At 43.2% G+C, this 41,895-nt stretch carries 35 protein-coding genes, 1 tRNA gene and 7 pseudogenes; 21 read left to right on the top strand and 22 right to left on the bottom strand.

The window, feature by feature from the left end; translation table 11 throughout:
• From VZ94_RS33100 to VZ94_RS06485, 9 genes and pseudogenes are all read left to right on the top strand, one after another.
• A partial coding sequence (locus tag VZ94_RS33100; protein WP_052700268.1) for a tRNA-dihydrouridine synthase occupies nucleotides 1-194 on the top strand: 194 nt, incomplete at its 5' end.
• The gene (locus tag VZ94_RS06520) at nucleotides 184-819 is read left to right on the top strand and encodes a tRNA dihydrouridine synthase (RefSeq protein ID WP_052700267.1); all 636 of its coding nucleotides are present in this window, start codon (nucleotides 184-186) and stop codon (nucleotides 817-819) included. The genes VZ94_RS33100 and VZ94_RS06520, both read left to right, overlap by 11 nt.
• Before the next feature lie 10 nt (nucleotides 820-829).
• Nucleotides 830-1,084, top strand: coding sequence for a helix-turn-helix domain-containing protein (locus tag VZ94_RS06515; protein WP_045778617.1), 255 nt, complete (start codon nucleotides 830-832; stop codon nucleotides 1,082-1,084).
• A 47-nt stretch (nucleotides 1,085-1,131) separates the two neighbouring features.
• A complete protein-coding gene (gene purH, locus VZ94_RS06510) occupies nucleotides 1,132-2,688 on the top strand; it encodes a bifunctional phosphoribosylaminoimidazolecarboxamide formyltransferase/IMP cyclohydrolase (protein WP_045778616.1) in 1,557 nt (518 codons plus the stop codon).
• Nucleotides 2,689-2,697: 9 nt separating this feature from the next.
• A complete protein-coding gene (gene purD / locus VZ94_RS06505) occupies nucleotides 2,698-3,993 on the top strand; it encodes a phosphoribosylamine--glycine ligase (protein ID WP_045778615.1) in 1,296 nt (431 codons plus the stop codon).
• 9 nt (nucleotides 3,994-4,002) lie between these two features.
• A complete protein-coding gene (locus VZ94_RS06500; protein WP_045778621.1) occupies nucleotides 4,003-4,233 on the top strand; it encodes an exodeoxyribonuclease VII small subunit in 231 nt (76 codons plus the stop codon).
• A pseudogene (gene ispA, locus VZ94_RS06495) lies at nucleotides 4,226-5,120 on the top strand ((2E,6E)-farnesyl diphosphate synthase). The gene VZ94_RS06500 and the pseudogene ispA overlap by 8 nt, the downstream one beginning before the upstream one ends.
• 295 nt (nucleotides 5,121-5,415) lie before the next feature.
• Nucleotides 5,416-6,633: a flavodoxin-dependent (E)-4-hydroxy-3-methylbut-2-enyl-diphosphate synthase gene (gene ispG, locus VZ94_RS06490; RefSeq protein WP_045778614.1), complete on the top strand. Its 1,218-nt coding sequence runs from the start codon at nucleotides 5,416-5,418 to the stop codon at nucleotides 6,631-6,633.
• Nucleotides 6,634-7,178: 545 nt separating this feature from the next.
• Nucleotides 7,179-8,915: pseudogene (locus VZ94_RS06485) on the top strand (multicopper oxidase domain-containing protein).
• Nucleotides 8,916-8,962: 47 nt separating this feature from the next.
• Here the strand turns inward: VZ94_RS06485 and VZ94_RS06480 are convergent.
• Both VZ94_RS06480 and VZ94_RS06475 read right to left on the bottom strand, forming a co-directional pair.
• Entirely contained in the window at nucleotides 8,963-9,877 is a 915-nt protein-coding gene (locus tag VZ94_RS06480; protein WP_045778613.1) for a hypothetical protein, read from the bottom strand.
• 134 nt (nucleotides 9,878-10,011) lie between these two features.
• Nucleotides 10,012-10,224 (bottom strand): hypothetical protein, encoded by a 213-nt coding sequence (locus VZ94_RS06475; protein ID WP_045778612.1) that lies wholly within the window; start codon nucleotides 10,222-10,224, stop codon nucleotides 10,012-10,014.
• A gap of 238 nt (nucleotides 10,225-10,462) precedes the next feature.
• Between VZ94_RS06475 and VZ94_RS06470 the strand changes: the two genes are divergently transcribed.
• Nucleotides 10,463-12,862, top strand: coding sequence for a hsp70 family protein (locus tag VZ94_RS06470; RefSeq protein WP_338040271.1), 2,400 nt, complete (start codon nucleotides 10,463-10,465; stop codon nucleotides 12,860-12,862).
• 43 nt (nucleotides 12,863-12,905) lie between these two features.
• Nucleotides 12,906-13,235 carry a hypothetical protein gene (locus VZ94_RS31735; RefSeq protein ID WP_338040272.1) on the top strand — a complete coding sequence of 110 codons (330 nt, stop codon included), beginning with the start codon at nucleotides 12,906-12,908 and terminating at the stop codon, nucleotides 13,233-13,235.
• Nucleotides 13,236-13,285: 50 nt separating this feature from the next.
• On the opposite strand, the pseudogene VZ94_RS06465 reads toward VZ94_RS31735, so the two are convergent.
• A pseudogene (locus VZ94_RS06465) lies at nucleotides 13,286-13,796 on the bottom strand (hypothetical protein).
• Between the two features lie 246 nt (nucleotides 13,797-14,042).
• Between VZ94_RS06465 and VZ94_RS06460 the strand changes: the two are divergent.
• Nucleotides 14,043-14,648 carry a peroxiredoxin gene (locus VZ94_RS06460; RefSeq protein ID WP_045778611.1) on the top strand — a complete coding sequence of 202 codons (606 nt, stop codon included), beginning with the start codon at nucleotides 14,043-14,045 and terminating at the stop codon, nucleotides 14,646-14,648.
• Between the two features lie 55 nt (nucleotides 14,649-14,703).
• Here the strand turns inward: VZ94_RS06460 and VZ94_RS06455 are convergent, their stop codons facing one another.
• Entirely contained in the window at nucleotides 14,704-14,997 is a 294-nt protein-coding gene (locus VZ94_RS06455) for a hypothetical protein (protein ID WP_239649688.1), read from the bottom strand.
• 278 nt (nucleotides 14,998-15,275) lie between these two features.
• On the opposite strand from VZ94_RS06455, the gene mutY reads away from it, so the two are divergent.
• A complete protein-coding gene (gene mutY, locus VZ94_RS06450; RefSeq protein WP_045778610.1) occupies nucleotides 15,276-16,595 on the top strand; it encodes an A/G-specific adenine glycosylase in 1,320 nt (439 codons plus the stop codon).
• Nucleotides 16,596-16,658: 63 nt separating this feature from the next.
• Here mutY and VZ94_RS06445 read toward each other — a convergent pair whose 3' ends face one another.
• The 7 genes and pseudogenes from VZ94_RS06445 to VZ94_RS06415 all read right to left on the bottom strand — a co-directional run bounded on the left by VZ94_RS06445 (nucleotide 16,659) and on the right by VZ94_RS06415 (nucleotide 23,269).
• Nucleotides 16,659-17,870, bottom strand: coding sequence for a hypothetical protein (locus VZ94_RS06445; protein WP_045778609.1), 1,212 nt, complete (start codon nucleotides 17,868-17,870; stop codon nucleotides 16,659-16,661).
• Entirely contained in the window at nucleotides 17,867-18,136 is a 270-nt protein-coding gene (locus VZ94_RS06440; RefSeq protein ID WP_045778608.1) for a septum formation initiator family protein, read from the bottom strand. Before VZ94_RS06440 ends, VZ94_RS06445 begins: the two co-directional genes overlap by 4 nt.
• A 93-nt stretch (nucleotides 18,137-18,229) precedes the next feature.
• Nucleotides 18,230-19,511, bottom strand: a pseudogene (gene eno / locus VZ94_RS06435) (phosphopyruvate hydratase).
• A 74-nt stretch (nucleotides 19,512-19,585) separates the two neighbouring features.
• Nucleotides 19,586-20,044, bottom strand: coding sequence for a hypothetical protein (locus VZ94_RS06430; protein WP_045778607.1), 459 nt, complete (start codon nucleotides 20,042-20,044; stop codon nucleotides 19,586-19,588).
• A 171-nt stretch (nucleotides 20,045-20,215) separates the two neighbouring features.
• Nucleotides 20,216-21,051, bottom strand: a pseudogene (gene kdsA / locus VZ94_RS06425) (3-deoxy-8-phosphooctulonate synthase).
• Between the two features lie 17 nt (nucleotides 21,052-21,068).
• Nucleotides 21,069-22,758, bottom strand: a pseudogene (gene pyrG / locus VZ94_RS06420) (CTP synthase).
• Nucleotides 22,759-22,885: 127 nt separating this feature from the next.
• Nucleotides 22,886-23,269, bottom strand: a complete 384-nt coding sequence (locus VZ94_RS06415; RefSeq protein ID WP_045778606.1) for a hypothetical protein — start codon at nucleotides 23,267-23,269, stop codon at nucleotides 22,886-22,888.
• A 164-nt stretch (nucleotides 23,270-23,433) separates the two neighbouring features.
• Between VZ94_RS06415 and VZ94_RS06410 the strand changes: the two genes are divergently transcribed.
• Nucleotides 23,434-25,107, top strand: a complete 1,674-nt coding sequence (locus VZ94_RS06410; protein ID WP_045778605.1) for a formate--tetrahydrofolate ligase — start codon at nucleotides 23,434-23,436, stop codon at nucleotides 25,105-25,107.
• A 116-nt stretch (nucleotides 25,108-25,223) separates the two neighbouring features.
• Nucleotides 25,224-25,712 carry a cupin domain-containing protein gene (locus VZ94_RS06405; protein ID WP_045778604.1) on the top strand — a complete coding sequence of 163 codons (489 nt, stop codon included), beginning with the start codon at nucleotides 25,224-25,226 and terminating at the stop codon, nucleotides 25,710-25,712.
• A gap of 27 nt (nucleotides 25,713-25,739) precedes the next feature.
• Here the strand turns inward: VZ94_RS06405 and VZ94_RS06400 are convergent, their stop codons facing one another.
• Both VZ94_RS06400 and VZ94_RS06395 read right to left on the bottom strand, forming a co-directional pair.
• Nucleotides 25,740-26,483 (bottom strand): dienelactone hydrolase family protein, encoded by a 744-nt coding sequence (locus VZ94_RS06400; protein ID WP_045778603.1) that lies wholly within the window; start codon nucleotides 26,481-26,483, stop codon nucleotides 25,740-25,742.
• 12 nt (nucleotides 26,484-26,495) lie between these two features.
• Nucleotides 26,496-26,996: a low molecular weight protein-tyrosine-phosphatase gene (locus VZ94_RS06395; protein ID WP_045778602.1), complete on the bottom strand. Its 501-nt coding sequence runs from the start codon at nucleotides 26,994-26,996 to the stop codon at nucleotides 26,496-26,498.
• A gap of 136 nt (nucleotides 26,997-27,132) precedes the next feature.
• On the opposite strand from VZ94_RS06395, the gene VZ94_RS06390 reads away from it, so the two are divergent.
• From VZ94_RS06390 to VZ94_RS06375, 4 genes are all read left to right on the top strand, one after another.
• Complete coding sequence (locus VZ94_RS06390; protein ID WP_239649687.1) at nucleotides 27,133-28,356, top strand: POT-type proton-dependent oligopeptide transporter; 1,224 nt, start codon at nucleotides 27,133-27,135, stop codon at nucleotides 28,354-28,356.
• Nucleotides 28,357-28,525: 169 nt separating this feature from the next.
• Nucleotides 28,526-28,891: a winged helix-turn-helix domain-containing protein gene (locus tag VZ94_RS22320; RefSeq protein WP_052700266.1), complete on the top strand. Its 366-nt coding sequence runs from the start codon at nucleotides 28,526-28,528 to the stop codon at nucleotides 28,889-28,891.
• 130 nt (nucleotides 28,892-29,021) lie between these two features.
• On the top strand, nucleotides 29,022-29,453 hold the full coding sequence (locus VZ94_RS06380) for a nucleotidyltransferase substrate binding protein (RefSeq protein WP_045778601.1): 432 nt from the start codon (nucleotides 29,022-29,024) through the stop codon (nucleotides 29,451-29,453).
• Entirely contained in the window at nucleotides 29,450-29,770 is a 321-nt protein-coding gene (locus VZ94_RS06375; protein WP_045778600.1) for a nucleotidyltransferase family protein, read from the top strand. The genes VZ94_RS06380 and VZ94_RS06375 overlap by 4 nt, the downstream gene beginning before the upstream one ends.
• A gap of 48 nt (nucleotides 29,771-29,818) precedes the next feature.
• On the opposite strand, the gene VZ94_RS06370 is transcribed toward VZ94_RS06375, so the two are convergent.
• The 5 genes and pseudogenes from VZ94_RS06370 to polA all read right to left on the bottom strand — a co-directional run bounded on the left by VZ94_RS06370 (nucleotide 29,819) and on the right by polA (nucleotide 36,404).
• On the bottom strand, nucleotides 29,819-30,178 hold the full coding sequence (locus VZ94_RS06370) for a type II toxin-antitoxin system HicB family antitoxin (RefSeq protein WP_045778599.1): 360 nt from the start codon (nucleotides 30,176-30,178) through the stop codon (nucleotides 29,819-29,821).
• A gap of 11 nt (nucleotides 30,179-30,189) precedes the next feature.
• Nucleotides 30,190-30,444 carry a type II toxin-antitoxin system HicA family toxin gene (locus VZ94_RS06365; RefSeq protein WP_045778598.1) on the bottom strand — a complete coding sequence of 85 codons (255 nt, stop codon included), beginning with the start codon at nucleotides 30,442-30,444 and terminating at the stop codon, nucleotides 30,190-30,192.
• Between the two features lie 222 nt (nucleotides 30,445-30,666).
• Nucleotides 30,667-32,163, bottom strand: a complete 1,497-nt coding sequence (locus tag VZ94_RS26850) for an ATP-dependent DNA helicase (protein ID WP_204369065.1) — start codon at nucleotides 32,161-32,163, stop codon at nucleotides 30,667-30,669.
• Nucleotides 32,164-32,616: 453 nt separating this feature from the next.
• Entirely contained in the window at nucleotides 32,617-33,240 is a 624-nt protein-coding gene (locus VZ94_RS26845; RefSeq protein WP_204369064.1) for a hypothetical protein, read from the bottom strand.
• A 448-nt stretch (nucleotides 33,241-33,688) separates the two neighbouring features.
• Nucleotides 33,689-36,404, bottom strand: a pseudogene (polA, locus tag VZ94_RS22315) (DNA polymerase I).
• Between the two features lie 130 nt (nucleotides 36,405-36,534).
• Here polA and VZ94_RS06345 point away from each other — a divergent pair.
• A tRNA-Asp gene (locus tag VZ94_RS06345) sits at nucleotides 36,535-36,611 on the top strand.
• Nucleotides 36,612-36,705: 94 nt separating this feature from the next.
• Entirely contained in the window at nucleotides 36,706-37,311 is a 606-nt protein-coding gene (locus tag VZ94_RS06340; protein WP_045778596.1) for a TetR/AcrR family transcriptional regulator, read from the top strand.
• A 236-nt stretch (nucleotides 37,312-37,547) separates the two neighbouring features.
• On the opposite strand, the gene VZ94_RS06335 is transcribed toward VZ94_RS06340, so the two are convergent.
• From VZ94_RS06335 to VZ94_RS31725, 4 genes are read right to left on the bottom strand one after another with little or no spacing between them, the layout of a single operon-like run.
• Complete coding sequence (locus VZ94_RS06335; RefSeq protein ID WP_045778595.1) at nucleotides 37,548-38,525, bottom strand: GGDEF domain-containing protein; 978 nt, start codon at nucleotides 38,523-38,525, stop codon at nucleotides 37,548-37,550.
• 6 nt (nucleotides 38,526-38,531) lie between these two features.
• Nucleotides 38,532-39,716, bottom strand: coding sequence for a lysophospholipid transporter LplT (gene lplT, locus VZ94_RS06330; RefSeq protein WP_045778594.1), 1,185 nt, complete (start codon nucleotides 39,714-39,716; stop codon nucleotides 38,532-38,534).
• 10 nt (nucleotides 39,717-39,726) lie between these two features.
• On the bottom strand, nucleotides 39,727-40,398 hold the full coding sequence (locus tag VZ94_RS31730; protein WP_338040270.1) for an AMP-binding protein: 672 nt from the start codon (nucleotides 40,396-40,398) through the stop codon (nucleotides 39,727-39,729).
• 29 nt (nucleotides 40,399-40,427) lie between these two features.
• On the bottom strand, nucleotides 40,428-41,774 hold the full coding sequence (locus tag VZ94_RS31725; protein ID WP_338040269.1) for an AMP-binding protein: 1,347 nt from the start codon (nucleotides 41,772-41,774) through the stop codon (nucleotides 40,428-40,430).
• Nucleotides 41,775-41,895 lie beyond the last annotated feature (121 nt).

The raw sequence follows: 41,895 nt of genomic DNA, 5'->3' as shown, positions 1-41,895 counted from the left end.
GTACCTTATTAAAATGCGATTATGCAGGTGAAGACGGTATTCGCTCAGTTCAAATACTAGGAACAAATCCTAGACAAATGGCTGAGGCTGCCAAAATCAATGTTGCGCGGGGTGCACACATTATTGACATCAATATGGGTTGTCCGGCGAAAAAAAGTATGCTCGGTCGCGGCTGGCTCCGCATTGCTTCGTGATGAAGAGTTAGTCAAACGCATTTTAGACGCCGTGGTGAATGCCGTGCCGGTACCTGTCACGCTGAAAATCCGTACCGGCTGGGATAAACAGAATAAAAACGCAGTGACCATTGCCCAACTAGCTGAGCAAGCCGGTATCGCTGCTTTAACCGTTCATGGTCGAACTCGCGCGTGTAAATTTGAAGGCCATGCAGAGCATGAAACCGTTACGTTAATTAAGCAAACCGTTAACATACCTGTGATTGCTAATGGTGACATTACTAGCCCAGAAATCGCTAGACAGGTATTGCAGGACACCGGTGCAGATGCGATTATGATAGGCAGGGCAGCACGCGGTAACCCTTGGTTATTTCAACAAATCGCGCACTTGCTAGCGACAGGCACTACGCTGCCGCCGCCTAAGTCAGACTCAGTAAAAAGCGTTCTACTCCAGCATTTAGAAGAACTTTATCGATTTTATGGTGATTTAACCGCTGTCAGAATCGCTCGTAAACATATTGCTTGGTATTTAGCCCAAGCCTTTAAGCAGCCGAATACATGCCTGGCTTTAATAAACCAAGCTGAAACACCGGCTGAGCAAATTGGCCGTGTGCTTTATGCGTTTGATTCATTAACAAACCTCTAAACTGCCTATTATGGAAACAGCGAAACAAAACATCCCTATACCTTTATCTCTGTATGTGAAAGAGCGCATGGAAATTTATTTTGCTCAGCTTAGCGATCATGATGCAGTCGATTTACATGCGTTAGTGATTGGCGAAGTGGAAAAGCCATTATTGGAAGCTGCGCTCGCCCATTCCGGTTATAATCAAACCAAAGCAGCGAAAGTGCTTGGCTTAAGCCGAAGTACGTTGCGCAAAAAAATGGAATTTTATGGTTTGTCGCAATAACGCAAACAAACCTTGTTAACTCTTCTCTCGTTTCTATTCTTTAACTCATGAAGCAAACCATTACCCGCGCTTTAATCAGCGTCTCCGATAAAACTGGTATTATTGACTTTAGCCGCGCGCTAAGCGAATTAGGCATTGAGCTGTTATCAACCGGCGGCACTGCTAAGCTACTCGCCGAACACGCTGTCCCTGTTATTGAGGTATCCGATTACACCGGTTTTCCTGAGCTAATGGATGGCAGAATCAAAACCTTACACCCTAAAATTCATGGCGGCATTTTAGGTCGACGCGGTATTGATGATGAGGCTATGCAAAGCCATCAAATACAAGCGATTGATTTAGTCGTCGTCAATTTATATCCATTTGCGGCAACTATTGCTAAACCTGACTGTAGTTTCGCCGATGCGATAGAAAACATCGATATAGGCGGGCCTACTATGTTAAGAGCTGCAGCTAAAAATCACGCTCATGTTGCCGTCGTTGTTGATGTCAATGACTATGCCTCTATCCTCAGCGAATTAGCTGATAACGATAAACAGCTAAGTGAGCAAACCCGACTTAACTTAGCGTTAAAAGGTTTTGCGCATACCGCGCATTACGACAGCCAAATCGCGGCGTATTTATGTCAAGTTAACGGCCAAGTTTTCCCTGAACAGTTAACCTTGCCATTTTCATTAAAACAAAGCTTACGCTATGGCGAAAACCCCCATCAACACGCCGCGTTTTATCAAGAAACCAACCCAACACCAGGCACGCTAGCCGCCGCCCAGCAATTACAAGGTAAAGAATTATCGTATAACAATATCGCCGATGCCGATGCCGCTTTAGCTTGTGTAAAAGCCTTTAGCGCTAAACCGTGTTGCGTCATTGTTAAACATGCCAACCCGTGTGGCGTTGCCGAAGCCGATAATTTACTCAGCGCGTATAATTTAGCCTACCAAACCGACCCGACTTCAGCCTTCGGCGGTATTATTGCGTTTAACCAGGAACTCGACGCAATCACGGCTAGCGCGATTATTGAACGGCAATTTGTTGAAGTCCTTATTGCACCCACAGTCAGCGCTGAAGCCAGCACCATCTTAGCCGCTAAACCTAATGTACGTGTTTTAGCCTGCGGCGTCTGGACAAATAATATAGCGTGCCTGGATTATAAACGCGTAAACGGTGGTTTATTAGTACAAGATATGGATATTGCTGAACTGCATACCAATCAGCTTACCGTTGTCAGTCGCAGACAACCTAGCGAGCAAGAATTAGCGGATATGTTGTTCGCTTGGAAAGTCGCAAAATATGTCAAATCCAATGCCATTGTTTACGGTAAAAACAGCCGCACAATAGGTATAGGCGCAGGGCAAATGAGCCGCGTCTATTCAGCAAAAATTGCTGGTATTAAAGCGTTAGACCAAGGTTTAACGGTTCAAGGCTCGGCGATGGCATCCGATGCCTTTTTACCGTTTAGAGATGGCGTCGATGCCGCTGCTGAAGTCGGTGTTAGCGCGATTATTCATCCAGGTGGCTCTATCCGCGATCAAGAAGTCATTGATGCTGCCAATGAGCATAATATCGCTATGGTGTTTACCGGCATTCGTCATTTCCGCCATTAAGGAGCCGTTATGAAAATTTTAATTGTAGGCAGCGGTGGCCGCGAACACGCACTAGCATGGAAAGCTAGTCTTTCACCCTTAGTTAGCCAGGTATTTGTCGCACCGGGCAATCCTGGCACAGCGCGTGAAGCCAAAATCAGCAATGTTAATATCGCTGTTGACGATATTGCTGGCTTGTTGGCGTTTGCCCAACTACGTGCTATTGACTTGACTATCATAGGCCCTGAAATTCCACTGGTATTAGGCATAGTTGACCAATTCAAGGCGGCAGGTTTACATTGCTTTGGACCTAGCGCACAAGCAGCCCAACTTGAAGGCTCTAAAAACGTTTTTGTAAAAACCTTTTTAGCGCGGCATAACATTCCTACAGCCGCTTATCAAAGCTTTACCGATACTGAAGCAGCTATTGCCTATATTCGGCAACAAGGCGCACCTATTGTCGTAAAAGCCGACGGCTTAGCGGCTGGCAAAGGCGTGATTATTGCTCAAACTGAACAAGAAGCCATTGCTGCCGTAAAAGACATGCTCGCGGGTAACGCCTTTGGCGAAGCTGGGCATAGAGTCGTTATTGAAGAATTTTTAACCGGTGAAGAAGCCAGTTATATCGTCATTGCTGACGGTAAACATGCGCTAGCAATGGCAACATCGCAAGACCATAAAGCGCGCGATAATGGCGACACAGGTCCTAATACGGGTGGCATGGGCGCTTATTCACCTGCACCCGTTGTTACCGCAGAGCTTGATACGCTCATCATGCGCGACATTATTGAACCTACCTTAAAAGGCATGGCTGATGATGGTATTCCCTATACCGGCTTTTTATACGCAGGCTTGATGATACAACCCAATGGCACCGCTAAAGTTTTGGAATATAACTGCCGTTTCGGTGATCCCGAAACTCAACCCATCATGATGCGATTACAAAGCGATTTAGTCGAATTATGTTTAGCCGCACTAAATGGCAGCCTCAAGCAAGCCCATGTGCATTGGGATAATCGTGCTGCCTTAGGTGTTGTCTTAGCGGCTGGCGGCTACCCAGACAGCTATCGCAAAGGCGACCTCATTACAGGCTTACCTGTCACAGAGCATTCAGATACTAAAGTCTTTCACGCAGGCACTGCAGAAAATAACGGCAATATTGTTACCGCTGGCGGCCGCGTGTTATGCGTATGCGCCTTAGCAGACGATATTGCCAGCGCACAAAATAAAGCCTATGAATTAGCGCAAACGATTGATTGGCAAGACCAATATTACCGAACAGATATAGGATTTAAGGCGTTAACATCCCCCTCTTCAACCCATTGAATGATGATTATGGTCAAGAAAAAAGCCACTACATTTGAAGATTCATTAGCCGAATTAGAACAGCTCGTCAGTCAACTCGAACAAGGTGATATTAATTTGGAAGAATCGCTAAAATCTTTCGAGCGCGGCATCGCACTGACGCGAGCCTGTCAACAAGCGTTACAAGAAGCTGAACAAAAAGTACAAATCCTAATGGAAAAAAACGGCACACAAACCTTGGAGCCATTTACCGATGAGTGAAGCATTAAAAAACTATCAACACTATTGTCAAAACCGCGTCGAAATCGCTTTAGAACACCGGCTACCCTCAGCCAACCTATTGCCGCAAAAACTGCATGAAGCCATGCGTTATAGCGTATTAAATGGCGGCAAACGCTTACGCCCCATGCTAACGTATTGCACAGGCAAAAATTTTAGGCTTAGACCCTGAACTGCTAGACAGCCCGGCTTGCGCCATCGAATGTATTCATGTGTATTCGCTGATTCATGACGATTTACCGGCTATGGATAACGACGATTTACGCCGTGGCAAACCTACTTGCCATATCGCATTTGACGAAGCTACCGCTATTTTAGCCGGTGACGCGCTGCAAGCCTTAGCCTTTGAAATCTTAGCGCATGATGCTATGCCCATCAGCGCCGAGCAACGCATTATCATGATTAATACCTTAGCCAAAGCCAGCGGCTCGCAAGGCATGGTCGGCGGGCAAGCCATTGATTTAGCCGCCGTTGGCAACCAGCTAACACTGCCTGAGCTGGAAAATATGCATATCCATAAAACAGGAGCATTAATTCGCGCCAGTGTTAATTTAGCGTGTATAGCGGCAACAGGCATAGAACCAGGCGTAGCGATGAAATTAGACCATTACGCCAAATGCATAGGCTTGTCATTTCAAGTTCAAGACGATATTTTGGACGAAGAAAGCGATACCGCTACACTAGGTAAAACTCAAGGTAAAGACAAGAACCAAGACAAACCGACTTACCCTGCATTATTAGGCATGGCGGGCGCTAAGCAAAAAGCCAAAGAGTTGCATGACATGGCGTTAGCTAATTTAAGTCATTTTGGCTCGGAAGCAGATTTATTGCGCGACTTGTCGCTTTATATTATCCAGCGGACCCATTAATAAAACAGCTGTTGTTCCCAAACAGGTTTGGGAACAACATACCGTCATGAGGCTTCCTCTACCCAATCTCGCATTACTGAACTCTAGTCGGCCACTGCCCACACTAAGCTATTAAGTAACCGTTTTTCGGAATTTAAGGCTTGCTTTACACTGGTTTAAATACCACATAATGCAAGCTTGTACTCACTTAATAGCAGTGTAATCAGCACACCATACGCAACAACCAACTTCATGAATCGCTTCAATAGGTTATATCGCGTATAATAGAAAAATAACCGTTAATTCAGGATGTATCATGTCTATCAGCTTAAGAAAAATTACTCACTCAGTACTCGTTGGCGATGTTAAAGTCGGTGGTGGCGCGCCTATTGTCGTACAATCAATGACCAACACCGACACCGCCGATGTCACAGCTACGGCTAATCAAATTATTGAATTAGCTAAAGCCGGTTCCGAAGTGGTTAGAATCACAGTCAACACTGAGGAAGCCGCCGCCGCAGTGCCTGATATTTATAACCGCTTGCAACAATTAGGCTGTAATACGCCTATTGTCGGGGATTTTCATTTCAACGGTCATAAACTTTTGGAAAAATATCCCGATTGCGCACAAGCACTAGCCAAATACCGTATTAATCCTGGTAATGTGGGGCGCGGTAAAAGCCGTGACCCACAATTTCAACAAATGATTGAATTTGCGTGTCAGTACAATAAACCGGTACGCATAGGCGTTAATGGCGGCAGCTTAGATCAAGCCGTGTTAACCCGACTACTCGATGAAAACCGTGGGCTTACGCATCCAGAACCGTTACCGGCCATCACACGTAAAGCCATTGTCTTATCCGCCTTAGAGAGCGCGGCTAAAGCAGAAGAATTAGGTCTTGGCAAAGATAAAATTATTTTGTCATGCAAAATCAGTAATGTACAAGAACTTATCAGCATTTACCAAGATTTATCCAGTCGTTGTGATTACGCCTTGCATTTAGGCTTAACCGAAGCGGGCATGGGCTCAAAAGGTATTGTGTCATCGGCAGCAGCACTAGCCATACTGATGCAGCAAGGCATAGGCGATACCATACGCATTTCATTAACACCAGAACCCGGCACGTCGAGAACCCAAGAAGTCATCGTCGCGCAAGAATTATTGCAAACAATGGGCTTTCGCTCGTTTGCACCTATGGTCATTTCTTGCCCAGGCTGTGGCCGCACCACTAGCGATTATTTCCAAAAATTGGCTATGGATATTCAAGCGTATTTACGTGATCAAATGCCGATTTGGCGTAATCAATATCCGGGGGTAGAAGCAATGGAAGTCGCCGTTATGGGCTGTGTTGTCAATGGCCCTGGCGAGAGTAAAAGCGCCAATATCGGTATTAGCTTACCTGGCACTGGCGAAATTCCCGTAGCGCCCGTTTACGAAGATGGCGTTAAAACAGTGACCTTAAAAGGTGACCACATTGCTGAAGAATTTCAACAAATCGTCGAGCGCTATATCGAATCTCATTATGGCGCGTAAAGCAAAACCTATACTCTGAACGGTCAAATTTTAGGTATCTTGTGTTGCTGTAGGGTGCGCTATGCGCACCTTTTTCATTGATTTTTAATGATGTTATACAGATGTACACAGCGCACCTTACTTAAAATTAACCGTTTGAAATATATACGGGTTGCATTTTTGTAGGGTATGGCGTTGCGCTACCTTACAAAAACTGATTTAAATCAAATAAACGCGTGATATTTATTTTTCATATATATAATAGGGGAATTTTTGTAGTATCAAGCGTACTAACAGACTTAACCTTATGCTTCGGTTAAAATGCTCTGATAATAAACAGGCGACCCACTTAAAATTAGGAAGCCTGGTGGCACGGGGTGCTTCGTTATGTCGGGTTACGGCTATCGCCTTTTATGCCCTTTGGGTAAACCCGGCCTACCTGGCTTAACCTGATTCTTCGGTTAAAATGCCCTAATAAAAATAACAAAACCAACTGTTCATGACGAGTCATCGTCCTTCGTTTGATATGTAGAGGATAAAACATGCGTAACCACTCTCTTGCGTTGATGGCAAGCTCAATCTTGCTGCTTACTCATTCGCTTAGCCAAGCGAGCACCGACTTACCGCCATCTGCGAAAGTTGATATGGGTCCAGTCGAAGAAGTCTGCTCGGCATTTACCCCGGCTGAATGGCGGAAAGAGCAAGTCGTTGATGGCGTCACTATACAAGCCTCGCATTTGTGTAACCCAGACAACCCAGCCGATATTGCCGCCTTTGTTAAAGGCACAAACAATATTTCTATGGACACGCTGATGCAAACCCAGCTAGCAGCTGATGCCATCACGATGTCAGATGACATAGACGGCGACGGCGACCCAGACAAAATTATTATAAAACTTGAAATCGTCGAACTTAACGGGCATTCGCCTGATGTAAAAACGCCGATTACCACCTTCGATATTGCCCCAGGCATTCAGCCTACTTTCTGGGTATATGCCCCGAAAACCCGCGATATGTCTACGCTAAGCCTATATGAGCCAGAAGCCAACCCATTACTTAGAGTCCCTTCGCCGGTAATTCGCGTAGAGCAAGACGATATTTTATGGATTGTGTTAGAAAACACCCATTACCTGCCACATTCTATCCATTTACACGGTGTCGACCACCCGTTTATGGACCATAGCGGTAGTGGCAACGATGGCGTCGCTCAAACCAGTAACATGGACACCATGCCTGGCGATAGCAAAACGTATGTGATAAAACCGCGTCAAGCCGGCACCATGTATTATCACTGCCATGTGCAACCTCACACCCATATTCCTATGGGCTTGCAAGGTATTCTGGTCGTCGAAGAAAACCGCCCAAATAACTGGGTACAATCATTAAACGTAGGCGCTGGCCATGTGCGTCATCCATCGGTCGCAGTATTAGAAAAATACGACCGTGAATATGACTTACATTACCAGTCCGCTGATAAAGAATTACATGATTATGTGGCACGCTCGGCTAACGACCCACGTTTTAGTCGCAAAACACATGAACATGGAATACGATATTACTGACGCGTCTGATGATTATTACATGATTAATGGTCGCGCCTTCCCTTACACCTTGCGCGAATCCATTATTGAAATGGAGCAAGACAAAAAAGTTAAGCTACGCGTATTAAACGGCCATACCGAGAGCATGGCGTTGCATATACACGGGCACAAACCAACGATTACCCATTACGACGGCGTTGACAACGGCCCTAGCTCGTATATTACGCGTGACGTACACGGTATCGACCCCCGCGCAACGCATAGATTTAGAACTCAATGGTGTTGATGATGGTTTGCATAGCTTTGGTCAAGGCATTTGGATGTACCATGACCATGTTGAGAAAGCCTTTACCACAAATGGCCAAGGCGAAGGCGGTAGTATTAGCTTAGTGGTTTATAAAGATTATTTAGACGAGCGCGGCATTCCTAAAGCGAATGGCATGAGCTTAGCACAATATTTCACCAAATCATTTTGGCAAAAAAACTACCCGGTTTGGCAAGATTACGATGCTTGGCATAGCTTAGGTTTACCTGATGTAAAACGCGCCATATCAACCAGCAAAAGTGGCCGTGCAAAATACACCAGTTAAAGCCTCAGATAGCGCAACTAACGCCAATACCAGCCAAAATTCGCCGTTTAGCAATTTATTGTTCGGTTTAATCCTTGGTGGATTGTTGTATGCTGCTTATGTGAAAAAACAGTTATTAATCAACTACGGTTTAAAAGCTTATGATTATGGTCTTAAGTTGATAAAAAAATAGTGGTTAAAATTGCCGCCTGAATCCATCAGGCGGCATACTGATAACCCTTAAAACTGATAGCTAATCCCTAAATCATAGCCTTCTAAGTTATTTGGATCTTCGATACTAAAAATATATTTCGCACTAAAAGAAATCTTATCAGCCATACCAAACGAAACCTTTTTTAGCCAAGCCACATCTTCGATAGTACCGATTTGAAAGCCAATTTCGTTGTATTGCCTAGAAAACACCTTAGAGCCAAAAAACTCAGTATCGGTAAAAAAGCCCATTAGATTTAGCTTATGTCCTAACACGTCGTAAGGTAAATTCTTACCGACAAAAAAGCCATTCTTCAACACATAATTGCTAATATCAGGATCAGAATCCACATCGCCAACATTCAACGGCAAGGTTTTATAATATCCAAACATGTTAGCCATTGATAAGCTATAGTCATTAACGTTTACACCGTAATTACTAGTAATAGACGCCGAAAAAATTTGCCCCGCACTGACTAAATCTGGTGAACCAATAATGCCGTAGCTTAATCCAGGCGTTAAACTCCAATGGTCATTAATAGGATGCAAATAACCTATCCCTAAGCCTCCTTGATACGACTCGGCATTACCTACCGCTACATAGTTAAATTGTCCATTCACAAACAGTTTTTTACGCGGATCATTAGAATCAACATTAAATGAGGTACTAATTGGCACGTTAATTACCGATATATCGATACCATTCTGCGTATAATTGCCACCGCCCACACCAACTAAAAAGGGATTGACTTGAACACCACTAACGCTACGCGTCACACCTGCCGCACATGATGTACATCCCCTTTGAAAATCGCTAAAGACCATTTGCCCTTGCAAACTGGTAACATTACCTGCTAATGGGTCAGTCGCAGACGTTGCAATTAATTCTCTTGATATTTTACTTAGTGTGCCATCAACATTACGTCGTAAATAGCGCTCCAACATATCAGCACTTTTCGTTCTAGTTGCCCCTTTAAAAGTTTTCAGAATACCTAAACGATCAACTCTAAAAGTTAACTCAGTGCTGTTTTCTGCAAATACCGTGGTAAACGGTAAGCCTCTAAAATTTGACTGCGCCGTTACATAAGCGCTATTTGAATAGTTATCAAACTATTAGTTAACACTTTCTCCTTAAATTGATCGAATAAATCTTGCCCAATATCAAAACCAAAGGTTTTTGTTTCTTCAATATTCTTTTTTATGTTATTGACCGTAATCGTTGTTTCAAAAATTTCTGCGCTTACACAAACAGGTAAACTCATTAACGCAATAAGAGCTGCATATTTTTTCATAGAAACCTTCAACGCTTTGTTATTATTAACAATAGTGTGCAATCACACATATGAAATTAAATGTTAAAAACGAGAGCAATACCCTGCCGAGCCCCTTTTATTGACTCTCGCTAACACTATAACGCATCTTGTAAAAGTTAAATACTACTTCAATTTTTAAAAAGCAGCTTTACCTATTCGACCTAAGCCTTTGTGTGATACCCTTTAGGGCATCTCATTGTAAAACTGTATAGAGAACGTGCAAGAAAACAACCCCACTTTTATTGTTGGCATAGATTTAGGCACGACACACACTGTTGTGGCTTATGCTAAAAATCATCTGGCGAATCCTGAAATTAACATTTTCCCCATTCAACAGCTAATTGCGCCTGGTCAAGTCGAAGCTCAACCTTTATTACCTTCTGTGCGTTATCACGCAGCCGAAGGCGAATTAGCGGCACAGGATATTAACTTTTCACCTACTAACGACCACGCTGTTTTAGGACAAGCCGCTAGAGTATTAGGTGCTAAAACCATAGGCCGATTAGTCACTAGCGCCAAAAGTTGGTTATCCCACCCCTCTATTGACCAAGAAGCCAGCATCTTACCTTGGGGCGCTGGCGATGATGTTAAGAAAATATCGCCACTTAATGCTAGCGCCAGCTATTTATCACATATTCGCGCGGTTTGGCGGCATAGTTTCCCTGACGCCCCGCTAGAGCAACAAGAGATTGTTATTACCGTTCCAGCTTCTTTCGATGAAGCCGCGCGCGCTCTTACTATTGAAGCCGCAAAACTCGCTGGTTTAAATAACGTAAGACTGCTAGAAGAGCCTCAAGCGGTTTGTTACGATTGGCTACGGCAGAATCAAAAACATTTAAAACAAGCATTAGACCGAGTGCAATTATTGCTTATCTGTGATGTTGGTGGCGGCACCACTGATTTAACGCTGATTAAAGTGGATTCTCATGGCGCTGAGCCTAAGTTAACACGCATAGGGGTAGGCGACCATTTAATGCTCGGTGGCGACAATATCGATTTAACCTTAGCGCATTTAGCCGAATCTCGCCTCACCCGGCCTGAGCAACGTTTATCCACGTCAGAGTTTTCCCAACTATTAGAACAATGCCGTATTGCTAAAGAACGCTTACTGGCCGATGACGCGCCAGAACAAACCAGCGTAGCATTGCTAGGCGGTGGCTCAAAGCTTATTGGGCAAACACGTAGAACAGAATTAACCCGTGCAGAAGTACAGCAAATTGTACTAGAGGGATTTTTTCCACTATCAGACTTATCAGAGCTACCTAACCGTAAACGTAGTGGCGTTGTTGAGTTCGGCCTACCTTACGCGTCGGAACCTGCTATTAGCAAGCATATTGCCGCATTTTTACAACAGCATCAAAGCGCCTGTGAGCAAGCTTTACAAAACACCACCCATGTGCCTGATGGCTTATTGTTAAACGGTGGCGTCTTTAGAAGCAAAGCATTAAGCAAACGTATCGTAGAGCTGTTAAGCCTCTGGCGCGAGCAACAACCACCGGTATTATTACAGAACCCACACCCAGAACTGGCTGTCGCTTATGGCGCGGTTAGCTATGCCCTAGCAAGACAAGGCAAGCAAATCAAAATCGGGGGTGGCTCTGCACGCAATTATTTTTTATTGATAGATACTAACACTGACCAACAACAAGGTGTTTGTGTGTTACCTAGAGGCAGTGAAGAAGGCGATGAAGTCATCCTACCTAATCGGCAATTTTTATTGCGTTTAGGTATGCCTGTGCGATTTCATTTAGCATCGCTAACGGGTGGCAGCAACTATCAACCTGGCGATATGGTGACTATCGATGAGTCATTCCATTCTTTGCCGCCTTTAGCGGTTGCATTGGACTACCAAACCACAGCAAACGCAAACAACGCAACCGAAGTTACCGTTAGCTTATCCGTCACGCTCACTGAAGTCGGCACTTTAAAAATTCAGTGCGTTTCTGTTGCGAATAGTCAACAACGTTGGGATGTAGAATTTCGCGTCCGCAATAAAGGCAACGTTTCTGAGTTCAGCTCGGTTAACGCATTATCAGCGCAACAAGTTGAGTTGATAGACAATAAAATACAAACCGTATTTGGTAGCCGCTCCAAACAAGCAGACCCTAATGCGGTAAAAAACTTGCGCACAGATTTAGAAAAAATCTTAGCTCAACCACGATTAGAATGGAGCACTGAGGTTCTACGCGAGCTATTTGCTATGTTACTAGCAGGTAGCAAATACCAACGCCGCTCGCCTGCACACGAGCGTGTCTGGTTGAGCCTTATAGGTTTTTGCTTAAGACCGGGTTTTGGCTATGTGTTAGATGATTGGCGGGTAGAACAACTATGGAATCGTTACCCGCTAGGCATTCAATTCGTTAATGAAATTCAGAACTGGACAGAATGGTGGACACTATGGCGGCGTATTGCGGGCGGCCTACATACCGAAGCACAACAACAAATATTTGCCGATCTTGCCAAATATTTAGACCCTGCTACTGCAAGACAACCGAGTATTGCCAAACAACTTAAAATGCGTGGTTATGAAGAAATTGTGCGTTTAGCCGCCTCATTAGAGCGTTTAACAATAGCGCAAAAATTAGAACTGGGTAATTGGTTAGTTAAAACGCCTTGAAAAAAGCGGCGAACCTGACCAAACCTGGTGGGCCTTAGGCCGTATAGGAACGCGTATTCCTGCACATGCTAGCAGCCATAATGTGATTCCCGCTGAAGAAGCCGAAAAATGGCTAGCATTGATGCTAGAACAAGACTGGAAAAAGTCCCCTCATATTGGCTTTGCCGCAACGTTATTAGCCCGAAAAAGCGGCGATAGGCTACGCGATATTCAAGACGATTTGCGTGACAAGCTGAGTGCAAAACTAAGAAACAGCAAAACGCCTGCGAATTGGGTAGAGTTAATTGAACAAGTGAAAGAACTCGATGATAAAGAATCTAAACAATTCTTTGGTGAATCTTTGCCACCTGGATTGAAACTGATTAATCAGTAAAAAAGTTCACGGCGCGTATTTAATACCGCCGTGATGCTGAAAACAACAGACTAAACCGGATTTAAATTTTCGTCGTCGTACAATCTGGTTTTTTTCCAACCGATAAATTTTTTCATCGTGAAATTCCAAATCATTATCTATAGCATATTCGTAACAACTTCTGAATAACCGCGCTGTTCTAAAAGCATGCAATTCATCATCAGCCGATACCTTTTCGACATTGCCTACTTGGAATGTCTTGTTTCTTGCCTTACCATTGCATACCCAAAACACCGTATAGCACAAATAGCTTTTATCTTTACGATGATCGAATTTAATCGTTCTTGAAACACCGGTTACGCCGGTTGTTGTTTTATTTTTAGGTGGTTTAAGAAAGCGAGTTTTGCTGCCTTTTAAAACCACAAGCATTTGATCGCGCCAAGCAATAGCTGCTTGTAATGATTTGCTTTTATTGCCCCAAAGCTTATGAGAAAAATAACGGCTACTTTCTTTTCCGCGTCTTACGATACGAACTTGAAAGCCGAACACATCAGGTTCTGTTATGTGTTTAATTTTTTCCATGGTTTAACTCTCCATAAAAGTTATAAAATAGCTAGTAACAAGGTTGCACCGCCTTAGTGTTATAGTAAACTCCAGTTTAGTAACTGGCTTGTCATAATTATCGCCAAAGCTAAGGCAAAAGCAAGTAAAAAATTTCAACACTAGACAATTACCGACCGAACTGGTGTAGAATAGGGTTCATGCCACCTAATCAAGTGGCTGATGATACCAATAAACCCTATATATTTCAACATTATGGAGTAATCAATGAGCGTATTAGTTGGAAAACAAGCACCTGATTTCACTGTTCCCGCTGTATTAGGTGACGGTCAAATCGTTGACTCTTTCTGCTTTTCAGAAGCAACTCGTGGTAAATATGCTGTTTTATTTTTCTACCCGTTAGATTTTACCTTCGTTTGCCCTAGCGAGTTAATCGCGTTAGATCATCGCATAGACGAATTCAAAAGCCGTAGCGTAGAAGTTATTGCCGTATCTATCGACTCTCATTTCACTCACAATGCATGGCGTAATACCCCTGTTAACAAAGGCGGTATTGGTCCAGTTCGTTATACCATGGCTGCCGATATTGCCCATAGTATTTGCAAAGACTACGATGTCGAAGCTGCCGCACCTGCTGTTGCTTACCGTGGCACCTTCTTAGTCGACCGTAGCGGTGTTGTCCGCCACCAAGTCGTCAACGATTTACCATTAGGCCGCAACATGGATGAGCTGTTGCGCATGGTCGATGCCTTACAATTCCATGAAGAACACGGCGAAGTCTGTCCAGCAGGTTGGAATAAAGGCGATGCGGGCATGAACGCAAGCCCAGCAGGTGTTGCTGAGTATTTAGATAAAAATGCAGATAAACTGTAATCGTTAATTTGCCGACGAGGCAAGCGTAATACTAGCTTGCCTCAACAGCGAAACTCTATTGTGATTTCTTGGCTAAATCAGCTAATAATTTTTTCCGAATCAAATAAGCAGCTGTAATCGCACAAAGCGCCGGAACCTGCCTAATCAAAAAAGCTCCCGCAAAGCTTTTTGCAAATAAGCCAGCCACCGCATTGACTAAGGTCAGCTTAATCAACCACCAGGTCAGCCAGTATCCAATAACGCCGATAATGACCCATTGAATAGGTGACTCACCTTTCTCTTTCGCGGTTAAATAAAACCAGACAATTACTATAAAACCACCTAGCGTGGCCAATAACATTAATGACATATTCCCCCTCTTCTTTTTTATTAAGTTTTATAACAGGCTACACACTTTAGCAGGGACAGGGTATTTAGGGTACAGGTGTTGGCAGCAGGGATGCTGCCACCAAGCCTACAAGGATGTATTTACGGCGTCCTGCACCCTGAATACCCTGTCCCGCCTTACGTTGATAGCCTTATAACACAGCTAAATAACACCCTCTAAGTAATACAGTGTAAACTATTTCACAAAAACAAAATAGCTAAGACGCTACTCAGTAAGACATCCCCGTTGCTCACCATCCTATGTTATCCCCAGACGAATTTCACTATCAATTACTCAATTGGTTTGACCAACACGGACGCAAACAACTGCCCTGGCAACAACCGAAAACACCTTATCGAGTATGGCTGTCCGAAATTATGCTACAGCAAACTCAAGTCAGCACAGTCATTCCTTATTTCAACGCGTTTATCGCACGCTTTCCCACTATTGACGAGCTGGCTGCAGCGTCTATCAATGACGTCTTAGCGCTCTGGTCAGGATTAGGCTATTACGCGCGCGCGCGTAACTTGCACAAAACCGCACAAATTATTCATCACTTAGGCTATTTTCCAAACACCTTAGATGAATTGACCCGTTTACCAGGTATTGGACAATCAACTGCCGGGGCCATCCTAAGCATTGCTTTTGAACAAAGCGCGCCTATTTTAGACGGCAATGTTAAACGCGTATTAAGCCGTGTCTACGCCGTATCAGGCTGGTCTGGCCAAAGCCAAGTACAAAAACAGCTATGGGAGATTAGCCGTAGCTTAACACCCCAACATAGAGTAAGCGACTACACCCAAGCTATAATGGATTTAGGCGCTACACTTTGCACTCGTAGCAAACCTAATTGCGGGCATTGCCCATTACAAAACACCTGCCAAGCGTATATTAACAACTGCGTACATGCCTACCCAACGCCTAAACCACGTCGAGCTTTACCAGAAAAACATGTTTATTTATTACTGGCAATCACACCAGAACACCAAGTATTGCTGTATAAACGGCCCACTAACGGTATTTGGGGAGGATTATGGAGTCTGCCAGAATTTCAATCCCCGACTGAAGCAGAGCAATGGTGCCATTTAAAAAATTTAGTCATCTTAAAACAACACGCATTAAACACAGCCTGCCATACTTTTTCCCATTTCCATTTAAACTATACACCTTTATGTTTTTACCTGAAAAGCTATACACATTTTATTTTGGAAAACGACGCGCTGCTTTGGTATAACGTAAACAACCCCATACCGCTTGGCCTAGCCGCGCCGATAAAAAATTTATTACAAAACTTAGAGAGAGCAACAATGACTCGATTAATACATTGCGCAAAATTGAATATAGACGCCGAAGGCTTAGACAATCCACCGTTTCCAGGTCAACAAGGCCAGGAAATTTATGAAAAAATATCCAAACAAGCCTGGCAACAGTGGTTAAGCAAACAAACCATGTTAATTAACGAATATCGACTAACCAGTTACGATGCTAAAGCAAGAGCTTTTTTGGCGGATGAACGGCGCAAATTTTTATTTGAGGGTAATGATGCTCTGCCAAGTGGCTATACTCCACCGAAGGAATAACCTCGCTTAACTACCTTTTCATTGCAATGGCTCAGCAATTAACCAATGCTATTACAGGAATCATTAAGATTTTTGCTGAGCTTTCTTAGTCAACCGAGCTTCATAAGCCACTAACTTTTGGTTAATTAATTTGCCATCTGGACGTAACTTATAAGCCTGCTTCATGAGCTGTAATGCCAACTCAACGTTTTGTTTTTCGACATGTAACGCTAAATCACGCCATAAATCGGCATTATCGAAGATAGGATTACGCTCAGCTTTCAAGGCTTCTAATGCTTCCACGGTATAAGTCAGCGCATTTAAACTGGCAACCGCAATTGCATCTAGGTCTTCATAGCTGGGCAATACCTTATCTACTGGCTTGACATCGAGATGAGCAAACGCTTTTGCATCCCAGAACCGCTGATCGGCTAATAATTGGTCTTTTTGGTCAGCATCAATATAGGTTAATAAGAAATGACTGTTGAGTTTAGATTTCTCAATAATACGCTCAACTTGACGTTGGCTTAATATCCAGTCAGGTTTGCCGTCTAGGTGTAAGTATTTTTCAACAATAAAATCGACTTTAGGTGTATGAGGCTCTGGCCTAAATTGGCGATGCGTTTGATAAAACCGTAAGATACTATTCGGCAAGCTTTTGTTGGCAACGACTTGTAGCTCTTGATAGCGATTTAAGTCAATGCCAACCAGTTTAGTAAAATCGACTAATAAATCAGGTGTTAACAAGCGTGTATGCACGCTGTTAGCCCAAGTTAAACAGTTGAAGGAATGGATACGCTCGCCATAATCAGCCGCACCAAAAAACTGCTCAAGCCAATCATCTAATTCTAAACCCGACCAAGCACCCCATTGCCACCATGCGCTATTTAACCACATAGCCGGAGGGCGAATATAAAAAATAAAGGTCACATCGATATTATGTTCTTGAAAAAACTGGATATTTAGCCAGTGTTCAAACTCATAGCTCCACGCTTCGCGCGAAATAATCACTGGATAGTGCTCTAGTAATTCAAGTAATTGCTTACCAATAGTTGCAAAGTATTCTTGTGGTGACGGACTTAAGGCTGCTAATGGAATAGACGCGCGATAGCCATGAGGACGTTGCTTAGCGTTTTTAAGCAATTCCTTACCCCATAAAATTCGGTCATGCCATAACGCAGCGTAATGCAGCTTGTCGCCGTTAAGACAGTGATAAAATTCGTGTTGACATAAAAATGTTTGAATGGAGCTACTACCGCATTTGTCGAAACCAGCATGAATAAAAAGCTTTTTCATTCCAACACCTGAAAAAAAGTTTCATGTTCTTTAATCATGCCTAACTCGTTACGTGCACGCTCTTCAAGTGCTTCTTGACCAGCGCGTAAGTCTTCAATTTCAGCGTATAAGGCCATATTACGCTGTTGTTTTTCTTCAACTTGTTTTTTCAAAGAGGCTAAGCGCTGCTCAGCGGCTTCAATACGAGGAAAACTGTCTTCACCTAACCATAAGCGGTATTGCAAATGGGCACACAGACAACAAAAAATGACAATAAGCACATTCATGGATTTCGCTTAAGCCAGGGCAAGGGAAACGGCACAAAGCCAAAAAGACATTAGTAGGGCGCGCATATCGCACCCTACTAACATTACGAGTGGTTATAACATTCTAAATGCGCTACGACCTGCGTATTTAGCTGCGCTGCCTAACTCTTCTTCGATTTTTAACAAACGATTGTACTTAGCAACACGGTCTGAACGGCTTAATGAGCCGGTTTTGATTTGACCTGTACCGGTCGCAACGGCTAAGTCGGCAATTGTCGTATCTTCAGTTTCACCTGAACGATGCGAAACAACCGCTGAATAACCTGAGGCATGTGCCATGTTAATCGCCGCCAAAGTTTCAGTAAGCGTGCCAATTTGATTCACTTTAATCAAAATGGAATTAGCAATATTTTGCTCAATGCCTTTTTTCAAAATCGCAGGATTTGTTACGAATAAATCATCGCCGACTAATTGAATACGACCACCTAATTTTTCCGTCATGATTTTCCAGCCATCCCAATCATTTTCATCGAAACCATCTTCAATGCTGATAATTGGATATTTATTCACCCAATCGACGAAAAAAGTCAGCCATAGCCGCAGAGGTATACGTTTTGTTTTCTGACGCTAAGTTATAAATACCGTCGTCAAAATATTCTGATGCTGCGGCGTCTAAACCTAAATAAATGTCTACGCCTGGTTTATAACCAGCTTGCTCAATCGCTTGTAAGATAACGCTAATGGCTTCTTCGTTAGATGATAAATTGGGCGCAAAACCACCTTCGTCACCTACCGTAGTCGCTAAGCCTTTGCTAGAAAGTACTTTTTTCAAGTTATGAAACACTTCTGCACCATAGCGAATCGCTTCACGGAAATTAGGTGCACCCACTGGCAGAATCATAAACTCTTGTAAATCAACGCTGTTATCGGCATGTGAGCCACCATTGATAATATTCATCATAGGCACAGGCAACACAAACTCGCCTGACTTGTTTAAGTAACGATACAGCGGTTGACCGGCTTCTTGAGCAGCGGCGCGTGCAGCAGCCATTGACACCGCAAGCATGGCATTAGCCCCTAAACGCGCTTTGGTGTCGGTACCGTCTAACGCAATCATTTTATTATCTAAAGCTTCTTGATCAGCCGGATCTAAACCAACCACAGCATCGCGGATTTCAGTTTTTACAAAATTAACCGCATTTAACACGCCTTTACCTAAATAACGGCTTTTATCGCCATCGCGTAATTCAATCGCTTCACGCTCACCGGTTGATGCACCCGATGGCACCATTGCACTGGCGATAACGCCAGATGCTAAAATAACATCGGCTTCAACCGTTGGGTTACCGCGCGAATCTAAAATTTCTCTAGCTTTAATATCAATGATTTTGCTCATGGTTTTGATAGTCTCAAGGTTATATTGGCATACACGAACACCATGTATGCACGTTAATGAAGAAGAATAAGCATTTAAGCCGCATTCCGTTGCGGAATAATAGATTTAACTTGCAAATGATAGCGCGAGCCTTTTGTGCCAAGTGTAAAATCGACGATAACACGATCATCGTTAGGGTAATACAACTCTTTGCGAGTGATAATATCGTTAACAATCGACCTTATGAAAACGATTAGTTTATTATATTCGTCATTTAAGCCAGTATCTGCTAGGGGTACTCGTTCCTTCACGACAATTTTAAGCAATTTATCGATTTCTTTTTGTCTTGTTTCCATGTCTTCGGCTAAAGCCGCATTCCATGATAAAGTCGTCAAAGCAATTAAATTTCGGTATTCCTTATCACTATCACCAAACGTTTGCTGATAAGGCTCGCACAAATGAGTAATAGCATCCGCTAATTTTACATTGCCATATTTTTCTAACACGTTTTTTTGGTAACGTTGTTGGTGTTTTTTTCGACTCGCTTTACCCATACAATGAAACAGTTAATTAAAACGTTATCTTTAAATAAATCAACCAAATCAATAGTTAATTCAGGAAACAGCACTGGCGAAGCGGTATCATCGCCAGCAAAACTCGTGATGAGTTGATAATGACCGACCTCATCGTTTAATACATTGGAATCACTTCTTCCCGTTATAGTGTTATAACGTGGTTTCTATGAACGGCGTGTTTTTAACGACCTTATCCAACGTTAACAAAGTTTCTAATAATTCGCGCATTCTATGTATAGGCCATGAGTTAGGGCCATCGCTTTTAGCTTCTGCGGGATTAGGATGTGTTTCCATAAACAAACCGGCAATGCCAACAGCAACAGCGGCGCGCGCTAATACCGGCACAAATTCACGTTGTCCACCGGAACAACTGCCTTGACCACCGGGTAACTGCACCGAATGCGTGGCATCAAATACCACAGGACACCCCGTGTCGCGCATGACGGCCAATGAGCGCATGTCAGAAACTAAGTTGTTATAGCCAAACGATACACCGCGTTCACAAACCATAATTTGCTGGTTACCAGTCGCTTTAGCCTTATCAGCAACATTCGCCATATCCCAAGGTGCTAAAAATTGACCTTTTTTGATATTAACCGGTAAACCTTGGGCAGCGACGCTTTGGATAAAATTCGTTTGTCTACATAAAAAAACGCCGGGGTCTGCATAACATCGACCACCGCAGCGACTTCGTTTAACGGCGTGTCTTCATGTACATCGGTAAGCACAGGCACACCTAGCTGCTGCTTAACTTTTTCTAAAATAGCTAAGCCCGTTTCTAAACCCAAGCCTCTAAAGCTATTCATAGAAGAACGATTGGCTTTATCAAAAGAGCTTTTGTAAATAAAGGGAATATTCAGCGCTGTGGTCATTTCTTTTAATTGCCCAGCCGTATCTAGCGCTAATTGTTCGCTTTCTATTACACAAGGCCCGGCTATTAAAAATAATGGCTGATTCAAGCCGACTTCAAAACCGCATAATTGCATAGCATGTTTCCTAAAAATTAAAGAGTTGAGGATTGATGTTCGACAGCGGCTTTAACAAAGCCAGAAAATAACGGATGGCCTTTTCTTGGCGTTGAGGTAAATTCCGGATGAAATTGACAGGCTAAAAACCAACGGTGACTCGGTATTTCTATGACTTCAACCAGTCGTCCATCTAAAGACTTACCCGAAAACCGCATACCGGCTTGTTCTAATCGGTCCGTGTACGCGTTATTAAATTCGTAACGATGGCGGTGACGCTCGGTAATCACATCCTTTTGATACAGTGAATACGCAAGCGAGTTAGTCTGTAAATGGCATTGCTGACCGCCTAAACGCATAGAGCCGCCTAAATCGCAGTTCTCATCACGCGTTTCAACTTGCCCATCATCAGCCATCCATTCAGTAATTAAGCCAATCACTGGATGCGGCGATTTAGGCAAAAACTCGGTGCTGTGTGCACCTTCTAAACCGGCCACATCACGCGCAAATTCAATCACGGCCGCTTGCATACCCAAACAAATACCTAAATAAGGGATGTTATGCTCGCGAGCATAACGCACGGTAGCGATTTTACCTTCCACGCCGCGTTCGCCAAAACCACCTGGAACCAGAATCGCATCAACGGTTTTAAGCCTAGCGACCCCTTCATCTTCAATCACTTCTGAGTCGATATAAACGATATTTACTTTGGTGCGCGTATGAATACCGGCATGAATCAGCGCTTCATTAAGCGACTTATAAGCATCCGAATGGTCAACATATTTACCAACAATACCAATCGTCACTTCGGTCGTAGCGCTGGCCAATCCATTCAACACACTACGCCATTCGCTTAAATCGGCGGCAGGCACATCGAGTCTAAGCTTATTGACGACAATTTCATCTAAACCTTGTTCATGTAATATCAGAGGAATGCGATAAATAGAATCCGCATCGACCGCAGAAATGACGGCTTTTTCTTCAACGTTAGTAAACAAAGCAATTTTTTCTGCGCTCGCTTGCAGGAATAGGTTGCTCAGAGCGACAAATCAAAATATCGGGTTGTATACCTATGCTACGCAATTCCTTAACCGAATGTTGCGTAGGTTTGGTTTTAATTTCACCCGCTGAACGAATATAAGGTACTAGCGTTAAATGAATAAATAACGAACGCTCAGCACCTAACTCGAAACGCATTTGCCTAATGGCTTCTAAAAACGGCAATGATTCAATATCGCCTACCGTACCACCCACCTCAATTAGCGCTATATCGATTTGTGGCTCAGTTGAGCCAGGGCTTAATGAATTGTTGAGTTGCCCAGGCGCGCTTTTCAGCCCAGCACTTTGATAAACGCGGTTTTTTATTTCATCGGTAATATGTGGAATAACTTGCACCGTCGCGCCTAAATACTCGCCTTTGCGCTCGCGCTTTAGCACCGAATCGTAAACTTGTCCGGTAGTAAAGTTATTTTTCTTGGTCATCGTCGTTTTGAGAAAACGCTCATAATGACCTAAATCCAAATCGGTTTCCGCACCGTCTTCGGTAACAAACACTTCGCCGTGTTGAAACGGACTCATAGTGCCTGGATCGACGTTAATGTAAGGGTCTAATTTAGTCATCGTGACTTTTAAGCCGCGCGCTTCAAGAATAGCACCTAATGAAGAAGCCGCTATCCCTTTGCCCAGCGAGGAGACAACGCCGCCGGTAATGAAGATAAATTTTGTCATGTGGTTTGATACGAAACTGAGAAAAACAGGGGGCGTAAAGATAAGCTGTGCATTTTAATCGACTTGGCGCTATTCGTCATAAGACTTTAAGCGCTGTGATGGAATTTTTAAGCAAAACCTTGCCATATCACTCAGAGTCAGTTGATTCAGCAGCTTCTGCAGCAGGTTGTCTATTGAAGCTCGAAGCGGCCGCTTCGGCATGAAGCTTTTCTACCGTATCATTAAATTTAGAACGTTCTTGATTAACTGCGCCACTGATAGCCTGGCTGTCATCATTAGCTTCTTTAGTCAAACAATCAAAGTATTTTTGCGCTTGTAACTGCCAATCATTAATCGACTTTATACTGGCATTATAATCATCGATGCTACCGTTAGTTTCAAGCACAGGTGGCTCAGACAAGGTATTACAAGAACTTGCTGTCCATTGACCATTATTTAAGGTTCCTGCTAAGGCGACGTTAAATGAGCTTAATAAGGCGGTATATACGACTAATTTGCTTGCGATAGACATGACGGAACTCCAAAGAGAGAAGATATAAAGACAAGAATGGCAACTATTATTGTGGCTGGTAAGCACACATTCGTCTAGTCATAGGCAAAAGAAACCAGGATTGCTAATGCCTAGATGCTACGTCATGAGTATAATTGAAATTTATTTAATCTCAGAGAGCGTCCATGTCAGATATAGCGATTGCGCAACAAGCTAAAATGAAACCGATTATCGGCTTAGCCCATGAATTATTTGGGATAGCGGCTGAACATTTAGATCCCATTGGTCATTATAAGGCGAAGTTATCGTTAAATTATATCAACAGCCTACAAAATAAACCGGATGGTAAACTCATTTTAGTGACCGCGATTAGCCCTACGCCTGCCGGAGAAGGAAAAACCACGACTACAGTTGGTTTAGGTGATGCACTAAACCGTATTGGCAAAAAAACCATCATGTGCTTACGTGAACCGTCATTAGGCCCTTGTTTCGGCGTTAAAGGTGGCGCGGCAGGCGGTGGTTATGCGCAAGTCGTGCCTATGGAAGATATTAATCTACATTTCACCGGTGATTTTCATGCCATAGGTGTTGCACATAACTTATTATCAGCGCTGATTGATAACCATATCAACCACGGCAACGCCTTAGATATTGACCCAAGACGTATTCAATGGAAACGCGTGGTCGATATGAACGATAGAGCCTTACGCCATATTGTCGTAGGTATGGGCGGTGCCGCTAACGGCTATTTACGCGAAGATGGTTTTGACATTGTCGTGGCTTCTGAAGTCATGGCCATTTTATGCTTAGCCACCAGCTTAGCCGATTTAAAACAACGCTTAGGTCGTATTGTCATTGGCTATAAATCCGACAAAATAACACCGGTTTATGCCAGCGGCTTAAACGCACACGGCGCGATGGCGGCGTTATTAAAAGATGCGATAAAACCAAATTTTGTCCAAACCCTAGAAAACAACTTGGCGATTATTCATGGTGGGCCATTCGCCAATATCGCACATGGTTGTAACACGGTAACCGCGACTAAAACAGCGCTTAAATTAGCGGATTACGTCGTCACTGAAGCCGGTTTTGGCGCTGACTTAGGTGCCGAAAAATTCATTGATATTAAATGCCGAATGACCGGTTTAAAACCGTCAGCGGTGGTACTTGTCGCCACCATACGCGCATTAAAGTTTCATGGCGGCGTAGCTAAAGAGGTTTTAAATCAAGAAAACCTAAGCGCCTTAGAACAAGGCTTTAGTAATTTACAACGGCATTATCACAACATCACGCAGCATTACGGCTTGCCTTGCGTGATTTGCGTTAATCATTTTAGCTTTGATACCGAAGCGGAACTCAACTGGTTAAGCAATCGCTGTGCAGAATTAGGCGCCACCTGCGTTATTTCTAAACATTGGGCGCACGGCGGAGCGGGTGCTGAAGCGTTAGCGCAAGCCGTGGCGAACGTGGTTGATAATAATCCACCCACCATCAATTATGTTTACGATGATGAGTTAAGCTTATGGGACAAAATCACGACGATTGCCACCAAACTTTACGGTGCGGGTACCGTTACGGCAAGCGCTAAAGTCAAAGCGCAGCTAAAGGCTTGGCAAACGGATTACGGTCGTTTTCCTATCTGCATGGCTAAAACGCAAATGTCATTTTCCACCGACCCCAGCGCTAAAGGCGCACCTTCAGGCCATACCGTTGAAATCAGCGAAGTGCGCTTAGCCAATGGCGCGGGCTTTATTGTTGCTATTGCTGGCGACATGATGACAATGCCCGGTCTGCCTAAAATACCTGCCGCAGAGCGTATTGATATTGATGATGACGGACGAATTAGCGGTTTATTTTAAAGGACTACACACTTTAGTAGGGATAGGGGTATTTAGGGATGTATATACGGCGTCCTGAATACCCTGTCCTGCCTTACGTTGTTAGCCAAAACCAGTAACGATAACAAGGGGCTTAGATGACAGAAAAACAAATCGCTGTTCATGCGCAAGACGTGCAACCACGCGCGAAAAAATCGGCTTACCCAACGGCAATTACCGATAAAATCGGCGATTTATTAGCTGGCCGAGAAAAACGCGCACTCGGTGACGCATTCGGGTTAACAAATTTTGGCGTTAACCTAACCCGACTCGCACCTGGCGCACACTCCGCGTTACGTCATGCGCACGAAAAACAAGACGAATTTGTTTATATCATCCAAGGTTGCCCAACCTTGCAAACCGACGACGGCGATACGTTGTTACAACCCGGCATGTGTGCCGGGTTTCCCGCCGGCACCGGCAATGCGCATAGGATAATCAATCAAAGCACAGAAGATGTTTGGTATTTAGAAATCGGTGACCGAACGCTAGGCGATTGCGTCACCTACCCGGAAGAAGATTTAGAAGCTCGTAACCCAGAAGGAACCTGGCTATTTAGCAGAACAAACGGGCAGATTTATGAATAGGGTACACACAGGGCTTACCCTACGCTGTTAAAAGCCTACGACGTCCATTCTTAAACAAAAATCTCTGCTAAAAAAGCTCTTCATCGCTAACCAAGAGCGTTGATCGGCTAACGGTTTATACACAGTACCAAAATCAGGATTATTAGCCGCCGGGTTGGTAAACGCGTGCATAGTATGGCCAAACGTTAATAACTGCCAATCGGCACCGGCTTCGGTGAGTTCGCGTTCTAACGCAACGACCTGCTCAACGGGCACCATAGGGTCATCATGACCATGTATCGCTAATACTTTTGCATTAATCGGCGTACCTTGAATATTTTCAGCCGGCATGAATAAACCGTGAAAACTGACTACACCACGAATATCAACACCGGTACGCGCTAAATCTAATACGCACAGGCCGCCAAAACAAAAGCCAATCGCAGCGATTCTTCTGCTATCAACCCAAGGTAAATTCTTAACGGAGGTTAGCGCCGCCAGTATCCGCCGTTGTAACAACGCCCTATCATTGATAAAGGGTTGCATAAGCTTTGCGTTTTCTTCAGGCGTAGTCCCTAACACGCCTTTACCGTACATATCTAGCGCAAAACCGACATAACCCAGCTCGGCCAAACGCTGCGCTTTTTCAGCTACAAAGGCATCCCGCCCACCCCAGGCATGACTGATTAACACGGCAGGTCTCGGCCCGGATTGCGCATCATCGACAGCAAACAGCGCCTCTAACACAGTATCTTCATCTAAATAATTAACGGTATTACTAATAATCGCCATGTTATCCCCCTACTAAACACTGGCTATATAAGGCAGTTTGCGAACTTCTTGCAAATAGCTTAAAAAGCCTATTGACGCATCTTCAATTAAATCTAACACCCGCTCAAAACCAGCCGGGCCACCATAATAAGGGTCAGGCACTTCGCGTGTTTGGGTATTTAATGCAAATTCCAAAAATAAGCGTACTTTATGCTGATGATGACTAGGACACATTTGGCTTAGCAAGCTCATGTTATCGTCATCCATCGCTAAAATATAATCGAACGTCTCAAAATCCGCTTCAGACACGCGTCTAGCTCTTAAACATGAAATATCTATGTCACGTTCACGTGCAGCACGCTGTGCACGTAGATCGGGTGCATCACCGACATGATAAGCATGAGTTCCTGCCGAATCGACAACAAAGCGCTCCGCAATGCCTTTTTCATCAATTAGCTTAGTAAACACACCTTCAGCCGTGGGTGAGCGGCAAATATTACCCATACAAACAAATAATACATTGATTTTATTCATATTATTCCATATAAAAACAAAAGACAGTTTGATTAAACCTTAACACACAGAAATTCAACCAGCTCATAGGTTATATTTGCAACGTGTGGTGTGTCACAATCATCGAATTTAGACTAGACAACACCACCGAGGCTTTGTGAATTCATCTTATCGCACGACACCTTCTCGTTCAGCAACTATTCCCGAAGGTATTCCATTCATTATTGCTAATGAGCTGGCAGAACGTTTTAGTTATTATGGTATGCGCGCTATTTTAATAGTCTTCATGACGCATTATCTAGTCGATGCACACGGTCAACCAGATTTAATGTCGCCGGAAGCCGCCACCGCTTATTATCATTTATTCATTGCCATTACCTATTTGACACCATTTTTCGGTGCATTATTAGCCGACGGTTGCTTAGGCAAATATCGCACGATTATCCTTTTATCGTTAGTTTATTGCCTGGGTCATTTTGTCTTAGCACTCGATATTACGCGTACTGGTTTATTAGTAGGTCAAAGTTTAATCGCGTTAGGTGCGGGCGGGATTAAACCCTGTGTATCGGCACATTTAGGCGACCAATTTAGCGACAGCAACCAAGCTAAGCTTAATAGCGTGTTTAGCTGGTTTTATCTCGCAATTAATACTGGAGCATTTATCTCAATGCTATTAGTGCCTTGGTTACTCGAACACTATGGCGCAGCCGTTGCGTTTGCTTTGCCAGGTGTTTTAATGGCGCTAGCAACATTCATTTTTTGGTCAGGGCGTTATCGTTTCGTCCACATACCGGCTGCGGGGTTTAAGGCTATCTACGCTAGCTTAAAACATACCGGTACAACAACTGTTATTCCGTTACTTAGCATTTATGGCTTCATTGCCGTGTTTTGGTCATTATTCGATCAAATTGGCTCTGCATGGGTATTACAGGCTGAGCATTTACATAACCAAATCTTCGGCATCACACTATTACCCGCGCAATTACAAGCGGCTAATCCTTTGTTAATTATGTTATTAACGCCGTTGTTTTATCAGTGGCTTTATCCACGGCTTAATCACTATTGGCCTTTGACGTATATGAATAAAATGACTATCGGTTTATTTATCGCTGCCCTCGCATTTGCCTGGATAACCTGGGTTCAGCTACAGATTGACCATGGAATGATGCTGAGCATAGCGTGGCAATTACCGGCGTATGTATTATTAACCGCCGCAGAAATCATGATTTCGGTGACTTGCTTAGAATTTTCTTACACCCAAGCCCCTTATGCAATTAAATCGCTTATCATGGCATTTTATTTAGCTTCAGTTGGCGTAGGTAATTTACTGACCAGCTTATTAATTTTATACTTGAGCATAGCGCAAGCCCTACCTGGCTAACGGGGGCGACTTATTTTGGCTTATTTACCGGCTTAATGTTATTAACAGCACTCATCTTCAGCTTATATAGTCGGCGTTATACCGAGAAAACTTATTGGCATTCGACGCTAAGCCATGAATAATAGCGCAAAACTTTATCCTCTTCCTCTAGCAATTGGACGTATTAACCATGAAAAAAACCAAAGCAACCCCTGAATCCGACAAAAAACCTAGCAAAGTAAAAGCCGAAGCGCCTACGGTTACAGAAAAACCCAAAGCACCGGCCAAAAAACCAGCACCAGCACCGGCAGTTACCGAACCAGCACCGGAAGCCAGTATTGAAACCTCTACCCTACCCATGCCTGAACGCATTGGCTTAACGGCTGGCAATATCTGGCGCTACTTGTCCGCAAATGGCTCTTCCTCAGTCGCAAAGCTGGTCAGAGAATTAGAGGAAGAAGAAAAAGTCATACAACGCAGCATAGGTTGGCTAGCACAAGAAGATAAAATCACTTTAACGGTACAAGACCGCGTGGAAACGATTGCGTTGAAATAAGAGACTAGCAAAACCGAAGTAACACCCGCTTTTTGTTGGAGTCCAAAACATGTTTTGGACTCCAATATAAAGAGCTCACTACAATCTCTTGTTAATCACGCCCGATTTGTCAGCTATCAAGCGAGTTCAGATGCAAACCAGCATAGATTACTCAAAATTCAAAAAATCTCTGCGCCAATTGGAATTACAGTTTGCCAATTATCAAAACTCTGCACACCGTAAAGATTTATCGGAATTAGATAAAGAAGCCATAGCAGAATCAGTCATTCAACGCTTCGAGACTTGCTATGACTGCGTTTGGAAACATTTGAAACGCTATTTAATTGAAATCTTGGGACTGCCCGAAGTACCCAACAGCCCTAAGCCCATTTTCCGTATCGCCGCAGAAAACCTTTTACTTCAAGTAGCGACCGAACAATGGTTAAGTTACGCCGATGCACGTATTCAAACTGCTCATGATTATGATGGCGAAAAAGCGAAAATCGCTTTGGCACTCATGACCGATTTTATTGCCGATGCCACCCAGTTGTACCAAACCCTGACCGGAGAATCATGGTCATGACACCGATACTAGACCTAACGCCGACCCAGCAAGCGCTATTAATGCAATTGATGCAACAGTTTATACCCGGTATCCGCGTCTGGGCATTTGGTTCACGGGTAAAAGGCAACGCCCGCCCCAGTTCTGACCTCGATTTAGTGGTATTTAGCAAGCCGTCACAACGATCTCAAGTCTTTGCCTTGCAAGAAGCCCTAGAAGAAAGCAACTTGCCTTTTAACGTCGATTTATTGATTTGGGATGAAATTCCAGATAATTTTAAAACCACTATTCAAAACGGCTTTATCGAATTGGGCGTTAATGCTGCGCGTAAACGTTGAAGCTTAGTTATTCTGATTAACTGTTACTCTGCCCCCTTTTACATACCATTATTTAAGATTTTGATTTACTTCATGTGACGAATAGAGAAAACTTTCTAATGCTTTTTTCATCACGTCATTAAGAGACGTGTTGTCGCGGATGGATTTTAATGTTGCTTGCTTATGCAATTCTGGTGAAATCCTAACATTGAACTGACCTTTTAGAGGCTTTTGCGCTTCTCTGCCTAAATCTCGACACGTTTCTAAATAATCATCGACAGCATTTTGAAATTCTATTTGTAAATCTGCTGGGGTTGAGGCCTCGTAGGTAACGAGGTCATTAATGAAGAGTATTTTTCCCCTGCAAACCTGTCTATCGGTATCTATTTCCGCAGTACCTTCATACTCTTTGTATTTAAGAATATTCATACTATGTAACCCTATATAAATCCATAAGTTTTTAGATGTTCTATGACGTCTGCTATGCAGCCTTTATCAACATCTGGGGATGGATGAGGTTGGTGACAAATAATAAGAGCGTTTTTTTCTTTGTGATAAAACTTTCTGCGGGAACCACTACCTCTTTTTTCCTCATAGCCAAGATGCTCTAATACGCTTTTCAGTTCGTTCCACTTTATATCCGAAGAAGGCGGTGTCAAACAAAGTTTAGCAAGCGCCTTTTCATGCTTTGCCATAGCTTTTATCCAAAGAAATAATTTTTTGTAACTATAAAACGGTTACACATTCTCATTTATTCCCATACATAGTGTCAATTTTTTATTTAGCCACCTAACGTTACGGTAAGTCAGCTATGAGTAAGTGAAATAGCCGGGGTCAAAGTAATAAAGCAGCAATAAATTACTCTGACTCCAGTTATACCAGTTATTGACCGTGACGAACCCCGCTTTGAAGCCTTTTTAAATTGCCTTTAATAGAGCAACATCCTTACCGTAATTTCTGGGCTTGATGCTATTCAAAACTTTATTCTCAACTTCAGGTGTCCAATATATTTTGAGATTTTCCCTTGCTCGGGTGATTGCAGTATAGAAGATATTGTGAGTAATAAGTTCGTCGACTTCATCACTTATAACAATTTTAACAGAGTTATATTCCAAGCCTTGTGCCTTGTGAATCGAGATAGCATAAGCCACCTGAAACGGAACCACAGCCGAAGAAGTGCCATCGTCATCATCGTCAGTAGTTTTATATTTATCAACTGAAAATTGAATTACTGAATTTCCATCTGCTGAATTCTCTAGAAGACTTAAGCCATCGTAATTGTCAACATCCATCCCGTTAATAACCTTATCGAGTGCAATATCAAACTGAACTTGATTCTCCAAAATCGCTATCATAACGATTCTGCCTTTCATATTGTTATAAATCAGAGGAGCAAAACGCTCAGATTCATTAAACAATATCGGATCGTTTATTTTGTATAATTGAAGTCCCCACTGTATAGATTGATTCGGATTATTTTCCTGCAAAAAGCGGTTTATGTTGTTAATCCCATATAAGCCATCATAGTTTAAGCAAAGGATAATTTCGTCAGTCTCAGCGGGTTCAAAAATAGAAGCGTCCAAAGTAGTTGAATAACCTTGTTTTGTGAGAAGCTCTAGAATTGTTTCATCCATGTTTCGTACTCTATTCCACAATTCAAGTAGATATTGGCTGTTGCTTCTATACGGTTTTGTCAACTCAAATGTAGAAGTTACTGGAATGAAGCTACGAGCAATACTAAACCAATTTCCAAATTGAATTGATTCTATCTGAAAAATATCACCAACTAATACCAAAAGCTTAAAAGTTGCTTTTTCTAATATTAACCGCATATTTTGGTTGCTGACAGTACTACATTCATCAATAATCAGTAAATCATATTCTGTAGCCACTCGTTGCTTTTTTATAAACTTTGTAATTGTGGAAAAATTACAATTTGAAGCATTAACTCTTCTTTTTAGATTATCAACAGCTGGATTGGTGTTCGCCAAAAATAGCTTACTTTTATCAGAAAAGAAATGAGAGATATGATTGATCAGCGTAGATTTACCAGTACCAGCAGAACCGTATATTACTGCTACTCTTGATTTTTCAAACATATGAACAAGAGCTTTCTTTTTGTCGTCGCAGTCAATTATGTGAACATTTGATTGAAGCCAAGCATTGACAGAATTAGCGTAATTTGAAACGCCGCTATTTGCTAATTCGTTCAGTTTATCAATGATAAATTTTGTGTCATCCTTGTATTCTTTGATATATACATGATCTTTATATATCTCCAATTTGCGCCCTTGATGTTTATGATATAAGGCATTGTTGTATGTATCGATAACATTTTGGAAATCATCAAAGCCAGGCATATCCTTAATAGCAGTAAATAGTTGACCGTTAATTTCTGTATTATTTTTGATCATCCTCGCAAATATTTCATGTTTTCTATTTGAAGAATTTATACAATCAAATACATCCCAAAGTTTAGGATTGTGTCCTATCAATGACGAATTGAAAGGCATATCGTCAAATGGAATGCAACTAAGCTTAAATGGAGATTAGATAAGCGCCTATTGATGCTATCAAGCTGACTTTTTATAACGCCATTATTCAAGTGATAAAGTAAATATCTCATTACATTACTACCGGCTTTATTATTTATTATGATATTACGGCATTGATCGAGTACATCAAAAAAGCCAGTTGCGTTTTCGTACGGGATAATGCTCAGTTTGACATTCTGAAAATATTCATCGGGTAAGTCTACAATATCAACTAAGCTAAACCCCGTATCTGTTAAATATCTCATTAATTTACGGTATTCAGTATTGCTTCGATTTATATCCAGATGATAGTTAGTGATGCGAGAAAAGTTGTTAATCTCGCATGGTCGAATCGACGTTTTCCCAATTGATGATGATAAATATAGACATGGTTTGACCGAGAATATTAATAGTGTCATCAATCAGAGATAGCCTTACTGCATAATAACGGGAGATGTCTAAAGTGGTAAAGGCAATGACTCGGTCAAACTTGCTTGCTTTTTCGCTAGCAGGTGTAAATGTAACCTCATAATAAATCTTCTGACTTACAAAAAACGGTTTGATTTTATGTATATAAAATATGTCAGCTCTTGTATTTCTTTGATCGGCAGAGCTATGCCAATTTACTTTTTCGGCAATTTTCTCTTGATATTTTTTAAGGGTAGAATCTGTGTTGATAGGAAACTTATCCAGATTTTCTAAAACCTCAAGTGAATACTCGGCTTTCAAGAAAGCCTTGGTTCTAAGAAGGTACTCATAATATTTCAACATTAACCGTTCTGAACTTTCCTCTTCAAGGGTATAGTGAGATGTCGAGATTTGTAGGAAGTCATGGAACTTCCGCAGAAATTTCAGATTCCCCCTTGTTTTCACAAACAAAATTGATTTACAAATATTGTCATAATTGTCGTCAACATCCAGAACTTTTAATTCTGTAACGGCGTATATTTTAAGCATTGTATGCTCTACGAAGTTTCGCAGGTGAGCCAAAATCGTTTGGGAAAGGAAACCCCTTTCTGAAGAATCAAACTTGTTGATACTGTCGCAAATAGTCTTATTTATGACCAATATTTGACGGTCTATCTTATAAAGTGCAGTGGATGGATCTGGCACTAAAATTTCTCCTTTTTTTGTTGCCTTCTAATACGAAGCAGGATTCTCCTGTAGATAAGGCATTGAAAGTCCTGGCCAGAAACCAGGAGACGGCTAATGTTAATCAGACACCATTTTAAATGTTACGGATTACACACTCATCGGTGTGTTTTACGATTAGTGCTTATTTTTTCTTAACGATATTACTGCACACTATAGATGTTAGCAATATTTTTATAGCCTGAGTTATACATTGACACCCGCCATCTAAGCAGCTTAATTAGGCTTGTACGCTTGTAAATAATTACAGCACTTAATGTGCCTGCTCCCAATTCGCCCCTACGCCTATATCAACCACCAGCGGCACCGATAATACTGCAGCAGAACTCATCAGTTCTCGAATCGTTGCAATGCTTTTGTCTAATACTGACTCGGCGACTTCAAACACTAACTCATCATGCACTTGCATAATCATTTTTGCATCAGACTGAGTCGAAGTTAGCCACTGGTCACAGGCTAACATCGCACGCTTGATAATATCTGCCGCCGTGCCTTGCATGGGCGCGTTAATGGCGGTGCGTTCGGCGTATTGACGTAAGGCAGCATTTTTAGCGTTAATGTCCGGCAAGTATAAGCGCCGACCAAACAAGGTTTCGACATAGCCTTGGGTACGCGCCAGTTCGCGCGTCGAATCCATATACTGTTTAACCCCCGGATAACGGTCAAAATACATGTCGATATAGGTTTGTGCCTGAGCGCGGGTAATACCGAGTTGCTGAGCCAGTCCAAACGATGACATGCCGTAAATCAATCCAAAATTAATCGCTTTTGCCGAGCGTCTTAAGTCTTGTGTCACGCGTTCAGGCTCAACGCCGAAGACTTCGGCTGCAGTCGCTTTATGCACATCTAAGCCCGCGCTAAATGCATGTAATAAGCCCGCATCAGCGGATAAATGCGCCATGATACGCAATTCGATTTGCGAGTAATCGGCGGCGACTAACTGATAACCCGCTGGAGCAATAAACGCTTGCCGAATTTTCCGGCCTTCTTCGCTACGAATGGGAATGTTTTGTAAATTAGGGTCTGACGACGATAAACGCCCGGTAGCGGCGACTGCTTGATGGTAAGAGGTGTGAATGCGCCCGGTTTTGGCATCCACTTGTTGCGGCAGTTTATCGATATAGGTTGACTTCAATTTGCTTAAAGACCGATAGTCCAAAATTGCTTTGGGCAATGGGTAACTAAGCGCTAATTCTTGTAACACGGATTCATCAGTAGAAGGCTGACCTTTAGGCGTCTTTTTTAACACGGGCAGTTTTTGTTGCTCGTAAAGAATATCTTGAATTTGCTTGGGCGAGCCTAGGTTAAACGGCTGCCCGGCTAAGTCGTGCGCATGTCGCTCTAAGGCAATAATTTGGTCAGATAACTCTAAGCTTTGTTTGGCCAGCATATCGGTGTCGAGCAACACACCGTTGCGCTCTATTCTCGCCAACACGCTTATTAACGGTATTTCTAACTCGGTATAAAGTTGGTGCAATTTAGCGTGTTGGCTTAATTTCTGTTGTAACACGCGATGTAAACGCAAAGTTATATCCGCATCTTCTGCCGCATAAGGTGTGGCCTGCTCTATTGGCACATCAGCAAAACCGATTTGCTTAACACCTTTGCCCGTCACCGATTCATACGCTATGGTCGTGATACCTAGATAATATTTGGCTAAATCATCCATGTTATGTCGGCTAGCCGTGCTATTTAGCACATAAGAGGCTAGCATGGTGTCGTGCGCAATACCGCGTAATTGAATGCCATGATTAGCTAAGACATGACTGTCGTATTTTAGATTTTGCCCTAACTTTAAGTGCTCAGGACTTTCTAATAACGGCTTTAGCGCGGTCAGTAATTGATCGCGGTTAAGTTGTTCAGGTACGCCAGGATAGTCATGCGCTAACGGCACATACGCAGCCTTGCCAGACGTCACAGCAAACGAAACACCAACGATTTCGGCGGTCATGTAATCTAAACTGGTGGTTTCAGTATCAAACGCAAAGACCGGTGCCTGCATTAATTCGTGTAGCCAAGTATCGAACTGCTGTTGTGTTAATACGGCTTCATAGTCTGGTATTAAGCTGTCCTCGACTAAACTGGCTTGTACAGGTGTTGTGACTAACGGCTGTTGATTTAAGGTTTTCAACCACGACGAAAAACCAAGCTGAGTTAAAAGTTCAGTTAATCTAGCGGTATCAATGGCTTGCTTTTTTAAATCATCTAATGCATAAGGCAAAGCCAAATCAACCTGTATGGTCGCTAATTGTCTGGATAACACCAGTTGCTCGATACTCGCGCGTAGGTTATCGCCTATTTTGCCTTTAATCTCATTAGCGTGAGCCAGCAAGTTGTCGATAGTGCCGTATTGTTCTAACCACTTAGCGGCTGTCTTAGGGCCAACCTTGGGCACACCTGGGATATTGTCCACGCTATCGCCAATTAAGGCTAAATAGTCGATGATTTGTTCTGGCTTAACGCCAAATTTAGCAACCACACCGGCCACGTCCATACGCGTGTCGGACATGGTGTTTTCTAACATGATTTGCTCATTAACCAGTTGCGCCATATCCTTATCGCCGGTAGAAATGACCACTTGAAATCCGGCTTGCGCGGCTTTTATTGCCAAACACCCTAACACATCATCAGCCTCAACACCGTCATGGCTAATCAATGGTAATCCCATGGCGCGAATTAATTCATGCAATGGCTGAATTTGCACGCGCAAGTCATCAGGCATAGGCGGCCTATGCGCTTTGTATTCGGCGTATAATTCGTGCCTAAAGTTTTTTGCCCGGCGCATCAAACACTACGGCAAAATACTCGGTTTGATATTCGGCTAATAATTTGCGCAGCATGTTCGACACACCATAAACCGCATTGGTAGGCTCGCCCTCAGGGCTAGTTAACGGTGGTACCGCATGAAAGGCTCTGAATAAAAACGACGAACCATCGATAAGCACGACTTGCTTGTTTGTTTCAGACATAAGTTGAATGGCTACGAATTGATAGTGAAATGAAGGGTATAACGGCGCGGTCAACGCCTTAAGTGCGGTTGCAGTGTAACAAAAACTTGACTAAATCTGAAAACCTTTTAGAATACGCGATTCCTAAAACGGAGCGGTAGTTCAGTTGGTTAGAATACCGGCCTGTCACGCCGGTGGTCGCGGGTTCGAGCCCCGTCCGCTTCGCCATTCCCCGTCTTTATGGTCGTAATACCAACTACGCCCATACACCTAGCTAACATAACACAGCGCATACCTCCATCTCTTATCAAGCACGTTAAGCATGGCCAGACGAAGTGAACATAGTCAGGAACAAATTCGAGAAATGGTCTTATCAGCAGCAGAGAAAATTGTTGTTGAACGCGGCTTTGATGGCTTAACCATGCGCAGAATCGCCGGCAGAATAGGTTATACCGTAGGTAGTATTTATATGGTATTTCAAAATATGGCCGATTTAGTGCTGCACATCAACGCACTAACGTTAGATCAAATGGCTGAGCAACTTAAACACGCCGTACTGACTGACGAAGAAACCTATCTTGAGCTGTACGCAAAAACCTATTTGCACTATGCGCACAACAACTTAAACCGGTGGCGATTAATTTTTGAGTTTCGCCTTCCCGACGAAGCCGAAGTACCCACATGGTATCAAGCTAAAGTTGATGCTATTTTCAAACACGTCGAAGAACAATTTACTGCATTATCTGAGCACGCTAGCGAAGATGAGAAACGTCAAGCAGCGCGCACGTTATGGGCTGGTGTTCATGGTGTTTGCTCGCTCTCGCTCAACGGCACCCTAGGAACAGTGGGCATTAACGACGTTGACACCTCCGTCGTGCTGCTTACGCGAAGCTTTTTACTAGGCTGGACACAAAAGCACAAAAGCTAAAAAGACTACACACTTAAGATGGGACAGGGCGTTTAGAGCGACAGAAAACTGCTCCCGGCGTTTTCTGCATTCACCACATCCTTGTAGCTTCAGGTGTCGGCAGCATGGATGCTGCCGCCAAGCCTACAGGGACGTATTTACGACGTCCTCGGCAACTACTCCTGCGTTGCCCTACTACACGCAATCCCTGGCGTTATGCGTTCTGAATGGCCTGTCCCGTCTTAAGTTGGTAACCGCTAAAAAGGATTTTTCCAGCAAACGACTTGGTTACGACCATTATTTTTTGCCATGTATAACGCTTGATCGCTGGCGTTTAATAAATCCGTGAGCGTCCAACCCGTTAAACATTCGCTTAAACCAATTGATATAGTCAGATTAATTGAGTCGGTATCATTTATCGGCATAGGCGTTTTTTGAATACGCTTGCGTAACCGCTCTGCCGAAGCCTGTCCTTCTACTAATAAAGTCGCGGGCATCATAACGACAAACTCTTCCCCACCATAGCGCGCTAACAAATCGGTCGCGCGTATGTCAGTTTGCATTAAGATTGCAATATGCTTCAATACCTGGTCACCCACTGCATGTCCGAAGCCGTCATTAACTTTTTTGAAAAAATCGACATCAATAATCATGAGCACGACAGGCTGACCTATCCGCATCGATAACTCTAATTGCTGCGGAAAAATATCCATCAACCAATTACGATTGTGTAAACCCGTTAAGGTATCTGTCTCAGCGCGAACCCGGTATTCGTGCAATAACCCTAAACTAGACTCTAACAGCTCACTTTTATCACGCGTGCGCGTTGCCATAATGCGTAATAAATTCAACGCAGCCATGGGATAAGCACAAAGAAAACGCCATAACTCATCGCGCTGTATCGCCAAATACCGGCTATTATGCGTCGCAATAACATGTGAGCTAGGTCGTTGATCATCTAAAATCGACAACTCACCAACACATTGCCCTGGAAATATTCGTGCTAATGGACGATTAGACGTTGCCGAAATTGTTACAACCCATTCGCCTTCCAGCAATATCAGCAGCTCCTTATTATCTTTCATAGGCGATAATAGGATTTGCCCTATGGTAATTTCTCTAATCGACCAATGCTGCATAAACGGATACGCAGTCGTTAAATCAATACCTTTAAACAACGGTGAATTGCTTAATACCTGGCTTTCTGCCGGTGTGAATAGAGTCGTTTCAATCATGTGAGTTTATGTGTCGTAATGACCGGGTGTATTCGCCTGAACGCGCGTACGCAACCCTATAGAAACAGTAAAAGTGCCTGCTAAAACTAAAAAACCTAATGCCATCATGGCTTCTATCGGATCTACGCCTTTAGATGCGGCTAGGCTATAACAGCCTACACCTAATAACATACCGATATTATTAAAAAAACCTTGCAAAGCAACCGCCCGGCCACTACCTATGCTGTGCTTACCTAATTCTTGTAAGCGCGCATTAACTGGGACGATAAACATACCACCCAACATGCCGATAAACAACAACACGATACGCGCAGGCCATAAACTATCGGTTAAACCTAAACCAACAATAAACATCGCCATAATATACGCAGGAATGCGGGCGCGCGCTAATTTTTCCAGAGGTATTAACCGTGGCACAATAGCCGAACCGCCCACAATACCGATTGCTAAGAAAAACGTCAACTCTGCGATTTCCGTCGCGTTTTTTGACAACAACACCAACGGCGCCCAAGCGATTAAAATCACACGTAATGTTGCGGCGGCCAACCAAAACAAACCACCACCTAAAATGGCAAACGTCGAACCTCTAATTTTGAAAAACAGCTTAATTTCCCGTGCAAACGCGATAATTTTTGCATCTTTAGTTGGTTTTCTAATGTTACCTGCCGGCAACACCACAGTTAATACGGCGGATAAAACATAAAAAACCGCGCACCCACCTAACGCTATCGGTATAGAATAATCGGCAACTTTGGCTCCAACCACCATACCTAGCAAAATCGCTAAAATCGTCGAGCCTTCCATAAGACTATTCGCTTTCACCAAATAATGATGCTCAGCGAGTTCTGGCAAAATACCATATTTAACCGGGTTATAGGTCGCAGCACCTAAGCCAACGATGCTATAAGCGATAATAGGCTCGACATGACTTAGCAACAACACCGCGCCAACCGCTTTAATCAAATTCGCGACTAATAATACGCGCGGCTTGGCATGAGTATCGGCAATTTCACCCGCCCAAGGCGCTAATATCACATAAGCCACAGTAAATGCACTTTGCACCGCTGGAATATACCAAGTTTCCGCGTGTCCCGCCTTCATCACAATCGCAATAACACTGAACAACAACGCATTATCGGCAAAAGCCGATAGAAACTGCGCCACCAACAACGGGTAAATTAATTTGCTCATATCAAAACCATTAGCTTGTTAACTGTTTGGCCAAATCCGTAATGGCTGGATAATTCATCTTACCGCTCGCCAATACAGGGATAGCCGCAACGACCAGAATTTTTTTAGGTAATAAAATTGACGCAACACCAGGGTTATGCGCTATTAATTCTGCTAAGGTGGCACCTTGCTGCGTAGTCAATAAGAAGATTTGCTCGCCTTTTTTCACATCCGCCAAACTCGCTGCAGCGTGCATAGCATTAGGCCAGGTTTTGCTAGCTAATTGCTCAACTGCGGTTAATGACACCATTTCACCACCGACTTTAGCAAAGCGTTTGCTGCGGCCACGAATACTGACAAAACCTTCTTCATCGATATGAGCAATATCACCGGTATCATACCAGCCTTTACCATAGATAGATTCAGTCGGAACTAACACACCTGGCGCACTGGCTAATAAATAACCTAACATGATATTTGGCCCATATAAGTGTAAACGCCCCGCATCTTCAATACCATCAACGGGCTCTAAATGATGCTCCATTGCCGGTAATAATCGCCCAACCGTACCCGCCTTATAATCCATAGGCGTATTAACGGCGGCAACCGGCGCTGTTTCGGTCGCACCATACCCTTCTAAAATCCTTATACCAAATTTATCCATCCAAACTTGCCGAGTGGTTTCCTGCAATTTTTTCCGCACCAGCTACCACATAACGCACATTATAAAAATCATACGGGTGTGCTTTTTTTTGCATAAGCCGCAAAAAAAGTATTGGTACCAAATAAAATCGTCGCGCTAATTTCATAGGCAATTTCAGGAATCACGGCGTAATGCAGTGGCGTTGGATAGAAAAATACTTTCATCCCCGCCATAACCGGCAATAACGTCGCGACGGTAAAGCCAAACGAATGGAACATTGGCAAATAATTCAACACCACATCTTGCGGCGTAAAACTAATTCTTGCCGCGACTTGCTGATGATTGGCCAACACATTGCTATGCGATAACACCACGCCTTTAGGCAAACCTTCAGAACCCGAAGTAAACAATACAACGGCGGGGGCATCCGACTTATCAGCATCACGGTCATACCAAATATCAGTGGTTTTCGCTAAACACAAGGCCTTGAGCTTATCCTGCCAAGACAACGATGCGGCTAAATCTTCTAAATACACTAAGCGCGTTTGCTGACTTAATAATTCAGCCTCTAACTCAAGCTTAGCCATTTCAATAAATTTGCGTGAAGTTAACACCGTATTCACTTGTGCAATTTGGCAGGCAGACACCATACCCGCAGCGCCAGTTGAAAAATTCAACATTGCTGGAATGCGCTTTAAATACTGCAACGCCAACACCACATACAAGGTTTTAGTCGAATTAGGCAACATAACCCCGACATACTCACCGGGTTGGGTCATCGCGTTTAGCAAGCTACTTAATGCCAATGTACGCGTCACTACCTGGTCATAAGTCACCGGGTTGCGTTCTAAATCTTCAGCAATCACATGACTACCGCCATGAATTGCGCGCGCTTCTAATAAACAAGAAAAAATACTTTGCTGATAATGGCTGGTTTTAAACATCATATCGGTCATGATGTCAGCCAAAATATGACCTGATAATTTACGACGGTTTTTACCGGTTAATTCTCTATGCTCAGGAATCGTCGCGGGCGGCAAAATATGCATAGTAATTTTCGGAAACAAACGCAAACGTACAATATTACGCAATTTAGAAAAATGGCTGTATTGCGTACCTTCAAAGCGAATGGGTAAAACCTTAGCCCCCGATTTCTCGGCCACTAAGCCAGGCCCGTCATAAATTTTCATTAACGAACCTGTTTCTGTGAGTCGCCCTTCGGGGAAAATGACTGTTTTACTGTCTTTTTGCAAATGATGTATTAAATCTTTTAACGACAACGGGTGCGTAGGATCCATTCTAAACACTTGTGACAAGCCTAAAAACGGCTTTAACCACCAACGCTCAGATATATGCGTATTAATCGCAAACGTCACCTTGTCGGGCAAAAACACACCTAATAACAACGCATCTAAAAAACGACGTATGGTTGGCAATGATTAACACGCGCGGTCCAGCTTGGTAATAATGCTCTAAACCCACGACCTCAACCCGATAAAGCAGCTTTAATAAATGATATAAAAAATTTCTTTAACATGATATGACTCACAAAAAAAA

It is taken from the genome of Methylocucumis oryzae, from assembly GCF_000963695.1.
Classification (GTDB): domain Bacteria; phylum Pseudomonadota; class Gammaproteobacteria; order Methylococcales; family Methylomonadaceae; genus Methylovulum; species Methylovulum oryzae.
The sequence above is the reverse complement of the archived record's forward strand: the minus strand, read 5'-3'. Positions and strand labels throughout refer to the sequence as shown.

Bases quoted from the DNA above. Each gene is read 5' to 3' on its own strand.
- VZ94_RS06500 (WP_045778621.1), top strand. From the start codon at position 4,003: ATGGTCAAGAAAAAAGCCACTACATTTGAAGATTCATTAGCCGAATTA.
- VZ94_RS06455 (WP_239649688.1), bottom strand. From the start codon at position 14,997: ATGTCATTAATGTTATTGGCCACGCTAGGTGGTTTTATAGTAATTGTC.
- VZ94_RS06430 (WP_045778607.1), bottom strand. From the start codon at position 20,044: ATGGGTAAAGCGAGTCGAAAAAAACACCAACAACGTTACCAAAAAAAC.
- VZ94_RS06460 (WP_045778611.1), top strand. From the start codon at position 14,043: ATGAGCGTATTAGTTGGAAAACAAGCACCTGATTTCACTGTTCCCGCT.
- VZ94_RS06480 (WP_045778613.1), bottom strand. From the start codon at position 9,877: ATGTTGGAGCGCTATTTACGACGTAATGTTGATGGCACACTAAGTAAA.
- VZ94_RS06375 (WP_045778600.1), top strand. From the start codon at position 29,450: ATGACACCGATACTAGACCTAACGCCGACCCAGCAAGCGCTATTAATG.
- VZ94_RS06395 (WP_045778602.1), bottom strand. From the start codon at position 26,996: ATGAATAAAATCAATGTATTATTTGTTTGTATGGGTAATATTTGCCGC.
- ispG (WP_045778614.1), top strand. From the start codon at position 5,416: ATGTCTATCAGCTTAAGAAAAATTACTCACTCAGTACTCGTTGGCGAT.
- mutY (WP_045778610.1), top strand. From the start codon at position 15,276: ATGTTATCCCCAGACGAATTTCACTATCAATTACTCAATTGGTTTGAC.
- VZ94_RS06415 (WP_045778606.1), bottom strand. From the start codon at position 23,269: ATGTCTATCGCAAGCAAATTAGTCGTATATACCGCCTTATTAAGCTCA.
- VZ94_RS06440 (WP_045778608.1), bottom strand. From the start codon at position 18,136: ATGAATGTGCTTATTGTCATTTTTTGTTGTCTGTGTGCCCATTTGCAA.
- VZ94_RS06400 (WP_045778603.1), bottom strand. From the start codon at position 26,483: ATGGCGATTATTAGTAATACCGTTAATTATTTAGATGAAGATACTGTG.
- purH (WP_045778616.1), top strand. From the start codon at position 1,132: ATGAAGCAAACCATTACCCGCGCTTTAATCAGCGTCTCCGATAAAACT.
- VZ94_RS06340 (WP_045778596.1), top strand. From the start codon at position 36,706: ATGGCCAGACGAAGTGAACATAGTCAGGAACAAATTCGAGAAATGGTC.
- VZ94_RS06445 (WP_045778609.1), bottom strand. From the start codon at position 17,870: ATGAAAAAGCTTTTTATTCATGCTGGTTTCGACAAATGCGGTAGTAGC.
- VZ94_RS06335 (WP_045778595.1), bottom strand. From the start codon at position 38,525: ATGATTGAAACGACTCTATTCACACCGGCAGAAAGCCAGGTATTAAGC.
- lplT (WP_045778594.1), bottom strand. From the start codon at position 39,716: ATGAGCAAATTAATTTACCCGTTGTTGGTGGCGCAGTTTCTATCGGCT.
- VZ94_RS06475 (WP_045778612.1), bottom strand. From the start codon at position 10,224: ATGAAAAAATATGCAGCTCTTATTGCGTTAATGAGTTTACCTGTTTGT.
- VZ94_RS06380 (WP_045778601.1), top strand. From the start codon at position 29,022: ATGCAAACCAGCATAGATTACTCAAAATTCAAAAAATCTCTGCGCCAA.
- VZ94_RS06405 (WP_045778604.1), top strand. From the start codon at position 25,224: ATGACAGAAAAACAAATCGCTGTTCATGCGCAAGACGTGCAACCACGC.
- VZ94_RS06410 (WP_045778605.1), top strand. From the start codon at position 23,434: ATGTCAGATATAGCGATTGCGCAACAAGCTAAAATGAAACCGATTATC.
- VZ94_RS06370 (WP_045778599.1), bottom strand. From the start codon at position 30,178: ATGAATATTCTTAAATACAAAGAGTATGAAGGTACTGCGGAAATAGAT.
- VZ94_RS06515 (WP_045778617.1), top strand. From the start codon at position 830: ATGGAAACAGCGAAACAAAACATCCCTATACCTTTATCTCTGTATGTG.
- VZ94_RS26850 (WP_204369065.1), bottom strand. From the start codon at position 32,163: ATGATCAAAAATAATACAGAAATTAACGGTCAACTATTTACTGCTATT.
- VZ94_RS06365 (WP_045778598.1), bottom strand. From the start codon at position 30,444: ATGGCAAAGCATGAAAAGGCGCTTGCTAAACTTTGTTTGACACCGCCT.
- VZ94_RS26845 (WP_204369064.1), bottom strand. From the start codon at position 33,240: ATGCTTAAAATATACGCCGTTACAGAATTAAAAGTTCTGGATGTTGAC.
- VZ94_RS22320 (WP_052700266.1), top strand. From the start codon at position 28,526: ATGAAAAAAACCAAAGCAACCCCTGAATCCGACAAAAAACCTAGCAAA.
- purD (WP_045778615.1), top strand. From the start codon at position 2,698: ATGAAAATTTTAATTGTAGGCAGCGGTGGCCGCGAACACGCACTAGCA.